We start from the raw sequence: 44595 nt of genomic DNA, 5'->3' as shown, positions 1-44595 counted from the left end.
AGGCAGGTCACGCGTTCGTCACTATCAGTCCGGATGCATGCGTTGGGGAGCATTCTGGAGGCATGTCGAGCGCGGGCGACAACACCGGCATCTCCTCCACCGGTGACCAGGCGAGGAACGTACAGCTCCAGGCCAAGACCTCAGCGCAGGGCTCGGTGTTTCAAGCGGCCGGCGACCTGTCCGTCCACCACGACTCTTCCAGCCTGCGCCGGCCCTTGCCCCGCGCCGAGAGCGTGCCGGTGCCAGCCGGGATGAACGGCCTGCCGCGACGTCCGGCCGCGGCCTTCGTCGGCCGCGACGCGGCCCTAACCTCCCTCCGCCAGGTGCTGGAGGGCAAGCCGGGAACAGGTGTGATCAGCCAGGCCGTACTCGGACTGGGCGGTGTCGGCAAGAGCGAGCTGGCGCTGCAGTACGCCCACCGCCACCGCCAGGACTACGAGCTGGTGTGGTGGATCGACGCCGACAGCCCCGACCTGATCCGCACCGGGCTGGCCGCCCTGGCCCAGGCACTGGCGTGTGGCATCGACTCGGTGGCCGCCGAGCAGGCCACCGTGGAAGAGGCCGCCGGCTGGGCGGTGGGCTGGCTGGCCGCCCATCCGGGCTGGCTGGTCATCTTCGACAACGTCGAGGAGGTCGCCGACGTCGAGCCGTACCTGGCCCGCCTGGCCCACGGCCATGTGCTGATCACCACCCGCCGCGACATCGGCTGGCAGCACCTGGACATCACCCCCGTCCGGCTGCAGTTGCTGTCCCGTCCGGCCGCGACCACCCTACTGGCCGGCCTGATCGGCCCGCCGGACGCCGCCAACACCGGCGCACTGGAGGACCTGGCCGAGCAACTGGGGGATCTGCCGCTGGCGCTGACCCAGGCCGGCGCCTACATCGCCCGCACCCCCCGCATGACCCTGACCCGATACCTGGACCTGCTGAAGAACATTCCGGCCCGCATGTACGCCACCACTACCCCCGCCGGCGGCGACACCGAACGCGTGGTGGCCAAAGTGCTCACCCTCAGCCACACCCGCATCCAGCAGATCAACCCCCTGGCCATCCGCGTGCTGAACCTGCTGGCCTGCTTCGCCCCCGACAACCTGCCCTGCTCGATCCTGGACCGCCTGCCCGAGACCCACCCCCTCCAGGTCGGCGAGGCGCTCGCGTTGCTGGCCTCCTACAGCCTGATCACCCTCACCCCCAGCCCCGCCGACCTTCAGCCCGGCGAGCCGGAGGACCTGGTCAGCGTGCACCGACTCATCCAGGCCGTCACCCTGCACCAGCTCACCCCCGACCAGCACAACCACAGCCGCCAGGCTGCTGCAGACCTGGTCCTGGCAGCCCTCCCCAGCGATCCGGACACGATCGACGCCTGGCCCGCCTATCGAGCACTTCTCCCGCACGCCCGCACCGTGCTGCCGCCCGGCTCCCCCGGCCTGTACCTGCTGGTTGACTACCTCGATGCCAGCGGTGACTACAGAAACGCCCTCCAGCTCCAGCAAGACATCTGCATCCACGCAGTGGCCGCGCTGGGCGCCGAGCACCCCGACACCCTGACCACCCGGCACGACCTCGCCGTCTTGACGGGGGAGGCGGGGGACGCGGCCGCCGCCCGCGACCAGCACGCCATCCTGCTCCCCATCGAAGAGCGCGTCCTGGGCGCCGAACACCCCCACACCCTGACCACCCGGCACGAAATCGCCTCCTGGACGGGGGAGGCGGGGGACGCGGCCGCCGCCCGCGACCAGCACGCCGCCCTGCTCCCCATCGAAGAGCGCGTCCTGGGCACCGAACACCCCGACACCCTGAACACCCGGCACGACCTCGCCTCCTGGACGGGGGAGGCGGGGGACGCAGCCGCCGCCCGCGACCAGTACGCCGCCCTGCTCCCCATCGAAGAGCGCGTCCTGGGCGCCGAACACCCCGACACCCTGACCACCCGGGCCAACCTCGCCCGCTGGACGGGGGCGGCGGGGGACGCAGCCGCCGCCCGCGACCAGTACGCCATCCTGCTCCCCATCGAAGAGCGCGTCCTGGGCACCGAACACCCCCACACCCTGAACACCCGGCACGACCTCGCCTCCTGGACGGGGGAGGCGGGGGACGCGGCCGCCGCCCGCGACCAACTCGCCGCCCTGCTCCCCATCGAAGAGCGCGTCCTGGGCGCCGAACACCCCCACACCCTGACCACCCGGCACGAAATCGCCTCCTGGACAGGGGAGGCGGGGGACGCGGCCACCGCCCGCGACCAACTCGCCGCCCTGCTCCCCCTCCGCGAGCGCGTCCTGGGCACCGAACACCCCCACACCCTGAACACCCGGCACGACCTCGCCTCCTGGACGGGGGAGGCGGGGGACGCGGCCGCCGCCCGCGACCAGCACGCCGCCCTGCTCCCCATCGAAGAGCGCGTCCTGGGCGCCGAACACCCCGACACCCTGACCACCCGGCACAACCTCGCCTCCTGGACGGGGGCGGCGGGGGACGCAGCCGCCGCCCGCGACCAGTACGCCATCCTGCTCCCCATCCGCGAGCGCGTCCTGGGCGCCGAACACCCCCACACCCTGACCACCCGGCACGAAATCGCCTCCTGGACGGGGGAGACGGGGGACGCGGCCGCCGCCCGCGACCAGCACGCCATCCTGCTCCCCACCGTCGAGCGCGTCCTGGGCACCGAACACCCCCACACCCTGACCACCCGGCACAACCTCGCCTACTGGACAGGGGAGGCGGAAGGGCCGGAGTCGGGTAGTGGGTGATAGGCGCTTCATTTAACGATCGTTTTCTGAAGAGATGCGGGCCTTGAGTGGCGCATCGCCGCGCGGCCGAGCACTGCTCTGGCAGCGGCAGACCGCGGTTCGCGCGTGTCCGCGCCACCGCACGCGGGCTGACGCGACCGACTGGTCGTAAGCCCCCGACGAACGCGCCAACAGCCCATGAACGCGAGGATGAGCTGAGCGACTCGCCGCCGGTGACCACCTCGCGCTCATTTCCGCAGGTGGGGCTTAACCTGCAGAAACAGGATCAAGCGCAGATCAACTCATCCACCTGTCCGCGGACGTGACCGCGCGACGGGCACGGTCTCTGGACCGTCCCCACCGGTGCCGGGTGAGCCAGCCAGGAAAGGGCCATGACATGTCCAACCACTTCACCGGCCTCAGCCTCGGGCCGCCCCTCGGCGACCAGCGTCTCGACCTGTGCGACCTCTACGCCTTCACGGCACCCGGCGATCCGGGCAGGACCGCCATCATCCTCAACGCCAACCCGCCCGCGGACGCCCTGCACCCCGACGCCGTCTACCGCCTGAACATCGACAACGACGGCGACTACCTGACCGACATCGCCTTCAGCTGGGTCTTCAGCCCACCGGCCGCCGACGGCTCCCAGACCTACAGCGTCTTCATGGCGACCGGCGAGCAGGCCCGCAAGCCCGAGCCGACCGGCAACAAGATCGTGTCGGACGCCGCCGTCTCCTTCGGCCCCCAGGCCAACGTAGTCACCAGCGGCGACTACCAGGTGGCCGCCGGCAGCCGCAGCGACGCCTTCTTCTTCGACAACGACGGCATCACCAACCTGTTCGACACCAGCGGCAAGCGGAACTTCACCGCCCCCCATCTGGGCGGGAAGTCCCCGTGGACCGGCGTCGACTCCAACCTCACGGCCAACGTCTTCTCCATGGCCATCGAAGCGCCGACCGCAGACCTGGCACCCCAGCCCGAACTGCACATCTGGGGCCGCTGCAGCCTCCGGCGCGACGGCAAGCTCATCCACGCCGACCGCGCCGGACACCCATCCATGAGCAGCTTCTTCAACACCAACGACACCAAAGAGGACTACAACGCCAGCGAACCGGTCAACGACCGCGACACCTGGACCGACCAGTTCGTCCACCTGCTGGGCCACACCGGCGGATACTCACGCGAGGAGGCCATCGCCGCCATCGACGAGCACGGCCTCCTGCCGGACGTGCTGCACTTCGACCCGTCCAAGCCGGCCGCCTACCCCAACGGCCGGACCTTCGTCGAGGACGTCATCAACATCCGCGTCGCGCTCCTCACCAAGAACGAAGCCCCGCCCACCGGCCTGCGGCCACACACCGACACCCTGGACCGGTTCCCCTACCTCGGCAACCCGCACCCGGCGACCACGCGAGCCTGATCGAACGGTGCCTGCTTGGGCTTCAGCTTCTCCAGCTCGACGGCGATCTCTTCCAAGACCTTGGCACGGTTGGCAGCGATCTCACGCAGTTCCGCGAGCACCGCCCTCTCCTCGGGCCTGACCTTGGATTCCTTGCCGCTCTGCCGCACACCGGTCTCCGCGAAGATCCGGCTGCGCTGCCGATCGAAGCCGGCCCGCCACGAGGAATGTGTCGGAGGTGTGGCCTTGGGCAGGTCACGCGTTCGTCACTATCAGTCCGGATGCATGCGGTTCGGGAGCATTCTGGAGGCATGTCGAGCGCGGGCGACAACACCGGCATCTCCTCCACCGGTGACCAGGCGAGGAACATCCAGCTACAGGCCAAGAGCTCGGGGCAGAGCCCCATGCATCAAGCAGCCGGCGACCTGTCCATCCACCACGACTCTTCCAGCCTGCGCCGGCCCTTACCGCACGCCGAGAGCGTGCCGGTGCCAGCCGGGATGAACGGCCTGCCACGCCGTCCGGCCGCGGCCTTCGTCGGCCGCGACCCGGCCCTGACCGCCCTGCACCAGGTGCTGGAGGACAAGCCGGGAACAGGTGTGATCAGCCAGGCCGTACTCGGACTGGGCGGCGTCGGCAAAAGCGAACTGGCGCTGCAGTACGCCCACCGCCACCGCCAGGACTACGAGCTGGTGTGGTGGATCGACGCCGACAGCCCCGACCTGATCCGCACCGGACTCGCCGCCCTGGCCCAAGCGCTGACGTGCGGAATCGACTCGGTCGCCGCCGAGCAGGCCACCGTAGAGGAAGCCGCCGCCTGGGCGCTGAGCTGGCTGGCCGCCCACCCCGGCTGGCTGGTCATCTTCGACAACGTCGAAGAGGTCGCCGACGTCGAGCCGTACCTGGCCCGCCTGGTCCACGGCCACGTGCTGATCACCACCCGCCGCGACATCGGCTGGCAGCACCTCGACATCACCCCCATCCGGCTGGAACTGCTGTCCCGCCCGGCCGCGACCACCCTGCTGGCCGGCCTGATCGGCCCTCCGGACTCCGCCAACGCCCGCGCGCTGAACGAGCTGGCCGAACAGCTGGGGGATCTGCCGCTGGCCCTGACCCAGGCCGGCGCCTACATCGCCCGCACCCCCCGCATGACCCTGACCCGATATCTGGAACTGCTCAAGGACGTCCCGGCCCGCTTGTACGCCACCGCCACCCCCGCCGGCGGCGACACCGAACGGGTGGTGGCCAAGGTGCTCACCCTCAGCCACGCCCGCATCCACGAGATCAACCCGCTGGCCATCCGCATGCTCAACCTGCTGGCCTGCTACGCCCCCGACAACCTGCCCTGCTCCATCCTGGACACCCTGCCGGACACCGACCCCCTCCAGGTCGGCGAAGCACTCGCGCTGCTGGCCTCCTACAGCCTGATCACCCTCACACCCAGCCCCACCGACCTCACGCCCGGCGAACCGGAGGACCTGGTCAGCGTGCACCGGCTCATCCAGGCCGTCACCCTGCACCAGCTCACCCCCGACCAGCGCGACCACAACCGTCACGCCGCTGCGGAGCTGATCCTGGCCGCCCTCCCCGACAATCCGGGCACGATCGATGCCTGGCCCGCCTATCGAGCACTCCTCCCGCACGCCCGCAACGTGCTGCCGCCCGGCTCCCCCGGCCTGTACCTGCTGGTTGAATATCTCGGTGCCAGCGGTGACTACAGCACCGCGGTCCAACTCCAGCAGGACCGCTGCGCCCACACAGTGGCGACGCTGGGTGCCGAGCACCCGGCCACCTTGACCACCCGGCACAACCTCGCCTACTGGATGGGGGAAGCGGGGGACGCGGAAGCCGCCCGCGACCAACTCACCGCGCTGCTTCCCATCGTCGAGCGCGTCCTGGGCGCCGACCACCCCGACACCCTGACCGCCAGGCACGAAATCGCCTCCTGGACGGGAAACGCGGGGGACGCGGCCGCCGCCCGCGACCAGTACGCCGCCCTACTCCCCACCCGCCAGCGCGTCCAGGGCGCCGACCACCCCAACACCCTGACCACCCGGCACAACCTCGCCTCCTGGACGGGGGAGGCAGGGGACGCGACCGCCGCCCGCGACCAGTACGCCGCCCTGCTCCCCATCCGCGAACGCGTCCAGGGCGCCGACCACCCCAACACCCTGACCACCCGGCACAACCTCGCCTCCTGGACGGGGGAGGCGGAGGGAATGGAGCCGGATAGCGGGTGATGATCTTCAATTAACGATCGTTAGACGAAGGCAGCTCACCGATCTCCTGCGGGTATCCGTTAGGGGAACGCTCACCGGACAACCGCGATCGGCCCTCGGGCGAGATCTCGACCTGCGGCGACGCCGTCTCAGATGGGTAGTCCGCGAAAGTGTCCGGTGACCGGGGGCTAAACGATGCAGTCGGCGGATGGGGAGGCGGCCGTTGGCGGTGTCGCCGCCAGCGCCGTCGTGGACCGTCGATGTTGTCGCGGCCGAGGGTGCCGCTATGGCCCCGGAATCGGTACGGATCGGCTCCCGCTGCTTGACCCGTCTTTTCCGCGTGGCTGGTTGGGTGCGGTCAAAAATAGGAGGTCAGGGCGATGGCGTCTCATGCGTGAGCGTCTGGTGCCCCTGGTGTGGATCTGTGGCAGGAGAGACTCATGATGGCTGGGATGCCAGACTCGACCCCATCGGCTCAGCCGGAGCGTCCGGGTATGAGGGATGGGGTGTGCAGCGAATTCACCGTCTTCTCCAAGATCAAGCCGGGGCATGCGGATGCGCTGCGTGCGGATCTCGCCGCGCTCGCCGGCGGGTCGTCTGACGTGGAGGCCCGTGCGGCGCTGCGCCAGATCGGCACCCTGCACGACGCACGCCACGTGATATTCGACAACGACACCCGGCACATGTTCGCCAGCGTCTTCGACGGCTCCTGGGACACCTACATCGACGACTTCGGCAAGACAGCAGTCGGGGCCCGCTTCGACAAGGTCTTCTCGCACACCGAAGGGTTTCCTGGCGTCACCGATCCGGGGGTGAAGGACTGGTTCCTCGCCCGGCAGGCGCCTGCGGGGGTCTTCGTCAGCTCCTATCCCGATCTGACCGTTCAGCAGATCTGGAAGGACCAGCGCGTGAACGCGGCGTTCCAGGCAGTGCTGGACACCCCCGAGTTCCGGGCGGCGCTGGATAACCCGGCGAACGCCGAGCTGCTGGCCACGCCCGCCTTCCAGAAACTGATGGAGGAAGCCGCAGGCTGATGCCTTGAAGACGAGTTCCCGGGCCCGGGCCAACGTCGCGGCGGGAGTGACGCGGGCAGCCGCACAAGTGGCACAACGCCGCGGCGGCGAGTTCCGGGCGCGTCATAGGCCGCGTCGGTGGGAGCGGGCCGGCGGGTTGTCCGGTGAGGCGTGGAGGCACAAGCGATCATGAACGTGGTGGCGAGCACGGGCGGAGCCGGTGTGCGCATCGAGGTCGACGACATCCAGAGCGGGGCGTTGCATCCCCGGCCCATGCCGTACGTGGGCAGGTTCGTTTTCCTGCGCGTGGATGACCGTCATGCCGGGCGTTCGTTGCTGCGCCGGCTGCTGCCGGCGGTCGAGGGTGGTTTCGCCAGCGTGGATCCGAGCCGGGATGCCTGGGTGGCGGTGGCGTTCACCTACCAGGGGCTGCGGGCGCTGGGGGTGCCGCAGGAGTCGCTGGACAGCTTTCCGCTGGCGTTTCGCCAGGGCATGGCCGCGCGTGCGGCCCTGATCGGTGACGTGGGCGAGAGCGCGCCGGACCACTGGGAGCCGCCGTTCGGGACGGGTGAGGTGCATATCGCGTTGAGCGCCCTGTCTCCCGATGTGGGGCGGCTGGAGAAGGCTCTGGAACGGGCCCGCGTCGCCTACCAGGACACACCTGGCGTCCAGGTGATCTGGCGGCAGGAGGTCCGCCAGCTCCCGACCGGGCGTACCACCTTCGGCTTCCGCGACGGCATCAGCCATCCGAACATCGAGGGCCTCGGGCTGCCCGGCTCCAACCCCCGGGAAGCCCCCCTCAAGGCGGGCGAGTTCATTCTCGGCTACCCCGACGAAACCGGCAATCTGCCGCCCATGCCCAGCCCCGACATGCTGGGCCGCAACGGGACCTACGCCGCCGTGCGCAAGATCCACACCAAGGTGGCGGCCTGGCGCCGGTACCTGCGCGCGAACACCTCCAGCGCCCAGGAAGAGACGCTTCTGGCGGCCAAGATGGTCGGACGCTGGCCCAGCGGGGCGCCGTTGACGCTGAGCCCGGAGCGCGACGATCCGGAGCTGGGCGCCGACCCGCGCCGCAACAACGACTTCCTGTACCGGGAGCACGACGATCGAGGCTTCCGGTGCCCTGCCGGCGCGCACATCCGGCGCACCAACCCCCGCGATGCCACCATCATCGGCGACGCACGGATGCACCGCCTCATCCGCCGCGGCACCAGCTACGGCCCGCCGTTGCCGGGGGGCGTTGTGGAAGACGACGGCGCCGACCGAGGCCTGATCGGCGTCTTCATCGGAGCCCATATCGAGCGGCAATTTGAATTCATCAAGGCCGAGTGGGTCAACGACGGCAACTTCATCGGCTTCCCCGGCGAGCAGGACCCGATAGCCGGGCATCACGGCGGAACCGGCAGCGTCACCATCCCGGAGCAGCCGATCCGGCGCCGTCTGCAGAACCTGCCCAGCTTCGTGGTCACCCGAGGCGGCGAGTACTGCTTCGTGCCCGGTCTGCGCGCCCTGCGCTGGCTGGCCGAACAGGAGGACTGAGAGCCTGTCCTACCTTTGCTGGTGGTGTTTCCACTGTTTCTGGAGTTTCCTCGACCTCGATTGCGGCATCCCACCGGTAGGTCGCCCGCGTGCGTTGAAACATCTCCCTGACCCACCGAAGCAGCCACATCAGACAGCGCCGGCCCGACATGTGACGGCAGCGCCGCGAGTGTAACCGTTACCAGCCAGACGGCCACGACGGCGGGACGGGCCATCCGCCTCCTACCACTTGCCACGTGCGCTCCATCCCCCCGTGTGAACATCAGTCCCCTCCCATGACCGTCAATACGACAACCCCCTTCCGGTTTTAACGTATTGAGGTGGTCTGAGACCCGTTCGCCAAATTCCCACCGCTCTCCGTGTTGCTACTTCCCGTGGAACCGTTCACGTTCTCGACGTTCCCGCTGTTAATGGGATCCCCTACGCTGTGATAATTCCCGCTGTTGGTGGAGTTCCCACTGTTTTCCGCCCCGTTGACGCACTTCACAGGAGAATGAGGAGCCGGAGAGTTGTAGCTGATCAGGCGGTTGCCGCAGAAGACGCCCGGGAGCATCCTGATCAATGTTCCTAGATCTGCTCCCACCAGTCGCGCGGGCAGGGAGCTCTCACGAGGCGACGCAGCAGCCGATGCACCGGCGACCCCACCTAGCGTCCCGCAAACCACGGCGGTGACCAAAGCGGCCCGCGCCAACATTCTCATCGCACCCTCCGCACGCCACTATCCGACTGTCGGTAACATACTGAAGTGATCTCAGCGAATTTCTGGTAGCCAGTTGTGTTCGAAATGAGTGAGGACAAGGGCCGCGCGGGCGATGTCGCCGATTGTGCTGGGGCTGGCGGTGATGTGCTGGAGGATTCGCCAACGGCCTTTGAGGGCCCGAAACGCCACCGCCGGCGTCCCGGAAATCCGCAATCGTCTGAATTATTTCTCTGAGATCACCTCACTCAACTCATAGAGAAGACGCCGGATGCCGCGCTACGTGTCACGCGTTTCATTGGACGAGTCGACGGGCAACCTTTCGTGCATCGAGTCCGCTAACCTCAGCTATTCCAACGAACAGAAACTGTGCTCCAGAACATCAGAAGAGGTGCCCTGGCCCTGTAAGTGCCGCGGCACAGGAACGCCATCCGCGTGTGGTATTCGCTGATCATGTCTGCGACAACGGGGTACGGCCATACCGGTGCAGTTCCTCAGCGATCAGAAAGCGGCCACCTAGGCAGTACGGTGCCCCGGAGGTCGTCCGGCTCCACGGTCACGGCGACACCTCATCAGCGCCGTGTGGCTCCCGGCGCTGCTGATGGTTGAGCCGGTGGCGTTGCAGCGAGGAGCGGCGGTAGACCTCCTTGCGCGCTCGCATGATCTCGCCGAGCGGGGCGTGTTCGGCCGTGACCCGCCACGGGGTGAAGGAGAGCGCGTCCATCTTCGCAAGGGTTTCCTCATCCGAGATGTCCTGCTGCGGCAGGCGCAGCTTGGCGACCGTGACGAACGGCGACAGCCGCTCGGGCCACTCCACGGTGAGGTCTTCCACCGGCATGCGCTCCAGGTCGGCGCAGAGCTGGACCTGGATGTCGAACGCGAAAGGCCGGGCTCTCAGCTCGGCCACCAGAGCCGGCCGGAACACCTCCTCCGCCGACGTCGGGTCGATGGCGCGGTGGACCACCGCGGCGGCACAGGCGGGGTCGGGCATAAGGCGCACCTTGGCGATGTAGTCGCCGTGCCGGACCGCGCCCATCGTCCAGTAGGCCGACAGCAGCACGTTCACCAGCGGCCGCGCCGCCACCGTGAGGAAGGCCAGGAACTCCTCCCACGCCCACGCCTCGGGTTCCAGGCTGCCCTTGCCGGTCACGAACTCGCGGTAGAAGCGATGCCGCCCGGGCGCGCCCTGAGCGAAGTACTCCGGCGCGTCCAGGAACAGCTCCTGGATGAACAGATAGTGCTTGACGGTGTTGCAGAAGAAGACCGGCGCGTTGATGAGGGCGTAGTCGAAGGTGCCGGTGTCGGGCTCGTCCTCCAGCAGGGTCGGCCCCGGGATGCCGAACAGCTTCAACGCCAGCCCGGTCGCGCGGCCGAGCCGCGCGTCGGCGCCCGCGTGCGGCGAGCCGTTGGAGAAGCGCACGAGCGCGTCATGCCGCCCTGGCGTGGCGTAGATGCCTTGCGCGTACTCCGCTGGGAGCCGGTCGAGGATCTCGACCTCGCCCCGGACGAGCCCGTACCCCTTGGCGTGCGCGTCACGGACCGCCAGGCCGGTGCCCTCGGCATCGACCGATTCGGCGATGAACCGCTCGGTCTTGGCGATCACCGTCTGCAGCATCTCGTCAAAGCCCGGAGAGACGGCTTCGACATCCGGCGTGTAGGGAATGAATCGCGATGGCATGCGCTCGACCAGCTCCGCTTGCCTGCCGCTCACTGCGGGACAACACCGTCGACGCAGACCCGGGGGCGGCAGGATCACACATATTCCCAGGTCACAGCTCAGCGTAGGCAGGCCGTGGGCCGAACGCGGACTCGAAGACAGCCATGCGGTGGTCAAATTGTCAGCGGATCGCCAAAGAATCGCTCATTCATGCCCCCGGGGAACCCGCCGCGCGTTGGCACAACGACTCGCCGCCGGATGGGGACCGCCCAGGGTGCGATGCGCCGGGTGAGACGATGGCAGGGAAGGGCTCCCCAGGCAGGTCAGCGGGTCAGGTCCGCAGTGCCGTGCCGACCAGGTCATCCCGACCGGCACATGGAGACCGTCATGGGTAAAGCTCTCGGGGACATCCTGGGTCTGGCCGCCGGCGTCGCGGTCAGCCCGCTCCCGATCGTCGCGATCATCCTCGTTCTGGCCACACCGCAAGGACGTCTCAACGGACCGCTGTTCACCCTCGGCTGGGTGGCAGGACTGTCGGCGCTGGGCGGCGTGATGCTGGCGATCGGCGGAGCGGGGGGCTCTTCCGCCCACCAACAGCCGGCCACCTGGGTGGGAGTGCTCAAGCTGATCCTGGGCATCCTGCTCGTCCTGGTCGGCATCCGGCAATGGCGACACCGTCCCGCCGGCGCCTCGCAGGCCGAACTGCCGAAGTGGATGGCCGCGATCGACCGCTTCAGCCCGGTCAAGGTCCTCGGCCTCGGGATCGCCCTGTCTGCGGCCAACCTCAAGAACGCCCCGCTGACCCTCGCCGCCGCCGCCTCAATCGGTTCCTCCGGCCTGGCGACCGGACAGCAGATCGCCTCACTGGCCATCTTCGTGATCATCGGCTCTCTCGGGATCCTGGCCCCGCTCGCCGTCTTCCTGTTCCTGGGCGATCGTGCCAGGAACGTGCTCGGCGGGTGGAAGGATCGGGCGGCACAGCACAACATCGCCGTCATGGCCGCCCTGTTCTTCGTGCTCGGGCTGAAACTGCTCGGCGACGGCCTCGGCATCCTCACCTCCTGAAGTCGGCGCCAACCAGGCGGGAGGGGCGGCCTGCGACGAAAGGCAACCCCTTGCCGTACCGGTGCACGTGCTGCGACTGCGCTGGTGGCCGGATGCGGCCACTGAAGGGCGCCGCCCGCATCGGTGACACCTCAAGTTCAACGAGACAGGACACTGTGCCGCCAACGCCTGGTGCGCAGCCAAGCTGATCTGAGAGCCGAGCGCTGGTCCAAATGTCATTCGTGATCGGAGCAACGGCCGAGAGTGACGAGCGCTCCCGACGGGGCGTGTTGTGCGGGGGTTGTCAGGCGTGGTCGTGGAGCTGGGTGCGGGTGGTTTCGGCTTGTTCGGCAATGGTGGCCAGCACCGGTGCCGGTACGTCTTTGTCGCGGAAGGCGTCGACGAGCAGGTCCAGGACGATGTCGGCTTGTTTGAGGTCGCCGGCGCGGGCATGGGCGCGGGCCAAACGGCGCATGGTCTCGTTCAGGGTGATGTTGTCGACGCCGGCGTCGGTGGTGGGGTCGAGGGTGATTTCCACGACGGTGCCGAGTTGTTCGATGCTGGTGTCAGTGTCGGCGGTGCGGACTTCGACGCCGCCTGCGGTGAGGGTAAGGAAGTGGCGTCCGGCGTTGGTGCCCTTGGCCATCCGCGCGTACACGGCCAGCGGGTGGCCGGGGTGGTCGGCGATGAGCTGGTCGAGGGCGGCGTTGCCAGCGGCGAGCTGGGGTGCGTCGGAGCCGAGCAGGGTCAGGAGTATGCCCTGCTGCTCACCCATCAGCAGGTCGCCGGCGGCCTTATCGTTCTCATCGGCCGGCGGGCTGATCTGGAGGGTGTGGTCGGGGGAAGTGACGGTGGAGCCGTCGGGGGCGTGGTAGCGGGCCTGCAGGGTGTAGGTGCCGGGCTGGTCGAAGGTGAGACCACCGGCGCCGAAGCCGATGTAGACGCTGTCGTACAGGGCGGGGGTGCCAGCATCCAGAGTGACACGCTGGGAGGCGCCGCAGGTGCGGGCGATAGGGGCGAAGGGGCCGGTGCGGCCGGCCGGGTCGGTGACCAGCAGGGCGAGGCAGTTGCCGCCCGGCCTGAGGTCGGCGCTGGCCTGCGCCGACGGCGTGCTGCCGTCCAGGGACAGTTTGATCTCGGCGGTGACGGGTTCGCCGTGGGAGTAGGCGGCCTTGCTCGACACCTCCAGGCGCAGCCCGGACTCGCTGGGCGCGGGCGCGGCGTAGGCAAGGGAGCCTTGGTGGGCGGAGTTGGTCGCCCAGGCGTCGCCGCCCATGACGACGTGCCGGTAGAAGCCGTGCCGGATGTGCCGCAGCTCGCGGGCGGTGAACGTCCAGGTGAACGCGTCGTAGAAGGCGGCTTCGCGGTCCCCTTCCTGACCGTTCGGCCCGCCCCAGTACTCATCGGCGTAGTTCATGAACGACAGGTCGCCGTGACCCTGCAGCGGTCCCAGCTGCGACGGCGGCTGCTTCTCCCAGGAGTGGAGCAGGTTGAGGGCGTGGCCGATCTCGTGGATCCAGCTGAACAGGCCCTCGCGCTTGCCGGTGTAGCCGAACTCCTTCGCGGCCTCGTAGAAGATGGCCAGGCCCTGACGCTGGTAGCTTTCTCCGAGGTAGTCGAACATGACGCCGTCGGTTGAGGGACTCGTGTAGCGGTTGGCGATGAAGCCCCACAGCTTCCACTGCTGGACGTCGCGGTGGAGACTGAACTGGCTGACCATCGCGGCGTGCAACTCGGCCGCCGACCACAGCAGGTCCGCGCCTGTCCCGGCCAGGGGCACCTCGTTGGGGACGCCCGCGGTGCGTAGTTCGACGCCTGCGTCGGCGAACGCCGCCTGAGCCGTCATGATCCGCTTGGCCAGTCCGGGCGGGCGCGGATGGTCGGTGGTGACGTACGGGGTGACCGGCTCGGTGCCCGCCACGTAGTCGACCTCGAAGTCGATGCTCCGCAGGAACCGGGAGACGTAGGAGCAGGTGAAAGTAGTGGGGTTCGATCCGTCGGGCGCGCTGCGGGTCAGGGTGGCGGTGCCGCCGGGCGCGAGCTTGTCCACCTCCACCGACACCATCGTCCTGCCGGTCGGGGTGGCGTACTCTGCGATGCCTTCGATGATTGCGGGCAGCTCGGCCGCTTCCTCGCCGTCCAGGACGAAGGAGTTGTAGTACTCCCCGTCGGAGACGGTGAACAGGTCACCGGAGACCACCGGCAGCTCGCCCTCCAGGTCGACGCGCAGATCGACCCGTACGTCGTCGGCCACGCCGGAGAAGCGCCCGGCGGCGGGCAGCCGGGGTTTCTGGAAGTCGGCGGGCAGGGCGGCCAGACCAGCCATCACCTCACCCCAAGTACCCACGGCTATGGGGCCCTTGTCCCAGTCGAAGTCCATCGCCTTCTCGCCCTTGATGAACAAGGTCCGCTGCACCCCGCCGGGCATGCACATGACGGCGTGATCGAAGTCGCCGCTCATGTCCGCGGGCAGTTTCTTCCACCCGGCGCCCTCCATGCCCGACAGCGGGCCCTGATAGCCCACGCCCTGACCCCACATGATGAGTGCGCACTGATCGCCCTTGATCAGCAGGGTGCGGCGTGTGGTGTAGAGGGCGGGTAACTGCACGGCGACGTCGAGGTCGCTGCGGAATGCGGCCGGGATGTAAGGCCCGACGCCCGGGTAGCTGGTGATCGGCCCCTGGTAGAGGACTTTTTTGTTCCAGTCCTGCTCCAGGCACTGGTCGCCGGCCAGGAAGAGCGTGGAGCCTTGGTTCAGGCGGATGAGGCCGTCGCTGCAGCTGGCGAACGGCTCAGGCAAAGTGGCGAACGCCCCGTCGAAGGCTTGTGCCAGCGGCTTGCGCCACTGCAGAGCCTTCGTGTCAACCAGCGCGGCGTCATCACCGCGTAGGAACCACATCGTCCATGGGGTGTTTAGCGTCGTGGTGATGACCGCGGAGAATCCGGTGGTCTTGCTGCGCAAAAATCCCATCGCACGCCCTCCCCTGGGCCCGGAAGGGCCCACGCCGATGACGCTAAGAGACCATCTCAATACAGACAATCAGCACACATTGTCAGGCCAGGCCGAAACAAACCGAACGACGTTCACTTTCCATTGCGGTCCGCCCCAATATCTTTCTGCTTCCCCCGCCACGACGAAGGGCCGCCTGACCGCCGTCTCGACCTGGCGCGCAGCAACCGGGTCCGCGATCGAAACGAAGCCGCAAGACGGCCGCCCGGGCCGTCAAGCGACACCGCCGGCCGCCCTCGCACCTCTTCTCGCCGCGCAAAGAGGCCATCCGAAATCGGCGCTACCCGCTGGCCGCATCCGGCCACACCCGACGCCCGGCCATGGGCGCCAGAGCAGCGCCGGTGGCAAGGTGGACGACCGCGAGCGCTGCGTTCTTCGCCCGGCGCGCCGAGTTCCACGGCTACATCGACGGCAACCGCGCCCAGATCCCCAACTACGGCGAACGCCACCGCCGCGGCGAACCGATCTCCAGCGCCACCGCCGAGTCCACGGTCAACCAAGTCATCAGCCGCCGCATGGTCAAGATCACGCGGAAGGGCTGGTCCGTCGTACGGTGATCGTTCCACCCACGAGACGACCAGCGGCGGCTACGTCGGCCAGACGGGCATAGAGCTCCTCCGCCGTGGCTGGCGCTCTATGAAGGTCAAGACCGGCACCCGCCATCAGCACGCACGAGCCCTGATCCGTGACGGCGGCCCGCCAGGACTCGTCAGGCCCAAGCGTGCCGTCAAAGACCAGCTCGGCGGTGGGGCTGAGCACCCGCAATCCATCCAGGCCGTCCAGCTCGGCGGCCCAGCCAGGCGCGGCCGGCGGCTGCAAAGTGAGCACGGCCACCAGATGCAGGCCATGGACCAGCAGCCAGGAGGCCAGGCCGTCCACCCGGTCGCCGGCCACCCGGTCACCCTCGCCAATGGACACCCTGGAGACAGGCTCCAGCAGCAGGACGGGGAAGGGCAGCCACGCCGCGACCACCCGGCTCGTTGTCGGCTCTTCCTCGGCGATGAGCCGGGCCTGCAAGCCGGGGATGTCGAACACGGCGCTCGGGGCGCACCACGGTGAGTCAACCGGGCCATGCTGAACGAGCCGTCACGCAGGAGAACGACCGCGGCCGGCTGGCCAGGTACGCCGCCGGCCTCACCACATGCCGCGCAGGTGTACGAGGTGGCGGCGTCACGAAGGTAATCAAGGTCCTTGGCCGGCGGCGACGCCGAGCGGGTGGTGGCCAAGGTGCTGACCCTCAGCCACGCCCGCATCCAGGCCATCAACCCGCTGGCCATCCGCGTGCTGAACCTGCTGGCCTGCTTCGCCCCCGACAACCTGCCCTGCTCCGTCCTGGACGCCCTGCCCGAGACCGACCCGCTCCAGGTCGGCGAAGCCCTGGCCTTGCTGGCCTGCTACAACCTGATCACCCTTACCCCCAGCCCCGCCGACCTCCAGCCTGGCCAGCCGAGGACCTGGTCAGCCGAGGACCTGGTCAGCCGGAGGACCTGGTCAGCGTGCACCGGCTCATCCAGGCCGTCACCCTGCACCAGCTCACCCCCGACCAGCACAACCACAGCCGCCAAACCGCTGCGGAGCTGATCTTGGCCGCGCTGCCCGACGATCCGGGCACGATCGACGCCTGGCCCGCCTATCGAGCGCTTCTCCCGCACGCCCGCAGCGTGCTGCCACCCGGCTCCCCCGGCCTGACCGTCGGTGCGCTGGGCGCAGATCTTCAGCAGTACGGCGAACGGCGATCCGCCGCCGCTGACGATGACGGTGTCGAAGGTTACGCCCTGGTGGTCTGCACCGCTGGGGTGACCGGGTTCCCCGAGGGCAGGTAAGCGGCGACCCCCCGCAATGCGACGTCCACTGCGGCCTGCAGATCCTCACGCCCCGCGCCGGCCGCTGCGTGGACGGCCAGACCCTGACCCAGGGTCACAACAAAACGGGCCAGAGCCGCAGTATCGGTGTCTGCCACGAGGTCACCCTCCTTCTCCGCCCGGGCCAGCCGCTGCGCGAGCTCACCCTCGAAGACCGCCCGGTAACCGGCCAGGAACTCGGAGATACCGCTGTTCGACGGCGCACAGGACAGACCACCCTGGATGGACAGACAGCCCGGCGGATGACCGCTGCCGGTCAGAGCATCGACAGCGGCGCGCAGATAGCTCTCGATCACGGCATACGCAGTCGGCTCCTCCAAGGTGCCCGCCGCGTAGGCTACATAGGTGTCCCCGTAACGGGTAACGGCACGCTTGAACAGCTCTTCCTTGCTGCCGAACACGATGTACAGGCTCGGCTTGTTGATGCCCATGGCCTTGGTGAGGTCACTCAGAGAAGCGCCTTCGTACCCGTGCTCCCAAAAAACGCGGATCGCCCGGTCGAGGGCCTCGTCCTCCACGAAAGCACGCGGGCGCCCCCTGCCGCGGTAGGAAGCGGTGCTGCTCATGCACCCACGATACCACCCGGTACAAAAATACGACTGCACCGCCAACCGATCGGTACAAAAAGCTGCTAGTGTGGCCTCGCAACCGAACGGTTCAAAAAGGGAGTCACACCATGGGACAGCTCGACGGCAAGATCGCCCTCGTCACCGGCGCAACCTCCGGTATCGGCCTCGCGTCGGCTCGGACGCTCGCGGCCGAGGGGGCGTACGTCTTCCTGACCGGGAGGCGCAAGGAGAAGCTGGACGAGGTCGTAGCCGGGATCGGCGCCGACCGGGCGACCGGGATCCAGGCCGACGTCACCGACCTCGAGGACCTCGATCGGGTCATGGCGGCCGTTGGGGGGACCGGCCGGGGCCTCGACATCCTGTTCGCCAACGCGGGCATCGCCGAGATCGCCCCGCTGGGCGAGATCACCTGGGAGCACTACACACACACGTTCAACACCAACGTCGGCGGCATCGTGTTCACCCTCCAGAAGGCTCTGCCGCTGCTGAAGGACGGCTCGTCGGTCATCCTCTGCGGTTCCAACGTAGCCATCAAGGCATCACCGGCGATGAGCGTCTACGCCGCCACCAAGGCCGCCATCCGCTCACTCGGCCGCACCTTTGCCGCGGAGCTGACCGGCCGGGGCATCCGCGTCAACACCATCGCCCCCGGGCCCACCGAGACCCCCGGCCTGCTCGGGGTGACGGGTGACGGCGAAGAGCAGCGCGCGGCCATGATCGCGACCGTCCCCATGAACCGCCTCGCTCGGCCCGAGGAGACCGCCGGCGTCGTGGCCTTCCTAGCCTCCGACCGCAGCAGCTTCATGACCGGCACGGAAGTCCACGTCGACGGCGGCGCCAGTCAGTTCTGACGCAAGGACAGCGCTGCCCTTGCGGGAACACGCGGCCGGGTCGCGACCCGGGCTGATGTTGGCCGCCTCGTCGGCGTGCCCGCCGGCGCCTGCTGATCAGTTTCGGCTCCAAGTACGGCTGCCCGGCCGAAACCGGGCCAGGCGACGGCGCAACCGTCCCACTGGAAGTTGAATAAAGGATCCATGACCGTCATCGGCATCATCGGCGCGGGTGAGGTCGGCAGCACGCTCGCGCGTGCGGCGATCGAGCACGGCTACGACATCGTCATCGCCAATTCCCGCGGACCGCAGACTCTGACCCGGCTCATCGCCGAGCTCGGCCCCTCAGCGCGCGCCGCGACCGCCGCCGACGCCGCCGCGGCGGCTGACTTCGCGATCGTGGCGGTCCCGCTCAAGCTGGTCAACAACATGCCCGTGGCACAGCTTGCGGACAAGATCGTGCTTGACACGAACAACTACATGCCCTGGCGCGACGGCCACTACCCCGTTGTCGACTCGGGCGAGAAGACCGTGCACGAGTTGCGTCAGGAGCAGCTTCCCACCTCGAAGGTGGCCAAGGCCTTCACGCACATCCAGGCCCCACGATTCTTCGCCTCGGCCAGCCCCGCGGGCACGCCCGGCCGCCACGCGCTGTCCGTGTCGAGCGACTTCCCCGAGGCCGTGGAACTGGTCACCCGCCTGTACGACGAGTTCGGTTTCGACACCGTTGACAACAGCCCGCTGAGCGAGTCCTGGCGCAGCGGCCCCGGCCAGCCCGCATGGAACGCGCACCTGCACCAGACACGTGAGGAACTGGCCGCCCATCTCGCCAAGGCACGTCCGATCGTGGTCAATGCGGCGCATGCGAGGGCGGTGGCGTAGGCCACGGTGTAGAGCTGGTAGGCGATCCGGTCACCGGTGCCGGTGCGTCGCAGCAGCGCCAGCGCGGCGCTGGCCCAGCTGACCGAAGCGAGCACGTCAGTTATCTCGTGTTCTTGAGCGAAGTAGCAGGTCAGCCGCTCGAAGGTCTGTAAGGCATGTCAGTAGGCCCGGTGAGGAGGAGTGACGCCGATGGGGTGAGCCGCGTGAGGGCCTGGGCAGATGGCCGGCTGTCGGCTCCGGCGCTCACCTCGGCGATGCTGGGGTCGTGGTCGCGGAGCCCCCGGCTCGCCGCCCTGCTCCCCATCCGCGAACGCGTCCTAGGCGCCGACCACCCCGACACCCTGACCACCCGGCACAACCTCGCCTACTGGACGGGGGAGGCGGAGGGAATGGAGCCGGATAGCGGGTGATGATCTTCATTTAACGATCGTTTTCTGAAGACCCGCCCCACCCGCCCTCAAAGGCCCCTGGAAGCCTTCAAAAACTCATTCAACAACCCTCATGGTTCAATAACCTCTCAACACCGTTTGTTGAGAGGGGATGGCGGCCACGTCCCCCGGGAGAGATGCGATGGCGAACAAGATGCCCCCCGGCGCCGGGGTCAGCTTCGGGATCAGCCTCGGCTTGATCTTCGGTGCCGTCTTCGGGATCGCCTTGGACAACCTCGCCATCGGCGTCTCGCTGGGTATCGCCCTGGGCGTGGCCTTCGGCTCTGCCTTCAGCGCGCGGAAGAAGGACGACGGCGAATCCTGAGCCATGATCGTGATGGTGGTTCAGCCGGGCTCGCTCTCGCCGGGCGGCGGCGCGGCCGGCGGTCTCGGTGCCGCGCGGATGGCCTGGATGGCCTCTTCCACCGACGCTTCGACGTGGAAGGCGGTGCGCAGGCCGGTGACGGTCAAGAGGCGTTCCAGACGGGGCGGGATGCCCGACAAGATCAGGGCGGCCTGCTGCCGGCGGCTTTGGCGCAGCAGCAGCACCAGCACGCCCACGCCCATGGAGTCGCAGAACGTCAGCCCGCTCAGGTCCAGCACCAGCCCGGCCGACCGCGTCGCCGCCCAGGCGTGCGTGATCTGCCGGTGCAGCAGGTCGGTGGAGGCGTAGTCGAGCTCGCCGACGGCGCGGGCGACGATGACGGCTTCGTGCAGGCCGATGGTGACGGTGAAGTGTCCGGCGGAGCGGCTCGGCTTCTCCGGGCCCGTGCTCGTGACCCACCATCTGCTCATGCCCCACCATCATCCCCGGTAGGAGCGCGTGTCCCGGTCGACGAAGATGTCGATCAGCAGGCGGACGGGCAGGCCGGCCTCGGTCCGGTAGCGGAAGTGCCCCTCCAGGTTGAGGCTGTAGTGGTTGCGCCGTCCGACGCGCTCGGGCGTCAGGTAGCCGGCCTGGTACAGGTCGGCGAGGATCTTCTGCACGCCCCGCTGGGTGATGCCGATGCGGTCGGCCAGATCGCGCACCCGCGCCTTGGGATCCCGGGCGACCGCGATCAGGACGCGGGCGTGGTGGGTGAGGAAGGTCCAGGTCGAGGGACGGTTCGCCGGTGTGTTCACGGTTTCGTCTGCCTTTTCCGGCCAGAGCTCCAGGTGTACGGGAAACGGGGAACATCTCGCTACACCGATCGTATGACGAAGCGGCTTTCCTGTACCAGCCTTCGCCCTTGAGGTGCCGGCGGCCAGGGGCGAACGCGGGCATGGGACCCAGGGCTGAGGAAGCCTGAGGAACCGGTCGGGGCGCGAGGGCCTGGCGGGCGGCGGCCGGGACCGGCCGCAGAGCCGCAGCCCGGCCGATCGATCCGCCAGGACCTCGCGCCCGGCGCGGGTCGCGCCGGGCGCTCTTGACTCTCATAAGAGCAATTGGGCAACGCGCCGTGGGCGAGCCGCGTGCTTTCCGTGGGATCGGCCGGCGTGCTCGGCGCCCGGCGGAGTGCCCGTGCCCGCTTGGTGCTGCTCGTCTGGGCGGGGCACACGGTCTCGACTTGAAGCCTGAAGTCACATGACAGTGTCTCGCCTGAGAGCCACGATGAAGATTCAGCTCTCGCGGGTCAGCGCCCGCCGCGCCCGCTTCGGATACCAGGCGGTGAACCCGGCGGGAAGGGCGAACGTGAGCGCCTTGATGACGATGACCAGCGTGGTCGCATGGGGGGTGACGGCGAGTACAAGTGCCAGGGAGACCGCCGCGGCGGTGAAGGCCGCCGCCCAGACCGCAGTGATGACCGCGTTGAGACGGTAGAACCGCATGGTCTCCCACACCTGCCTCGGTGCCATGGTGCGCGCGATGCCGAGCGTGAACGGCCTGCGGACGGCCAGCGAGCTCCAGGCCGTGCCCGCCAGCCACACGTTGACCAGCGCCGGCCCGTACGGCGTGAGCGGCGAGTCGGGCGCCACCAGAGAGAACACCGTGAGGCAGGCGAAGAAGACGACGGCGCTGGTCTCGATCACTATCTCGTCCCAGCCCCTGCCCGACCCGCGGTCGATGACCACGAGCGCGACGGCGACGGCGAGGCCGGTGATGGCGCCCCAGCGCCACTCGTCGCCGGTGGCGACGAACGCGTAGACGATCCAGGGCAGAAAACCGAGCAGGCCGCGCATCACAGAACCCCAACCTTCCTATATCGACATGTCGAAAGTAGAACCTCCTGTAGAGATATGTCAACATAGGAACATGAGCCTTCGACACGCCGTGCTGGGGACTGCTCTCCGAGGGGCCCGCGAGCGGATATGACCTGATGATGAAGACGTTCGACGTCTCGCTCGCCAACGTCTGGCCCGCGGACTGCACCCGGGCGGCGGCTTCCTTGTCCCAGGAAGTGTGTCTGCTCTGTTCGCGTGTTGCTGTCGGTACTCCTGTCGGAGTTCAGCTTGACGTGTCGGTTTTCGCCTTTTCGCCCGCGCCGGGCGCCGATCGGAACATGTACCGGCCCCTGTCGGAGTCCAGCGTCCATGCGTACGCCTTGAGGAAGCCGTGCGACACCGCGGCCGGCGGGACTCTCGCGCGAGATCCTCGCGCTCAGCGGCGCGAGGAGCACGCCATCGCGCACACCCTGGATCTGCTCGAACAGCCGGGCCGTCGGGCCGGGGTGAGGCGACGGGGCCAGTAGCTGGGGGCGTTGTGGAGCACAGCGGCCAGCAGTTGGCCGTACCGCATCAAGACGCGCTGCCACTCGCCGCTTGCGCTCCCCGGCCGTCCAAGCCTGCGTGTAGGCCCTGCCCGCCCAGGGCGTCGGTCGCGCAGACGCCCCGCCGGCCGTTGGCGAACGTGCTGGCGGGGTGTCTGCGCGGAGCCGGTGCGGCAGCCCCCGGTAGCCTGCGGTCATGACCGAGATGCTGACGCCGGATGATGCCGTGGCGATGCTGCTGGAGGGCAACCAGCGGTTCGTGGCCGGCGCGCCGGAGCACCCCAACCAGGATGCCGCACGGCGTGCTGAGACGGCGCCGGTGCAGAGCCCGTTCGCGGTGCTGTTCGGCTGTTCCGATTCCCGGCTGGCTGCTGAGATCATCTTCGATCGGGGGCTGGGGGATCTGTTCGTGGTGCGCACGGCCGGGCACGTGGCCGGCACCGAGGTGCTGGGCAGCATCGAGTACGGGGTGAGCGTGCTGGGCAGCCCGCTGGTCGTGGTCTTGGGCCATGACTCGTGCGGGGCCATCGCGGCGGCGCGGGCCGCCGCGGACGGCGGCAGCACCCCGGCCGGGTTCGTGCGTGACGTCGTCGAGCGGGTGATGCCGAGCGTGCTGGCGGCCCGCGCCGCCGGACACGATCAGGCCGAACAGATCCTGCACGAGCACATCCGGCACAGCGTCGAGTTGCTGCTGGAGCGCTCCCGGGTCCTGGCCGAGCGGGTGGCCGACGGCCGCCTGGCGGTGGTGGGCCTGTCGTATCGGCTGGCCGACGGCAGTGCGCGGCTGGTCGCCGCGCATGGCCTGAGCGGGGCTGCGGTCTCAGCGCACGCCTGACTACGGTGAAACCTGCCGCGGGGCCGCCCGGCTCGCCGTAGCAGCGACCTCGTCCTGCGCGGAATGCGGCAGCGGACGACAGCGGGAGGATTTCGAGGGTGACAGCAAGACCTGGTGACATCGACAGCGCCGCCATCGACAGCGCCGCCATCGACAGGGGGGCCATCGACAGGGGGGCCATCGACAGGGGGGCCATCGACAGGGGGGCCATCGACAGGGGGGCCATCGACAGGGCGGCCGGGGTGCTGCGCGGCGGAGGTCTGGTGGCCTTCCCGACCGAGACCGTCTACGGACTGGGCGCCAACGCCGCCGACGGCGCCGCCGTCACGCGCGTCTTCCAGGCCAAAGCCCGCCCGCCCTCGCACCCGCTGATCGTCCACCTCGGCGGCCCTGCTCGGCCGCGTAAGCGAAGCCAGGAGCGGGTGCCGTTGGAGGGCGTCGGTCACCAGAAGGTGCGCCATCGGAGAGCAGGCGCCGTCAGAGGGGGTCGGCGCGGCTCTCCGAACGGCCGCCACATGACGCAGTGATGGTCATGATGGTGCTGGGGATGTCGAGCTGGATCCGGTGCCACCGCCCGCGCGGGACGATGGCGGCGGTGCCGGCGGTCAGTCTGATCTCCTCCTCTACTTCCCCCTGCCGTCCCGGTCGTTCTGGACGCAGGTAGAGGCGGATCTTGCCGATGACGCAGGACACGATCTCGTCGGCCTCGGTGTTCACGTGCCAGTGGTCGGCGTGGACGTCGGAGCCGGTCCTGGCGTGGAACGCCTTCAGGTGCCAGCCATCGCGCCCGGCGTCCGCCGGCCGGGCACCGGCGTGGATCCTGCCGCCCGGGGACAGATGGATGCCGGACGCGGAGAGCTCGATCGGGGTCACGGTCATGGGGTCTCGGCGGTGGCGGTCAGGACCGCGCGGCCGAGGAGGTGGCCGGCGATGGTGAAGCCGAGGTAGGCGGGGGTGGCACCGGCCGGGACGCCGATGGTCTCGGTGTCGAGGGCGTGCACCACGACGAAATAGCGGTGCGGGCCGTGCCCCGCGGGCGGGGCCGCGCCGAGGTAACGCGCCACCCGGGCGTCGTTGGGCAGCTGGTAGGCGCCGTGGGGGAGGCCGGTTCCGGTGTCGTCGCCCGCGCCTTCGGGCAGCTCGGTGACGGTGGCGGGGATGTCGGCCACGGCCCAGTGCCAGAACCCGGAGCCGGTCGGCGCGTCCGGGTCGTACACCGTGACGGCGTAGCTCTTCGTCCCCTCGGGGGCGCCGCTCCACGACAGCTGTGGCGAGATGTCCTTGCCTCCCGGGAGGCTTGCGGACATCTGTTCGGCGGGCCAGGGGGCACCGTCGGCCAGCGTGGTGCTGGTGAGGGTGAAGGAGGGCACCTGGGGCAGGCGAGCAAAGGGGTTGTTCATGTCTGGTCCTTCGAACAGGTGGTGAGGGTGTCCGCCGATGGGTCGGCAGACGTGGGCAGCGCCATCGGGGACGCCGTTCACACATCATCGACTGTAACACGAATAATCGATTATTTAGCAGATGGTCTATCCTGAGGGCATGACGGCCGACCCCTCGACGAAACAGATGCTCTCCGAGCGTGTTCACACCCGGCTTCAGGAAGCGATCATGAGGGGCGAGTACGCCCCGGGTGAGGCGCTCAAGCCGCAGCAACTGGCCCAGCAGCACCAGGTCAGTCTGGCCGTCGTCCGCGAGGCCCTGGTGCGGCTGGTGGGCGAGGGCATCGCGGTGCGGCTGCCCAACCGCGGCTTCGCCGTCCCCGACTTCTCCGACCGGCGGTGGCAACAGATCGCCGAGGCCCGCCGTACGATCGAGCCGGTCATGCTGCGCCTGGCGATCGAGCGCGGCGACCTCGACTGGGAGGCACGGGTGCGCGCGGCCCACCACCGCCTGACCCGCACACCGCCGTACGAGCCGGAGGAAGGCGAGTACTACACCAGCGCGTGGTCGGAGGCACACCGCGTCTTCCACCGGACCCTGCTGGACGGGTGCGGCAACCCCGTGCTGCTGGACACCTTCGACAGGCTATGGACGGCCGGCGAGCTGGCCCGCCGCTGGTCGGCGCAGCGCACACCCGACCGCGACGGCGCCGCGGAGCACCGCCGCCTGGAGGAAGCGGCGCTGGCCCGTGACGCCGACACCGCCACCGAGGTACTGACCCAGCACCTGACGCTTACCGTCGCCGCCCTCACATCCGCACCTGATCAGGTCAAGCTGCAGTCGTGACTTTCGACAGGCAGCGAGATCAACGCTGATCGATCGCTCTCCACACGTTCGAATGCCTTCACGCCGGAGCTCACCATGCTGGGCATGCTGAGCTCCACTTGCCTGACGTGCCGGACAGACCTTCACGCGGCTGACCAGCCAGGTCGCTTGACAACCCCAGATAACCATCGCTGTCTGGTCTCACGCGGCAAGTTGCCGAGTTGGTCTTATGAGGATCAAGAGCGCCCGGCGCGATCGCGCCGGGCGCGAGGGCCTGGCGGGTCGATCGGCCGGGCTGCGGCTCTCCGGCCGGTCCCGGCCGCCGCCCGCCAGGCATGGACCGAATCCGTGGTCCTCTGGCTCGGGTTGTGGCCTGGCTCAGGCCTTGCCCTCGTCGCGCACCCTGAGGCTCTGGGTCAGCCTGCCCTTTTGATGATGCCCGCGCTCAGGTTGGCCGTCATAGGCGGACATGGAACGTATGAGAACTTGCCGCTGCCCGCGTTTCGCCATTCTGCCGCGACGCGGTAAACGATGGCCCCTCCGCTATAGGGCAGGCAGTTGACCGTTGCCTTGAACTGCCCTGAGCCTGAAGAGCATTCTGCTCTAGCGCCCGATAGGTACAGGTAGTAGTCACATCCGGTCGGCCAGCCTGCGGTGGAAGCTGCTGAGGCCGTGGTGGCTACGGCCAAGGAGCCCATGGCTACGGTGCCGACCGCCAGCGTGACTCCGGCGAACAGTGAAAAGAATCGCTTCATGACGAAACTCCTGAAGGGGTCTAGTAGACGCGAGTTTCGAAACCGGCACTCGATGCGACGCTGTCACCGCCGCAATAGGCGATCGAAGTCGCGTCGCCGCTCCTCCACGGGCCGTAGTAAGGAGTTAGCTTTCCGCTCGACGGGCTCTTGCAGAGGGCGATGGCTCGCCATGATCCCCCATTGTCGTCGCTGCAGGTGGCCATGGCGCCCCACTTATTCCACACGTTGGAGTAGCAGCCGGTCGGCCTGGCCATGGTCACGGAGCCTGTCGCCGATGCGGGAGCGGCCATCAGCGCCCCCACAGACAGGGTGAGCGCCCCCGCAAGAAGCGGCTTCGTGAGCAGGTTTAGGAGTGGGTTCATCCTCGATCACCTTTCGCAGGACTCTTGTTGTGACCAAGAGGATCCGGAGCCTTTGATGTGTGACATTCGGACGTGCAAACTCCCGAGGGGGCGGATCGGCAGGACGGCTTCGACCGGTCCTGGCCCTCGCACCCAACAGGTTCCTCTCAGCTCAGCCAGCCGCATCCTGGCCCCGGTCAGTCAGCTACTGATCTCCGCGTTTGGCGTTCTCGCCAACGATCTGTCACACCTCGGCACTACAGCGAAGACGGCCGTCCGACAGACCAGGGTCTAGGCGCTAGATCCCTGGTCAAGGCGCATTTTCGGCTCTAGGGCAGCCTCTAGGCATAGAGGGGCCGGCCTCTAGACCTAGAGGCCGGCCTCGGGGCGGCATCCTCCTACGCCGGACCGAGGCCGGGCTCAGTGAAGCCAGCCACGGTCATGCGTTCGATCGCGGCCAGCGCCTGTTCGAGGTGGTCGTAGGTGCGCACGGCGGCCAGGGCACCGGTGATCTCCAGGATGCGGGCCACCCGCGGTTGCAGCCCGGCCAGGTGCACGGCGACGCCGCGGGCTTGGGCGAGGACGGCGGCCAGGAGGACGGCCAGGCCGGAGCTGTCCAGGAAGGCCAGCCGGCCGGTATCGATGACCAGGTGGTCGTCCAGGCTGCGGCGGACCAGCAGGATGTAGTTCTCCAGCTCGCGCGAGGTGGTGATGTCCACCTCGCCGTCGATGGTGATCACGCAGGCGCCGGGCAGGTAGCGATGGGTCAGCCGCATGACGGCCGCTCCAGACGTGTCGTCGGCCCGAAGGCGCTGGACAGGGCGGCGATCGCGGCGTCGGTGCTGGGGTGGATGTCGAGCGCGTCCCAGACCTCGGTGATCTGCAGCAGGCGGGCGGGCAGGTCTCGCACTGCGGCCAGGTGGAAAGAGCCGCCGTCCTGGCGCACCTGCCGGTGCACGCGCAGCAGGACGTGCAGGCCGGTGCTGTCCATGAACGTCAGAGCGCCCAGGTCGAGCACCAGGGGCCGGCCCGGATGCCGCATCCGGCCGATGGAGGACTCCAGGTCGTCGGCGTTGGTGGCATCCAGTTCCCCGGCCACGCTGATCACCACACCGGTCAGCGCGCCAGACTCCGGGGCGGTCTCCGTGCCCGCGGGCAGTGGGCGGCAGTCCAGGCGTAGGGGGGTCATGCCGGAACCGGCGGGGTGCAGGCCGTGCGAAGGCGGGCGATGGCGATCATGACCGTCTCAGAAGGTAGGCCCGGTGGGTGCGGCGGGTTGGTGCCGTCACCGCGAGCGTAAGGGTGAAGGCTGGTGCAGGAAAGCCAGTTCGCCATAGGATCTTTAGGTAGCGAGATGTATCCGTTCCGTATACCTGGAGCGCCTGGAGCGCCTGGGGCTCTGGCCGGAGAAGGCGAACGCGAACCGTGAACGCATCGGCGGACCGTCCCCCCACCTGGACCTTCCTCACCCACCACGCCCGTGTCCTGGTCGAGATCGCCCGAAATCCCGAAGCGCGGGTGCGCGACCTGGCCGGCCGCATCGGCATCGTGGTCTGGCATCGCGATCGGCATGGGGCTGGGCGTCACGCTGGACAACTTCCCGCTCGGCATTTCCCTGGCCGTATGTCTCGGCGTCGCCCTCTCCTACGCGCTCGGGGCAACCCGTAAGACCGGAGAAGAGTGACAGCCGACAGCAGCAAAGCTCAGGTCGGGCCGGCCGGCGTCGGTGACTGCCCAGGGCAGTGGATCGCGGCCGATGCCACCGCCGGCGGCGCGACCCCGGGGCTTCATCGCCCGCGCTTCATCCACAGCGACGTCACCCGCCTGCACGACCTCGGGGCCGGCGACGGCTACCGCCTGCTGGTGGACTTCGGCTGCTTGCGCACCCTGCCCGAGGACCGGCGGCCCCCGCCTACATCACTAGCGTGACGCACGCCGCGGTGGGGCCGACGAAGGAGGTCCTGCGGCGGCGATCGCCCCCGGCCCCGTGCGGCGGGTACCGAAGTCAAGCGATCGTGAGGCCTGCGCCACCTGCGGCGGCGTTCACTGTTGACCGTTCAGCAGCCGGTCGGCGGCGTTGCAGCAGGCGTGCTGGCTGATGTCGCCGGGGGTGGAAAGAGGCGCTGGCACCATTGTCGGCGGAAGTACCACGACCTCACCCTCCACACCGCCCTTCTCGTGCGCGCCCTGCTTGCCCGGGCAGCAGTGAAGGCCTCCAGCCGGATCCCCAGTCAGTTCAGGACGGTGCGGCACCCTCGACTCGCTGTATGAGACGGCCGCCCGGGCCGCGGAGGTTCTCGCGCTGAACGTCGAGGACCCCGACCCGCGAGACCTAGCAGATCGTCGCCAACGCAGCACAGGGGTAGAAGCATGCACGGGATCAGGACGACGATCCCCCAGAAGCTGGGCGAAGGAATCTGAAATCCGGCGAGGATGATCCATGCCACGGCTGGCTGAATCGCCACGGGAGCCATGGCGCTCACTTGCCATGTGAAAGTGGCCATGGGGTTCACGGGGCGGCCCGTCGAAGATGTCGTCCCGTGTCGGAGCTGCCGGTGCGCGTACACGACTGCGATGGTGCCGACGATCAGGGAGAAAATGCCGGTAACGCCGCTCAGCGCATCCCACTCCATTGAGGCTCCTTCCACCTTCCTGTAGGGCCGCCCTCAGCGGTGAGGCCGCCGACACGGCCCCTAACCGCCTGCCGGAGACGCCCGGGTCCGGGCCGTCTCCGGCTGACACCCCGGGATGCGGCTACCAGCACACACGCAAGGCCGACCCCTTTGATGGCGTGACGACGAGGGTCGGGCGGCCCCCGGGATGCTCCCGCTTCAGGCAGAGTCGCGCACGTCCCGGTCGATGAAGAGGTCGATCAGCAGGCGGACGGGCAGGCCGGCCTCGGTCGGGTAGCGGAAGTGCTTGTCCAGGTCGAGGCTGTAGTGGGTGCGCCGTCCGACGCGCTCACGGCTGAGGTAGCCGGCCTGGTGCAGGTCGGCGAGGATTTTCTGCACGCCCCGTTCGGTGATGCCGATGCGGCCGGCCAGGTCGCGCACCCGCGCTTCGGGATTTCGGGCGATCTCGACCAGGACACGGGCGTGGTGGGTGAGGAAGGTCCAGGTGGGGGGACGGTCCGCCGATGCGTTCACGGTTCGCGTTCGCCTTCTCCGGCCAGAGCCCCAGGCGCTCCAGGCGCTCCAGGTATACGGAACGGATACATCTCGCTACCTAAAGATCCTATGGCGAACTGGCTTTCCTGCACCAGCCTTCACCCTTACGCTCGCGGTGACGGCACCAACCCGCCGCACCCACCGGGCCTACCTTCTGAGACGGTCATGATCGCCATCGCCCGCCTTCGCACGGCCTGCACCCCGCCGGTTCCGGCATGACCCCCCTACGCCTGGACTGCCGCCCACTGCCCGCGGGCACGGAGACCGCCCCGGAGTCTGGCGCGCTGACCGGTGTGGTGATCAGCGTGGCCGGGGAACTGGATGCCACCAACGCCGACGACCTGGAGTCCTCCATCGGCCGGATGCGGCATCCGGGCCGGCCCCTGGTGCTCGACCTGGGCGCTCTGACGTTCATGGACAGCACCGGCCTGCACGTCCTGCTGCGGCGTGCACCGGCAGGTGCGCCAGGACGGCGGCTCTTTCCACCTGGCCGCAGTGCGAGACCTGCCCGCCCGCCTGCTGCAGATCACCGAGGTCTGGGACGCGCTCGACATCCACCCCAGCACCGACGCCGCGATCACCGCCCTGTCCGAGACTCCTGCACCGGCGCCGCGCCTGGGAGGGCTGCCATGCGACTGACCTGCCGGCACCTGCCCGGCGCCAGCGTGATCACGATCGACGGCGAGGTGGACGCCACCACCTCCGGCGAACTGGAGAACTACCTCGCCCTGGCCCGCCGCAGCCTGGACGACCACCTGGTCATCGACGCCAGCCGTCTGACCTTCCTGGACAGCTCCGGCCTGTCCGTGCTGCTGGCGGCCGCCGTCCTCGCCCAGGCCCACGGCGTGGCCGTGCACCTGGCCGGGCCGCACCCGCGGGTGGCCCGGATCCTGGAGATCACCGGCACCATCGCCATGGTCCACACCCACGACCACCTCGAACAGGCCCTGGCGGCGGTAGAACGCCTGACCGCGCCCGGCATCACCGAGGCCGGCCTGGGCCAGGCGTAGGAGAGCTCCGGCGGTCAGGTGGACGCGACGGCCTCGGGCGTCTGGGAGGCAGGCACCCATTGCACGGTGACGGCAGTGCCATACAGGCGCGCGGCCTCGAACAAGGTGTTGATGACGTAGCCGACGTACTCGGCGCGCGAGCCGCTGAGCCGCGTCCGCCAGGCCGAGGTGGCCGAATCCCACGCCATGACCGGTTTGATCGTCGCTACCTGGCTGTCGAACTCCGCCGGCTTCAGTTCGAGGTTGGAGCGCGCCGTGATGACGACATCGAAGGTGTCCACGCGGCCGTTATACGCCGTAGGACCGGCAGAATTACCCCGGCGTTGCGCCGCCACACCACGACGCGCAGGAGACCCCAAACCGATCAACCACTCCAGGTAGTCGATCGAAGTTGATATGTAAGGAAAGCGGCCTGCTGCGGAGGGAAACCCTGGCCGCAAGGCGAGTGAGCGTTCAGGGACGAGCAACGGCTGTTCACAACGTCCCCGGGTCGCTCCTCGTCCCACCCGCACGGCGGTCACCTCTGGTGACCGCCGTGCGGTGCTCAGCTCACGTCTCCAATAGGCGTCAAGATCGGCTCATGGCTGGTTTTACCGATATCTCGGGACCGACCGGATAAGCGTCGTCAGCGCAGATAAGGGGTCACTATCTGTGCTGGGAGACCACTTCACGACGGCGGCCTGACCCGAAGTCAGCGAGGGACCGCTCCTCCCGGCCAGTTGTCGAGATCCTCCAGCCGCACGATTCCGCTGTCGTCGTTACTGCTGCGAAAAAGGCTGTCGGCAGGCCAGCCGCCGCAGACGAGGGCCTTGCTGTCGGTGGTGAACACCACTGCGGTGAAGTCTCCGGTGTTGTCGGGATTGAGAGGGTCGCCGACCGGCTGACGGGTGGCCGGATCCAACAACCGCACTTCGTCGTTTCCGTTGGCATAATTGCCGGTGATCATGGCCAGGAGCTCGCTGTCCGGGCTGAACGCCACCGCTTCGACCCCGCCCTCCTGGCTGTTCAAGGGGCCGCCGATCGGCTGACGGGTGGCCGGATCCCACAACTGCACCTGGCCCTGGTCGTAGTCACCGCTACCGACGGCCAGGAGCTTGCCGTCCGGGCTGAACGCCACCGCGTTGACCTGCTGGTGGTGGCCGGTCAGCGGGTCGCCGACCGGCCGGCGGGTGGCCGGATCCCACAGCCGCACCTGGCCCTGGTCGTGGTAGCCGCCACTGCCGACGGCCAGGAGCTTGCCGTCCGGGCTGAACGCCACCGCTTCGACCTGTCGATTGTGGCCGGTCAGCGGGTCGCCGACCGGCTGACGGGTGGCCGGATCCCACAGGCGCACCGAGAAGTCGATGATGTCGGCGTCATCGACGAAGGAGTTTCCGCTGCCGCTGGCCAGGAGCTTGCCGTCCGGGCTGAACGCCACCGCGTTGACCTTCTGGTTGTGGCCGGTCAGCGGGTCGCCGATCGGCCGGCGGGTGGCTGGATCCCACAGCCGCACCTGGCCCTGGTCGTCGGAGCCGCCGCTGCCGACGGCCAGGAGCTTGCCGTCCGGGCTGAATGCCACGGCGTTCACCGGTTGGGTACCGGTCAGCGGGTCGCCGACCGGTTGACGGGTGGCCGGATCCCAGAACTGCACCTGGCCCTGGTTGTCGTAGTCACCGCTGCCGACGGCCAGGAGCTTGCCGTCCGGGCTGAGGGCCACCGCGGTGACGGCGTCAGGCGTCCAGCCCAGCACCGCGGGGTCGTACAACTGCCGGATGGTCAGCGTGCCGGGGACGGCTGCGGCCAGCAGGACAAGGGCCGACAGGAGGAGGGTGAGCCGGCGGGTGTCGCTCGACCGCTGCCGGGTGAGGGTGGCCGGCTGCGCAGATCCCCACTGCTCACCCGGGCCTGCGACAAGCTCGGAGGACGGTGCAGCGACACCTGTCCGGCCGGTGTCCGCGCTGGCAGAGACGGTGTCCGCATCGGCGAAGGCCGTGTGCCCAGCCATGTGCCCAGCCGTGTCCGCAGCCGTGTTCGCCAGGACGGTATCGGCACGGGCGTCGTCGCTCCGCCCGGGCAACGCGGCGTCGGCGTCGCGCTCTGGGGAGCCGATGGTGAGGTCGTGGCGCAGGCCCTGCAAGGTGGCGGCCTCGCCGGCCAGCACGTGGTCGAGGCGGGAGAGCACCTCGGCGGTGGCCTGCTGCTCACCCTCGCCCATCAGATCGGCCGCATCGTCCTCGGCTGCCACGCGGACACTGCTGGTCCCCGCCGCGGACAGCCCGGACGGCGCATCGGCCGCCCGCAGAACGGAGCGTAACTGCGCGAACGCCTGCTGCTTGAGCCGTTCGGCCTGCGCACGCTGACGTTCGGCCTGATCCAGCCGGCGGCTGGTCTGCTCATACAACTCCTCGGCGAGCTCCAGCCGCTCCTGGGTCTCCAGCAGTTCCTGACGAATGCGGGCCAGTTCCCCCTCCAGCCCCATCCGCTGGTGCTGAGCCCTCAGCAGCGTGTCACGCTCCGCCCGCAGCTCATCGCGTTCCTGGGTCAGGTCGGCCACCGCCTGGGCCAGCCGGCCCAGCATCTCCAGCAGGCCGGCGCTCAGGGCTTGATGCCGGGTCACCGCCAGCTGCGCGCGGGCCAGCATCTGCTGCTTGCCCGCCACTTCGGCCAGCATCGTCACCCATTGCCGCACCGAGGCCGGCACCAGTTCGCCGGCCTGCTCCTCATCCACCTCCACCGGCTCGTCCAGCACCGTGGCCACCGCCGGATCGGCCGCCTCCCACAACGGCCGGACCTTGGCCCGCAGCAGCTGCAGCGCCTGCCCGTCACGCCCCGCGCAGGCGGCCAGGAACGCCTCCACGAACGCCCACTCCGGCCGCCGGGCCCCGTTGAGATGGGCAGAGATCACACTGCGGCCGTAGGGGATCTTCTCCGCCAGCCCGCGCACGCTCTGCCGCTGCTGATCGGCGATCGCCCGCAACGTCATGGCCAGCTCCCGCGTCTGCACATACCGTCCGCGCAGCGGACCCCACTTCGCCACAGCCACGCCCCCTCGGCTCACCATGAACACCGCTGCGGACGTCCGGCACCGTCCGCGATCTATCTGGGCCTCTTGCTGGGAAAACACCGGCACGAACCGGGCGGACACATCTCATCACGCCTAAACCGTCAGTAGCAGCCCGACCACACCAGCGTGAGGAGATTGCAATGCACCGCCCCCTGCCCACCCGCCCCAAGCCCGCGCCCCGCCGCCACCGGCGATCGCCTCACCGCCCACCCCGGCAACGCCGCGGCGGCGCGGCACCCGTTCGGCGCCGATCCCGGATACCACCCCCACCGCGACCTTCTCTGCTTGCACGCCTCATGCCCGCCGTCAACACCGTCGCCACCCTCGTGACCGCCATCGCGGCGATGCTGGCCATCCTCTGGCCCGCGGCCGGCCGCTGGCTGGGCATCGCAATCGCCCTAACCGACCTCATCGTGGCCCTGATCGCCCTCTGGCAAACCCGGTGACCCATGGTTCCCTGCTGCCGCTGGTCATCATCGGCAAGGGCGTACCCACCCAGGCTTACCGTGGGATTAGCGGTAATAGTCCGGCGCCGGCGGGCTCTGCAGCATCACGTTCAGTGCCGCGTTCAGTGCCGCGTTCGCCGTCACGTCCCCAGGCGTGGGCGAAGTCGGCGAGCCGCTCGCGGACCTGCTGAGGGCTGGGCTCCGGCGCGGCGCGACCGGGCTCAGCCGCGCGCGCCGCGCGCGCGGCGCGCTGGCGGGCGATGGGCTCGGGTTCAGCGGTGACCAGGCGGTCGGCGCGGTCGCCTTGCAGGGTGGCGGCGTAGGCGGCGAGCGCGCGCTGCAGCTCGCTGCTCGTAGTAGTCGGTGCCGGACAGCGGCGCCTCCATGAACGTCGCGCTGACCACGTCGGACCGGTAGCGCAGCGCGTAGCTGAGCGCGAGCATCGACCCCAGGTCGTGGCCGACCAGCGACACCGGCCCCATCACGCCCAGGACGTCGTGGAGCAGGGTGTGCAGGTCGCCGGCCATGGTCCATTTGTCGTAGCCGTCGCGCGGCTTGGTGGAGGCGCCCGCCCCGCGGTAGTCCGGCGCGATCACCCGGTAGCCGGCCTCGGCCAGTGGGCCGATGACCTTGCGCCAGGCGTAGCGAGTCTGCGGGGCGCCGTGCACCAGCAGCACCGTCTTGTCGGGCTCGCGGTCGACTGGCACGGCGAGGGTGTAGCCCAGGCGCACGTTGCCGTCCTGGTCGACCCACGCTTTGCCGTGCCTGACGTGCACCCTTTTCTCGGCCGCGTCGAAGCGCTGGTGCATGGCGCGGTGATCCTTTCCTGTCATGCGAGGTCGCGGGCAGGTCGGTCAGCGGCCGGGCGCGGCAGGCTCCCGGTGCGGTGCCGCAGGGCGGCCGGTGTCGCGCGGGCGGGTGACGCGGGCCTGACGAGCGGCCTTGAACGGTTCGGGCAGAATCCGGTTGACCAAAGCGGTGAGCTTGGTGGCCAGGTCCCCGCCGACGACATGATGCTTGCCTGCCATGAGCGCGCGGAAGCCCTGTGCGGCGACCTCGACGCGGCTGTTCTTTTTGGCGCCGGGGCCCAAGCTGGTGTTGCTCATCCCGGCGTTGGCGTGGAAGTCGCTGTCGGTCGCGCCGGGCAGCAGCGCGGTCACGGTGACGCCGGGGGCGCGCTCCTTGAGCTCCTGGCGCAGCGACTCGGCGAAGGAGTAGGTGAAGGCCCGGGTCGGCCCGTACACGGTCTCGTACGGGGTCGGGGTGAGCGCCGAGATGGAGGAGGTGATGAGGATCCGGCCTCTGCCGTGCTCGGCCATGTGCCGCACCACGGGCTTGGCCAGCGACACCACCGAGGTGGTGTTCAGGGCGATGAGGTCGAGCTCGTCGTCCAGGTCGGTGTCGAGGAAGGCGCCACCGATGCTGCGGCCGGCGTTCAGGACCGCCGCCCGCAACGGCCGTCCGGTGTCCTGCACGGCCTGCCAGACCGTGCGCACGCCCTCACGTTCGGCCAGATCGGCTTGGACGGGAAAAACGCGGGCGCCGTGCTGCTCGAAGTCGGCGGCGATGCGGTGGATCTTGTCGCTGCGGCCGGTGGCCACCAGGTCGTAGCCGTCGCGGGCGAACAGCAGGGCCAGCTGGTAGCCGATGCCGCCCGACGCGCCGGTGACCAGCGCCAGCGGCCGTTCGGAGGTGTGGTGGGTGGTGTTCACGAGGTGCCCCTGTCGGTGTGTGCGGAGTCGGTGGCGGATCGGGCCGCCTGGCCGGGCGCCGGCTGCCTGATGGTGGCGGGGTCGGCGGCCCAGCTGGCCAGTAGTCGCCAGGCGTCCTGGTCGGCCTGGTCGTCTGCGGGCAGGTACAGGAAGAGGGTCTGGTCGTCCTCGCCGGGCATGGCGAAGGCCTGGTAGTCGATGGTGAGCGGCCCGACGAGCGGGTGCCGGAACCGCTTGCGGCCGAATGTGCGGGTCAGCACCTTGTGGTCGGCCCACCAGCGGCGGAAGTGCTCGCTCTTCATCGCCAGCTCTCCGACCAGCTCCGCGGTGCGGGCGTCGTCGGGGTGGCGTCCGGCGTCCAGCCGCAAGATCGCCGTCATCTCCGCGGCGATCTGCTCCCAGTCCACATACAACTCGCGGGCGGCCGGGTCCAGGATGATCCAGCGGGTGAGGTTGCGCTCCCGATACGGCATGGCGTCGAAGTCGGCCAGCAGAGCCCGGCACAGGTAGTTGGTGGCCAGGATGTCCCCACGCCGGCCCAAGATGAACCCGGCCTGGTCGGTGAACGACTCCAGGAACCGGTGCAGCCCCGGCCGGACCCGCTGCACCACCGGCACGCCGGACGGCTTTCCCCCGCCCGTGTGCGCTCGCATCAGGTCCGACAGGTGAGCGCGCTCAGCGTCGTCCAGGCGCAGCGCCGCGGCGATCGCCTCGAGCACCCCCGGCGACGGGCTGATCGGACGGCCCTGCTCCAGCCGCGTGTAATCGTCGGTGCTCACCCCGGCCAACTGCGCGACCTCCTCGCGGCGCAGGCCGGGCACCCGCCGGTAGGCGCCGCGCTCAGGCAGTCCAACCGATTCCGGACTCACCCGGGCGCGGCACCGGCGCAGAAACTCACTCAACTCCACATTCCGGGCCATACCTCCATGCTGCCCCGCCCGAGAGGCCTGACCGCCTCGCAACGTAGGACGCTGCGTCCCAGGAACCAGCTGACCAGGAACAACAGGGGACCTCATCGCGTCCCACGGCCCTGCGAGCGGCTCGCGTACTGGACATTGGGCCCGACCGGACCACCGGTCGGACACGCCCGCCCCGGCCCTGTCAGGCCGGGGGTACGCACCCCCGTCGCGGGCGTGGGCGTCCACGCCAAAAGGGGGACGACCGGGGATCTCCCTTCCCTTAAGGATCTTGCTGATCCGCTGAGGTTGAAGGGGACCCGTGGCCAGGTAGGCGGCAAGCTCGGCAGCCGTGGCGACGGCTCCATCGGGCGGCGTGCCGTTACCGGACAATGCCGGCTGCTGCGCGCTGTCCTCGGCCCTGTCATCGGCGGTGTCGTCACTGGTGTCGTTGGCGGGCTGGGCAAGCGCAGGGGCAGTGGATGGCGGTGCCGACTGGACGGGGGAGGCGGGGGACGCGGCCGCCGCCACCGACCAATACGCCGCCCTGCTCCCCATCCGCGAACGCGTCCTAAGCACCGAACACCCCGACACCCTGACCACCCGGAACAACCTCGCCTACTGGACGGAGGAGGCAGAGGGGACGGAGCCGGGTGGTGGGTGATAGGAAAAACTTGACCAGACTCCGGACTTCGAGCGCGCACCCTTGTTGGTCATGTCTCACGTCTCAGACGTCGCAGTGGATCTTCTCGGAGCGGCCGTTATAGAAGCCCATCTTCGGCTCCAGCCCGCCGTACCAGCGGGTGCCGCGATTGTCGAAAACCACCTCCACCCAGCTGACACGGGCATACATCCGGTAGCTGTGCTCGCCCGTCCGGCAGGCCACCGACAGATCGGCCGGGACCCGGCCGTACTCTGGGAGGTCCAGGAAGTGAGTCTTGGCCAGGTCCTTCCAGGTGCAGCCCCAGAACCCGCACACTTTGCGCTGGATCGAGAACTGCACCTTGGCCTTGGAACAGCTCCTGTTGTCGGTGACATCCACGTGGCCCGTGGCGGCCACGCTGCCGGTGGGCCGCCGCTGGCTCGGGTGGATGGGTCCCGTGACGCCTTCCGGGCGTGGGATGCCGAGACTGACCTTGAAGCGACCCACCGCGAAGACACAGTCGATCGGGCCGAGACGAGCCTGGGACGCCCCAACGACGGCTGGCTGGTGCTGAGCGGCCGCCGCGGCGGCCGGGCCAGCGGCGGCGGCGATACCCGCCCAGGTCAGCACGAGACTGGTCAGGGCTGCGGCGGTGTAGCGCAACGGACGTCGCGTCGAACCGGTGGACTTCATGCTTTCTCCCCTAAGCAGATGTCGAAGCGTCCCCGCACCACTGAGCGCTGTCGCACGGGTCGGGAGGGCGCCGTGGCGTGAACTTCGCATAGCAACAGCCCAGGCGACCAGGCAAAAATCCGCACAAGTGCGCTGTAACGCCCTCGACTATCAAGCCCGGCCCGCCGTCCGCCGTCCGCGAAGCCGACGTCCCCCTGGCAGGCCCTCGCGCCAGCGGGGCGTCGGCGGCCTTGGTCTCGGCGGCCGCGCGGGCGGCCTCGTGCGCGTTCGCCTTGCCCCAGGCGGCGTTCACCTGCCACCCGCAGCACCGGAGCGACGGCCTTCCACGCGTCCCGGGCCGCCGGGATCAGGTCGGGCTGGACCTCGGCCAGCCAGTCGCGCAAATCCGGGAGCAGGGTCAGGGCGGCCAGGGCGAGTGGAGAGGGTCAACTCCGCTGCTCATCGCCTAGCGAAAAAATCTTGGAACCAATTTCGACAGATGATCATGAAAAGGTGCCTCTCTCCGTATGACAGCAGCCACACGGCACCGCGGCCCCCGGGCCGCCAACCCAGGGGAGGCAACCTTGATCACCTACGAGATCATCGAGACGTTCTTGGCTGCAGGGGCCGGCGCCCTTGCCGGCCATCTGGCCCTCACCCTGGGCCGGCGTGTGATGCACTGGGGCAAAACCGCGATAGTCGGCCTCGCTGAGGCCACGATCGCCCGGTTCTCCCCCGCAGTTCCAGGCGAGGAACACGACCGGCTATGACCCCCGAGCACCTGGGGTTCGTCGAGGACGACGACGGCGGGCCCCTCTCCCCGCAGCCCGCAGCCGAACGTCTGACGTTCTTCCAGGGCTACCTCAAGTACCGCAAGCGCCTCCTGGCGTACGTCGAGTGCCGGGCCCGCGAGCTCAACCTGGCGGAGAACGTGGCCGACACCGAGGGCATCGTCCAGGAGACGTTCGAGAGGGCGCTGCCGTACTGGGACACCATCAACCCCCACGGGTACTACGCCTACCTCAGGAAGATCGCCAACGGGCTGCTGTCAGCACGGATCAAGGACGACAAGCGGCGAGGCCACGCCGACGACGACGACCAGGAGCGCCCCAGCCGTCACGTCGGCCGGCCCCGAGCTCGTAGCGCCGAAGACGTCCTAGACAGGATCGAGGTCACCGAGAGAATCAGGAAAATTCCACCACGTCAGCGCAAAGCCCTATGGCGGCGCGCTGTCGACGGCGACACGAGCGAGGAGATCGGCAAGGAACTGGACTGCCCAACCGATGCCGTGGACTCCCTCGTACGACGAGCCAGGTTAGGAGCCCGCGGCTCAGGCCGCTGGACGAGGTTCGAGCGCAGGCTGCTTGCCAGAGCCGCCATAGTTCTGTCCGACAGCCGGCGTCGGAGACTCGTCCTGATAGGCATCCGGGTCGTGGCTGCAGCACTGGGGCTGCTGGCCGCGAACGAGGTGTGGAAAGTGCAGGGTCCCGCAGGGGTGGTACTCGTACTGCCCGCCGCAGCAGCTGCGTGGCTCGCGTGGTCCCGCCTCAAGCAGTGGATCCAAGACCGGAGTCTCGAGCGAGCAGACATGGGTCGGGCGCTCCTGGACCGAGAGCGGATCTGGGAGTACGGGATCCTGAACCAGCCGTCCGGAATCTGGGTTTCCCAGAGTGCCGTCGGCCCGAGTGTCGCTCGCTATGCTCCTCCGCTGGGTATCCGCTCACTCCGGGCGGGTCGACGCGAGCCGGAGTTGGCGCTCGCGCATGTCTGCGACGTACAGCGTCGCCGGCATTGTTCCTACGACCTCCGGCCCTTGTACGTGCATCGTCGCTCGCGAGAGATCGTCGACGTCGCCATGCGGCGGAGAGCAGGAGCCCGCCTGCGGCGGTTCCGCATCGTAATGGGACCCATGCGCCTCGCGGCCGTCATGGCCCGCGCCGTCAGCGAGATCCGGCATAGGCGGCGCGCCACCAGGCGTGGGGTTCTGACCCCTCGATATGGATTTGAGTCAAGCAGGCGGGGCGAGCGCCGGCGGCAGCGGGTGCAGCCGTGGATGGTGGACAACAGCACCGTGTGGGTGTCGAATCGCGACGAAACTAGGGGCGTCGACTCCTCCGATACGGGCAGCTACGACAACCACCTGGATATGCTCCAGTCCTCTCGCCCTGGCGCGGTTCCCCACGCCGATCGGGCAGGCCGGCGCCGCGCACCGAGAGGATCGATGGGACGCTGTCGACTGCCCAGGCGGTCCAGAGAGCGGCGTTCGCTGTACCTTCACGGTCGCTCTCGAGAGCTCGTTGGCGTCGCGCTGCGCCGAACGTCGGCGGCCGTTCGGCGGCGACGGTTCCACCTGGGAGGCCGGTTCTCCAGGACGAGGACCTGGATGGTGGCCACGGTGATGGTCGGCACGGTCGCTCTCCTGATTGAGTGGCTGTGGTCGAGGGTGCTGTAGGCGCGCCCCTGCGGGACCACCGCCGAACAAGGCGGTGCTCCCGCAGGGCACGTGCTGGGTTCAGGAGGCGGCGGTGAGTAGGCCGGGGTTATCGGTGGGGCTTTCGTGGTTGGCTGAGCTTCGAAATCTACAAAGTACAGGGGCGCGCTGTGACGGCGCTCCGCCGACGGCTGCGCAGCAGTGCGGCACCGCGACGGCGGGCGCTTCCTGCATCGATGTCCGAGAAACAGGATGAGTGTCCGGTATAGGGAGGGGAGGGCCAGCCGCCGCGCGGCCGGTTCTCCCCACCCGGGTGTGCGGTCCGACGACCTTTACTTTGTAGATCACAGAAGCTCACCTGTCCCGCTCCTGCGCCGCCCGCCGGCGCGCCCGCAACAACGCCCCCGGCACCCGCGACTCCTGCGCGGCCGCCCACGACGTCCGCGCGGCCGCCAGCCGCTCCCGCAGCCCAGCCCGCACCTGCTCCGGCGGCGCCGAAGGCGCATGCACCGGCTCCGGCCGCCGCACCGGCTCCGGCACCGCGGCCGCGGTCTCCAACCGCTCCCGCCAGCGGGCCCCACGCGCCAACGCCTCCCGCCCCCGCGCCAGCACCTGCGACGGCAACTCGGCGACGAGCTCCCCGTCCGGGCCGATCCATGCCGCCACCCGCGCCTGGAGCAGGCCGCGCAGCCTCGCCAGGCCGCGCCAGCCGCCGCGGTGCTCACCCAACGCAGCGACCGGGTTCGCCCACTGCCCCTGAACGGGATGGGTGTTCAGCACATGCACCAGGTCGCCGAGCGTCGCCCCGAGCTCGAACAACGGGCGCCCAAGCCTGCCCAGGTCACGCGCCGACAACCCGCGCAGCACCTGGTGCTCGTCCCGGACCCGCTGCCCGGCCGCGATGCGCTCCCCCCTCGTCGAGGGGGTGGCGTTCAGCGGATACGGCGCGGTGGTGCATCGCGCGCCTACGCGTAGGAGAGACTCCTCACTAAGAGAAAGTCCGGACAACCTGAGGGTGCGAGTTTCCTCCACAGGCGAGCTGACCTGCGGCTCCGCACGACGGGTCAGCCTGGTCTCACACGGCCACGGCACCTCGTCCCAGGGGCCGGCAACGATCGACGCCTGGCTGCCCCGCTCCGGCTGCTCCACATAGCACGAGCCGTCCTCCACGCCGAGGTCCTCGGCCCAGAACTCGCCGTACAGCTCCCGCAGCACCGCGACCGGCACGATGAGCGCGTACTCGGCCGCGATGTTGCCCAGCTCGTCGTCCCAGCGGCCCCAGCCGGTGCCCTTGCGCGTCTCCACCGTCGAGCCGGTCTGCACCACGGCGAGCAGGCCATGCTCACGCCGCCAGCGCAGCCGGTCGGCGAGCGTGCGACGGGAGACGCCGGCCTCGGCCGCGAGCGTCTCCCACGTCATCCCGTAGCGAGTCTGCATCCACGCCTCAGTGTTCCGGGCCAGGGCCTCGCCCACGGCGTGGAAGTTGCGCAGCCAGTCCTTGCGATGCCAGGTAGCCCCCACCAGATAGGCGTCCACCTCAAGCCACACGATCTTGCTGGGCGCGAGGACATGCCCGTCCGGGATGACAGGGTCCAGCGGCGGTGAGACGTCCTGCGACACGCCCTCCGTTTCCGGGCGTACTTCACAGAACGCTTGGCGAGTGTTTATCGTGACTCCAAGCGCGAAACAGGGCGCAACGAACAGAGCTGATCGCCATGGCATCCGAAACCTGGGGCGAAACAGCAGGTCCTGCGCGATATGTGGTTAGGAGGGGGCCCCGCTCCGGCGGGGCTCTACTCATGCCAAGGGCAACTCCTCAACACAGGCGGGCACCGGGCCGCAGGGCACGGCCGGCGAGTCAGTGGAAGCCACAGGCGCAGCAGCCCTACGAGCAGGGCGCGCGTCGATGGAAGAAGAGGGCCGGACAACCGGCGGCACGGCACACGCGCCAGGTCCGGCGGCTGCACATAGAACCGACGGCACCCCGGCCGAAAGCGGACAGGGCGACACGCCGATGCAAGCCAGCCGGTGGCGCTCTGGACGTGCCGTTTTGCACGTGCCTGTCACGACACGCCCCGCCCTGACGCCGGGCATGCTGGCATAACCTCTCGTCCGCCGGTTATCATGGCGGAGCCTCCTCGATCCAGTGGAGGGACAACAAAGCCCGCGGACGGCCAGCCAGGCCGACGCGGTTACAGCCGGACGATCCTCCTTGTCGCTCAGCTCACGAGGCCGCCAAACCATCTGCGAGCCGAACGACGTAGTGGATCGCTCGTCCAAGAAACGCCCCGCTCTGCGGGGCTTTCTTACGTTCTGGGGATCTCCTTCATGGTGAAGCGCCCGCCGTACGGCTAGGCAGCCACCATCTCGTTGGGGGTGTCGCGGTCGAGCGGGAGCTGCTGCGGCGTGTTGACCGTGGGCGTCCGTGTGTGGTGCAGCGCCTCGGCAAGAAGCCGCTCGACGACCTTGGTCATCGGCAAGCCCCATTCGGTCGTGAGCTTCTTCACCCTGGCATACAGCTCGGCGTCGGTGAACGACTGCGAGTACTTGTGGACCACTGTGGGCGGGGGTCCCGGCTTGCTTCCGCTCATGGTCGCCAATCATGGCGCAAGCAATAACCGGGGTTCCAGGATTGCGCGGGCGTGTCGCGTAACAACTTTCTGTGCTTCTGATCATCGTCTGCCAGGTCACCACCGGTAGCGGAGAGGGCCACGGCCGGCACGGGGAGCGCGTCACGAGCGGCCTCCCGGGGTGCGGGTCGGCAGGCTGCGGAACAGCGCATGAATGCCGGGCTGGACGGATTCGATGCGGACCGCGACCTGCAGGCGCTCGGCGAACGTCAGGACGTCCCAGAGGCGCAAGGCGGCCGCCAGCGTCGGCGCCGGGGCGGGCCGGTGGACGGGGATGGGACCGGGCATGTGGATCTCCCTGGTGCGGATGGCGGACCGGTGGGCGGGACGGCGCAGCGCGGCCCCCGTGACGCGCTGCGCCGTACGGCGGGCCCCAGGTCCTCGCTCGCCGGGGAAGGCGGGAGCGAGGACCCGGGCCGCGGGAGGCGTGATCCGGCACGGTCAGGACCCGCCGAACGCGACGGCGCCGCCGCAGGCCAGCGGGTGCGGCAGGAATCGGCCGGTCAGCGTGCTCAGCACCGAGCACGGCGCCGGGACCTGGCAATCGGGCATGACCGCCTGGCCGCCGGTGCCGTCGTCGAGGCGGACGCTGCAGGCCGGGCAGGCCGCCGTCGCGGGGCAGGGCTCGCCGGCGCCGTGGTCGCCGCTGTGATCGCCGTGATCACCTTCGCTGCAGGTCTCTGAGACCAGCGCGACCGGCGCGTGCAGGGTCGCGGCGAGCAGCAGCTGGACGGTCTCTTCCAGCGGGCCCAGCGTGAGATCGCCACCGGCGGCGGCCCGGGTGACGGTGATGATCGCCTCGCAGAGGTGGCGGGCGATCAGCGGGTCCGGGATGAGCTGGGCGAGCATGGCCGCTTCCTGCTCGGTGGGGGTGAGCGCGTCGAGCTCGGCGTCGATCGCGTCGGGGCCGCCGGCGAGGGCGGCCGTCCAGGCGCACTCGGCGCACACGTTCAGGCGGGGGCAGGTGCGTTCGTCGCGACCGAGCCGCCTGCAGGTGGGGCAGGTCGGCGGGTGCAGGGTCCTGCGGTCGAAGGGAGCCGGGGTCAGGTGGACCTGCAGGCCGCACGCGGCCTGGGCGTGGCGCTCGCGGCCGTCGCGGTAGGCGGCCAGTGCTTCGAGCCGGTCGACGGCGTGGTCCTGGCCGCCCCGGGACTCGCCGCAGAGGTAGGGGACCTCGGGCAGGTCGGGCAGCTGGTCGCCGCCTTCCCAGTAGGTGATCGGCCAGGCGTGCGGGGTCGACGGCG

The 44595-nt window shown here is 69.2% G+C and carries 48 protein-coding genes and 1 pseudogene (1 of these 49 cut by a window edge); 25 read left to right on the top strand and 24 right to left on the bottom strand.

Going from position 1 to position 44595, the window contains the following annotated elements:
* Window positions 1-62: 62 nt before the first annotated feature.
* Together HD597_RS64105 and HD597_RS64100 are read left to right on the top strand one after the other, a co-directional pair.
* Window positions 63-2747 carry a tetratricopeptide repeat protein gene (locus tag HD597_RS64105; RefSeq protein ID WP_253760454.1) on the top strand — a complete coding sequence of 895 codons (2685 nt, stop codon included), beginning with the start codon at window positions 63-65 and terminating at the stop codon, window positions 2745-2747.
* A gap of 376 nt (window positions 2748-3123) precedes the next feature.
* Complete coding sequence (locus HD597_RS64100; protein ID WP_253760451.1) at window positions 3124-4146, top strand: DUF4331 family protein; 1023 nt, start codon at window positions 3124-3126, stop codon at window positions 4144-4146.
* On the opposite strand, the gene HD597_RS64095 is transcribed toward HD597_RS64100, so the two are convergent.
* The gene (locus HD597_RS64095; RefSeq protein WP_253760448.1) at window positions 4107-4247 is read right to left on the bottom strand and encodes a hypothetical protein; all 141 of its coding nucleotides are present in this window, start codon (window positions 4245-4247) and stop codon (window positions 4107-4109) included. The two genes, HD597_RS64100 and HD597_RS64095, sit on opposite strands and share 40 nt — an antisense overlap.
* A 189-nt stretch (window positions 4248-4436) precedes the next feature.
* Here HD597_RS64095 and HD597_RS64090 point away from each other — a divergent pair, with 189 nt between their 5' ends.
* The 3 genes from HD597_RS64090 (at window position 4437) to HD597_RS64080 (ending at window position 8899) form a co-directional block, all read left to right on the top strand.
* Window positions 4437-6365, top strand: coding sequence for a tetratricopeptide repeat protein (locus HD597_RS64090; protein ID WP_253760445.1), 1929 nt, complete (start codon window positions 4437-4439; stop codon window positions 6363-6365).
* 473 nt (window positions 6366-6838) lie between these two features.
* A complete protein-coding gene (locus HD597_RS64085; RefSeq protein WP_253760442.1) occupies window positions 6839-7378 on the top strand; it encodes a hypothetical protein in 540 nt (179 codons plus the stop codon).
* A 168-nt stretch (window positions 7379-7546) separates the two neighbouring features.
* Window positions 7547-8899, top strand: coding sequence for a Dyp-type peroxidase (locus HD597_RS64080; protein WP_253760439.1), 1353 nt, complete (start codon window positions 7547-7549; stop codon window positions 8897-8899).
* Between the two features lie 1253 nt (window positions 8900-10152).
* Here HD597_RS64080 and HD597_RS64075 read toward each other — a convergent pair.
* Window positions 10153-11211 (bottom strand): catalase family protein, encoded by a 1059-nt coding sequence (locus tag HD597_RS64075; RefSeq protein ID WP_253760437.1) that lies wholly within the window; start codon window positions 11209-11211, stop codon window positions 10153-10155.
* A gap of 429 nt (window positions 11212-11640) precedes the next feature.
* Here HD597_RS64075 and HD597_RS64070 point away from each other — a divergent pair, with 429 nt between their 5' ends.
* Entirely contained in the window at window positions 11641-12318 is a 678-nt protein-coding gene (locus HD597_RS64070; RefSeq protein WP_253760435.1) for a GAP family protein, read from the top strand.
* A 283-nt stretch (window positions 12319-12601) separates the two neighbouring features.
* On the opposite strand, the gene HD597_RS64065 is transcribed toward HD597_RS64070, so the two are convergent.
* Window positions 12602-15268, bottom strand: coding sequence for a hypothetical protein (locus HD597_RS64065; RefSeq protein ID WP_253760433.1), 2667 nt, complete (start codon window positions 15266-15268; stop codon window positions 12602-12604).
* A 380-nt stretch (window positions 15269-15648) separates the two neighbouring features.
* On the opposite strand from HD597_RS64065, the gene HD597_RS64060 reads away from it, so the two are divergent.
* Complete coding sequence (locus tag HD597_RS64060) at window positions 15649-15864, top strand: hypothetical protein (protein WP_253760487.1); 216 nt, start codon at window positions 15649-15651, stop codon at window positions 15862-15864.
* On the opposite strand, the gene HD597_RS64055 is transcribed toward HD597_RS64060, so the two are convergent.
* Entirely contained in the window at window positions 15833-16342 is a 510-nt protein-coding gene (locus HD597_RS64055; protein ID WP_253760430.1) for a hypothetical protein, read from the bottom strand. The two genes, HD597_RS64060 and HD597_RS64055, sit on opposite strands and share 32 nt — an antisense overlap.
* Window positions 16343-16498: 156 nt before the next feature.
* Between HD597_RS64055 and HD597_RS64050 the strand changes: the two genes are divergently transcribed.
* Together HD597_RS64050 and HD597_RS64045 are read left to right on the top strand one after the other, a co-directional pair.
* On the top strand, window positions 16499-16888 hold the full coding sequence (locus HD597_RS64050) for a hypothetical protein (protein WP_253760428.1): 390 nt from the start codon (window positions 16499-16501) through the stop codon (window positions 16886-16888).
* Window positions 16804-17130, top strand: coding sequence for a hypothetical protein (locus HD597_RS64045; RefSeq protein WP_253760426.1), 327 nt, complete (start codon window positions 16804-16806; stop codon window positions 17128-17130). The genes HD597_RS64050 and HD597_RS64045 overlap by 85 nt, the downstream gene beginning before the upstream one ends.
* Here the strand turns inward: HD597_RS64045 and HD597_RS64040 are convergent.
* Window positions 17076-17735, bottom strand: a complete 660-nt coding sequence (locus tag HD597_RS64040; RefSeq protein WP_253760423.1) for a TetR/AcrR family transcriptional regulator — start codon at window positions 17733-17735, stop codon at window positions 17076-17078. The genes HD597_RS64045 and HD597_RS64040 overlap by 55 nt on opposite strands.
* A 110-nt stretch (window positions 17736-17845) precedes the next feature.
* Here HD597_RS64040 and HD597_RS64035 point away from each other — a divergent pair, with 110 nt between their 5' ends.
* From HD597_RS64035 to HD597_RS64020, 4 genes are all read left to right on the top strand, one after another.
* Window positions 17846-18589, top strand: coding sequence for an SDR family NAD(P)-dependent oxidoreductase (locus tag HD597_RS64035; RefSeq protein ID WP_253760421.1), 744 nt, complete (start codon window positions 17846-17848; stop codon window positions 18587-18589).
* A 183-nt stretch (window positions 18590-18772) separates the two neighbouring features.
* Window positions 18773-19450, top strand: coding sequence for an NADPH-dependent F420 reductase (locus HD597_RS64030; protein ID WP_253760418.1), 678 nt, complete (start codon window positions 18773-18775; stop codon window positions 19448-19450).
* A gap of 203 nt (window positions 19451-19653) precedes the next feature.
* Entirely contained in the window at window positions 19654-19860 is a 207-nt protein-coding gene (locus tag HD597_RS64025; RefSeq protein ID WP_253760415.1) for a hypothetical protein, read from the top strand.
* 160 nt (window positions 19861-20020) lie between these two features.
* Window positions 20021-20203: a glycine zipper domain-containing protein gene (locus HD597_RS64020; RefSeq protein WP_253760412.1), complete on the top strand. Its 183-nt coding sequence runs from the start codon at window positions 20021-20023 to the stop codon at window positions 20201-20203.
* Window positions 20204-20223: 20 nt separating this feature from the next.
* Here HD597_RS64020 and HD597_RS64015 read toward each other — a convergent pair whose 3' ends face one another.
* From HD597_RS64015 to HD597_RS64005, 3 genes are all read right to left on the bottom strand, one after another.
* Window positions 20224-20673, bottom strand: coding sequence for an STAS domain-containing protein (locus tag HD597_RS64015; RefSeq protein WP_253760409.1), 450 nt, complete (start codon window positions 20671-20673; stop codon window positions 20224-20226).
* A 9-nt stretch (window positions 20674-20682) separates the two neighbouring features.
* The gene (locus HD597_RS64010) at window positions 20683-21000 is read right to left on the bottom strand and encodes a helix-turn-helix transcriptional regulator (protein WP_253760406.1); all 318 of its coding nucleotides are present in this window, start codon (window positions 20998-21000) and stop codon (window positions 20683-20685) included.
* Between the two features lie 477 nt (window positions 21001-21477).
* Window positions 21478-22038 carry a hypothetical protein gene (locus HD597_RS64005; RefSeq protein WP_253760404.1) on the bottom strand — a complete coding sequence of 187 codons (561 nt, stop codon included), beginning with the start codon at window positions 22036-22038 and terminating at the stop codon, window positions 21478-21480.
* Between the two features lie 723 nt (window positions 22039-22761).
* On the opposite strand from HD597_RS64005, the gene HD597_RS64000 reads away from it, so the two are divergent.
* Window positions 22762-23400: a carbonic anhydrase gene (locus HD597_RS64000; protein ID WP_276085557.1), complete on the top strand. Its 639-nt coding sequence runs from the start codon at window positions 22762-22764 to the stop codon at window positions 23398-23400.
* Between the two features lie 98 nt (window positions 23401-23498).
* The gene (locus tag HD597_RS63995; RefSeq protein WP_253760402.1) at window positions 23499-23927 is read left to right on the top strand and encodes an L-threonylcarbamoyladenylate synthase; all 429 of its coding nucleotides are present in this window, start codon (window positions 23499-23501) and stop codon (window positions 23925-23927) included.
* Here HD597_RS63995 and HD597_RS63990 read toward each other — a convergent pair.
* Together HD597_RS63990 and HD597_RS63985 are read right to left on the bottom strand one after the other, a co-directional pair.
* Complete coding sequence (locus tag HD597_RS63990) at window positions 23878-24279, bottom strand: cupin (RefSeq protein WP_253760401.1); 402 nt, start codon at window positions 24277-24279, stop codon at window positions 23878-23880. The two genes, HD597_RS63995 and HD597_RS63990, sit on opposite strands and share 50 nt — an antisense overlap.
* The gene (locus tag HD597_RS63985; RefSeq protein WP_253760400.1) at window positions 24276-24800 is read right to left on the bottom strand and encodes a YbhB/YbcL family Raf kinase inhibitor-like protein; all 525 of its coding nucleotides are present in this window, start codon (window positions 24798-24800) and stop codon (window positions 24276-24278) included. Before HD597_RS63985 ends, HD597_RS63990 begins: the two co-directional genes overlap by 4 nt.
* A 139-nt stretch (window positions 24801-24939) precedes the next feature.
* Here HD597_RS63985 and HD597_RS63980 point away from each other — a divergent pair, with 139 nt between their 5' ends.
* A complete protein-coding gene (locus HD597_RS63980; protein ID WP_253760399.1) occupies window positions 24940-25626 on the top strand; it encodes a GntR family transcriptional regulator in 687 nt (228 codons plus the stop codon).
* A gap of 395 nt (window positions 25627-26021) precedes the next feature.
* Here the strand turns inward: HD597_RS63980 and HD597_RS63975 are convergent, their stop codons facing one another.
* From HD597_RS63975 to HD597_RS63965, 3 genes are all read right to left on the bottom strand, one after another.
* Window positions 26022-26360, bottom strand: a complete 339-nt coding sequence (locus HD597_RS63975; protein WP_253760398.1) for a hypothetical protein — start codon at window positions 26358-26360, stop codon at window positions 26022-26024.
* Between the two features lie 739 nt (window positions 26361-27099).
* Window positions 27100-27477 (bottom strand): STAS domain-containing protein, encoded by a 378-nt coding sequence (locus HD597_RS63970; protein WP_253760396.1) that lies wholly within the window; start codon window positions 27475-27477, stop codon window positions 27100-27102.
* Window positions 27468-27890, bottom strand: coding sequence for an STAS domain-containing protein (locus tag HD597_RS63965; protein WP_253760394.1), 423 nt, complete (start codon window positions 27888-27890; stop codon window positions 27468-27470). The genes HD597_RS63970 and HD597_RS63965 overlap by 10 nt, the downstream gene beginning before the upstream one ends.
* 291 nt (window positions 27891-28181) lie before the next feature.
* Between HD597_RS63965 and HD597_RS63960 the strand changes: the two genes are divergently transcribed.
* Both HD597_RS63960 and HD597_RS63955 read left to right on the top strand, forming a co-directional pair.
* Window positions 28182-28385 (top strand): hypothetical protein, encoded by a 204-nt coding sequence (locus HD597_RS63960; protein ID WP_253760392.1) that lies wholly within the window; start codon window positions 28182-28184, stop codon window positions 28383-28385.
* Window positions 28382-28630, top strand: a complete 249-nt coding sequence (locus HD597_RS63955; protein WP_253760389.1) for a hypothetical protein — start codon at window positions 28382-28384, stop codon at window positions 28628-28630. Before HD597_RS63960 ends, HD597_RS63955 begins: the two co-directional genes overlap by 4 nt.
* A gap of 902 nt (window positions 28631-29532) precedes the next feature.
* On the opposite strand, the gene HD597_RS63950 is transcribed toward HD597_RS63955, so the two are convergent.
* The gene (locus HD597_RS63950) at window positions 29533-29847 is read right to left on the bottom strand and encodes a helix-turn-helix transcriptional regulator (protein ID WP_253760387.1); all 315 of its coding nucleotides are present in this window, start codon (window positions 29845-29847) and stop codon (window positions 29533-29535) included.
* A 236-nt stretch (window positions 29848-30083) separates the two neighbouring features.
* Between HD597_RS63950 and HD597_RS67175 the strand changes: the two are divergent.
* The 3 genes and pseudogenes from HD597_RS67175 to HD597_RS63940 all read left to right on the top strand — a co-directional run.
* Window positions 30084-30269 (top strand): annotated as a pseudogene (locus HD597_RS67175) (STAS domain-containing protein); the annotation flags it as partial.
* Window positions 30270-30315: 46 nt separating this feature from the next.
* Window positions 30316-30507, top strand: coding sequence for an STAS domain-containing protein (locus HD597_RS63945; RefSeq protein WP_253760384.1), 192 nt, complete (start codon window positions 30316-30318; stop codon window positions 30505-30507).
* Window positions 30498-30878: an STAS domain-containing protein gene (locus HD597_RS63940; RefSeq protein ID WP_253760381.1), complete on the top strand. Its 381-nt coding sequence runs from the start codon at window positions 30498-30500 to the stop codon at window positions 30876-30878. The genes HD597_RS63945 and HD597_RS63940 overlap by 10 nt, the downstream gene beginning before the upstream one ends.
* 14 nt (window positions 30879-30892) lie before the next feature.
* Here HD597_RS63940 and HD597_RS63935 read toward each other — a convergent pair whose 3' ends face one another.
* Entirely contained in the window at window positions 30893-31159 is a 267-nt protein-coding gene (locus tag HD597_RS63935; RefSeq protein WP_253760379.1) for a hypothetical protein, read from the bottom strand.
* Window positions 31160-31569: 410 nt separating this feature from the next.
* On the bottom strand, window positions 31570-33894 hold the full coding sequence (locus HD597_RS66440; RefSeq protein ID WP_253760376.1) for a WD40 repeat domain-containing protein: 2325 nt from the start codon (window positions 33892-33894) through the stop codon (window positions 31570-31572).
* A gap of 323 nt (window positions 33895-34217) precedes the next feature.
* Here HD597_RS66440 and HD597_RS63925 point away from each other — a divergent pair, with 323 nt between their 5' ends.
* Entirely contained in the window at window positions 34218-34367 is a 150-nt protein-coding gene (locus HD597_RS63925) for a hypothetical protein (protein ID WP_253760374.1), read from the top strand.
* A gap of 272 nt (window positions 34368-34639) precedes the next feature.
* Here the strand turns inward: HD597_RS63925 and HD597_RS63920 are convergent, their stop codons facing one another.
* From HD597_RS63920 to HD597_RS63910, 3 genes are read right to left on the bottom strand one after another with little or no spacing between them, the layout of a single operon-like run.
* On the bottom strand, window positions 34640-35176 hold the full coding sequence (locus tag HD597_RS63920) for an alpha/beta fold hydrolase (RefSeq protein ID WP_253760373.1): 537 nt from the start codon (window positions 35174-35176) through the stop codon (window positions 34640-34642).
* Between the two features lie 45 nt (window positions 35177-35221).
* Entirely contained in the window at window positions 35222-36079 is an 858-nt protein-coding gene (locus HD597_RS63915) for an SDR family NAD(P)-dependent oxidoreductase (RefSeq protein ID WP_253760372.1), read from the bottom strand.
* Window positions 36076-36999: a helix-turn-helix transcriptional regulator gene (locus tag HD597_RS63910; protein WP_276085554.1), complete on the bottom strand. Its 924-nt coding sequence runs from the start codon at window positions 36997-36999 to the stop codon at window positions 36076-36078. Before HD597_RS63910 ends, HD597_RS63915 begins: the two co-directional genes overlap by 4 nt.
* Before the next feature lie 454 nt (window positions 37000-37453).
* On the opposite strand from HD597_RS63910, the gene HD597_RS63905 reads away from it, so the two are divergent.
* Window positions 37454-37639, top strand: coding sequence for a hypothetical protein (locus HD597_RS63905; protein WP_253760369.1), 186 nt, complete (start codon window positions 37454-37456; stop codon window positions 37637-37639).
* Between the two features lie 63 nt (window positions 37640-37702).
* Here the strand turns inward: HD597_RS63905 and HD597_RS63900 are convergent, their stop codons facing one another.
* The gene (locus HD597_RS63900; protein ID WP_253760367.1) at window positions 37703-38311 is read right to left on the bottom strand and encodes a hypothetical protein; all 609 of its coding nucleotides are present in this window, start codon (window positions 38309-38311) and stop codon (window positions 37703-37705) included.
* A gap of 563 nt (window positions 38312-38874) precedes the next feature.
* Between HD597_RS63900 and HD597_RS63895 the strand changes: the two genes are divergently transcribed.
* Window positions 38875-39060 carry a hypothetical protein gene (locus HD597_RS63895; RefSeq protein WP_253760365.1) on the top strand — a complete coding sequence of 62 codons (186 nt, stop codon included), beginning with the start codon at window positions 38875-38877 and terminating at the stop codon, window positions 39058-39060.
* Window positions 39057-40742: an RNA polymerase sigma factor gene (locus HD597_RS63890; protein WP_253760364.1), complete on the top strand. Its 1686-nt coding sequence runs from the start codon at window positions 39057-39059 to the stop codon at window positions 40740-40742. Before HD597_RS63895 ends, HD597_RS63890 begins: the two co-directional genes overlap by 4 nt.
* A gap of 333 nt (window positions 40743-41075) precedes the next feature.
* Here the strand turns inward: HD597_RS63890 and HD597_RS63885 are convergent, their stop codons facing one another.
* From HD597_RS63885 to HD597_RS63870, 4 genes are all read right to left on the bottom strand, one after another.
* Window positions 41076-42341: a hypothetical protein gene (locus tag HD597_RS63885; protein WP_253760363.1), complete on the bottom strand. Its 1266-nt coding sequence runs from the start codon at window positions 42339-42341 to the stop codon at window positions 41076-41078.
* A 731-nt stretch (window positions 42342-43072) separates the two neighbouring features.
* Entirely contained in the window at window positions 43073-43312 is a 240-nt protein-coding gene (locus tag HD597_RS63880) for a hypothetical protein (protein ID WP_253760362.1), read from the bottom strand.
* A gap of 141 nt (window positions 43313-43453) precedes the next feature.
* Complete coding sequence (locus tag HD597_RS63875) at window positions 43454-43639, bottom strand: hypothetical protein (protein ID WP_253760361.1); 186 nt, start codon at window positions 43637-43639, stop codon at window positions 43454-43456.
* A 153-nt stretch (window positions 43640-43792) separates the two neighbouring features.
* Window positions 43793-44595, bottom strand: the end of a protein-coding gene (locus HD597_RS63870) for a hypothetical protein (RefSeq protein WP_253760360.1). It continues 949 nt past the right edge of the window; only the last 803 of its 1752 coding nucleotides appear in the window; its start codon lies off the right edge, out of view; the stop codon is at window positions 43793-43795.

The sequence above is a fragment of the Nonomuraea thailandensis genome, from assembly GCF_024172165.1.
GTDB classification, from domain to species: Bacteria; Actinomycetota; Actinomycetes; order Streptosporangiales; family Streptosporangiaceae; genus Nonomuraea; species Nonomuraea thailandensis.
The sequence above is the reverse complement of the archived record's forward strand: the minus strand, read 5'-3'. Positions and strand labels throughout refer to the sequence as shown.

Excerpts from the sequence above, each read along its gene's own strand:
- HD597_RS64105 (WP_253760454.1), top strand. The coding sequence starts at position 63 with ATGTCGAGCGCGGGCGACAACACCGGCATCTCCTCCACCGGTGACCAG.
- HD597_RS64100 (WP_253760451.1), top strand. The coding sequence starts at position 3,124 with ATGTCCAACCACTTCACCGGCCTCAGCCTCGGGCCGCCCCTCGGCGAC.
- HD597_RS64090 (WP_253760445.1), top strand. The coding sequence starts at position 4,437 with ATGTCGAGCGCGGGCGACAACACCGGCATCTCCTCCACCGGTGACCAG.
- HD597_RS64085 (WP_253760442.1), top strand. The coding sequence starts at position 6,839 with ATGAGGGATGGGGTGTGCAGCGAATTCACCGTCTTCTCCAAGATCAAG.
- HD597_RS64080 (WP_253760439.1), top strand. The coding sequence starts at position 7,547 with ATGAACGTGGTGGCGAGCACGGGCGGAGCCGGTGTGCGCATCGAGGTC.
- HD597_RS64075 (WP_253760437.1), bottom strand. The coding sequence starts at position 11,211 with ATGCTGCAGACGGTGATCGCCAAGACCGAGCGGTTCATCGCCGAATCG.
- HD597_RS64070 (WP_253760435.1), top strand. The coding sequence starts at position 11,641 with ATGGGTAAAGCTCTCGGGGACATCCTGGGTCTGGCCGCCGGCGTCGCG.
- HD597_RS64065 (WP_253760433.1), bottom strand. The coding sequence starts at position 15,268 with ATGGGATTTTTGCGCAGCAAGACCACCGGATTCTCCGCGGTCATCACC.
- HD597_RS64040 (WP_253760423.1), bottom strand. The coding sequence starts at position 17,735 with ATGAGCAGCACCGCTTCCTACCGCGGCAGGGGGCGCCCGCGTGCTTTC.
- HD597_RS64035 (WP_253760421.1), top strand. The coding sequence starts at position 17,846 with ATGGGACAGCTCGACGGCAAGATCGCCCTCGTCACCGGCGCAACCTCC.
- HD597_RS64030 (WP_253760418.1), top strand. The coding sequence starts at position 18,773 with ATGACCGTCATCGGCATCATCGGCGCGGGTGAGGTCGGCAGCACGCTC.
- HD597_RS64020 (WP_253760412.1), top strand. The coding sequence starts at position 20,021 with ATGGCGAACAAGATGCCCCCCGGCGCCGGGGTCAGCTTCGGGATCAGC.
- HD597_RS64015 (WP_253760409.1), bottom strand. The coding sequence starts at position 20,673 with ATGAGCAGATGGTGGGTCACGAGCACGGGCCCGGAGAAGCCGAGCCGC.
- HD597_RS64005 (WP_253760404.1), bottom strand. The coding sequence starts at position 22,038 with ATGCGCGGCCTGCTCGGTTTTCTGCCCTGGATCGTCTACGCGTTCGTC.
- HD597_RS64000 (WP_276085557.1), top strand. The coding sequence starts at position 22,762 with ATGACCGAGATGCTGACGCCGGATGATGCCGTGGCGATGCTGCTGGAG.
- HD597_RS63990 (WP_253760401.1), bottom strand. The coding sequence starts at position 24,279 with ATGACCGTGACCCCGATCGAGCTCTCCGCGTCCGGCATCCATCTGTCC.
- HD597_RS63985 (WP_253760400.1), bottom strand. The coding sequence starts at position 24,800 with ATGAACAACCCCTTTGCTCGCCTGCCCCAGGTGCCCTCCTTCACCCTC.
- HD597_RS63980 (WP_253760399.1), top strand. The coding sequence starts at position 24,940 with ATGACGGCCGACCCCTCGACGAAACAGATGCTCTCCGAGCGTGTTCAC.
- HD597_RS63975 (WP_253760398.1), bottom strand. The coding sequence starts at position 26,360 with ATGAAGCGATTCTTTTCACTGTTCGCCGGAGTCACGCTGGCGGTCGGC.
- HD597_RS63970 (WP_253760396.1), bottom strand. The coding sequence starts at position 27,477 with ATGCGGCTGACCCATCGCTACCTGCCCGGCGCCTGCGTGATCACCATC.
- HD597_RS63965 (WP_253760394.1), bottom strand. The coding sequence starts at position 27,890 with ATGACCCCCCTACGCCTGGACTGCCGCCCACTGCCCGCGGGCACGGAG.
- HD597_RS63940 (WP_253760381.1), top strand. The coding sequence starts at position 30,498 with ATGCGACTGACCTGCCGGCACCTGCCCGGCGCCAGCGTGATCACGATC.
- HD597_RS63925 (WP_253760374.1), top strand. The coding sequence starts at position 34,218 with ATGCCCGCCGTCAACACCGTCGCCACCCTCGTGACCGCCATCGCGGCG.
- HD597_RS63920 (WP_253760373.1), bottom strand. The coding sequence starts at position 35,176 with ATGCACCAGCGCTTCGACGCGGCCGAGAAAAGGGTGCACGTCAGGCAC.
- HD597_RS63910 (WP_276085554.1), bottom strand. The coding sequence starts at position 36,999 with ATGGCCCGGAATGTGGAGTTGAGTGAGTTTCTGCGCCGGTGCCGCGCC.
- HD597_RS63900 (WP_253760367.1), bottom strand. The coding sequence starts at position 38,311 with ATGAAGTCCACCGGTTCGACGCGACGTCCGTTGCGCTACACCGCCGCA.
- HD597_RS63890 (WP_253760364.1), top strand. The coding sequence starts at position 39,057 with ATGACCCCCGAGCACCTGGGGTTCGTCGAGGACGACGACGGCGGGCCC.
- HD597_RS63880 (WP_253760362.1), bottom strand. The coding sequence starts at position 43,312 with ATGAGCGGAAGCAAGCCGGGACCCCCGCCCACAGTGGTCCACAAGTAC.
- HD597_RS63875 (WP_253760361.1), bottom strand. The coding sequence starts at position 43,639 with ATGCCCGGTCCCATCCCCGTCCACCGGCCCGCCCCGGCGCCGACGCTG.